At 40.7% G+C, this 57,671-nt stretch carries 43 protein-coding genes and 1 pseudogene (1 of these 44 running past the window's edge); 31 read left to right on the top strand and 13 right to left on the bottom strand.

Annotated elements, in window-relative coordinates:
- The 3 genes from clpP to VF675_RS05455 all read left to right on the top strand — a co-directional run.
- Positions 1–457, top strand: the 3' portion of a protein-coding gene (clpP, locus tag VF675_RS05465) for an ATP-dependent Clp endopeptidase proteolytic subunit ClpP (RefSeq protein ID WP_004974855.1). The gene continues 149 nt to the left of window position 1, outside the view; the window shows 457 of its 606 coding nt (coding positions 150–606); the start codon falls outside the window, past its left edge; it ends in the stop codon at positions 455–457.
- 29 nt (positions 458–486) lie between these two features.
- On the top strand, positions 487–1,797 hold the full coding sequence (clpX, locus tag VF675_RS05460; RefSeq protein WP_168417895.1) for an ATP-dependent protease ATP-binding subunit ClpX: 1,311 nt from the start codon (positions 487–489) through the stop codon (positions 1,795–1,797).
- A gap of 193 nt (positions 1,798–1,990) precedes the next feature.
- Positions 1,991–2,707: a DUF2846 domain-containing protein gene (locus tag VF675_RS05455; protein ID WP_070153234.1), complete on the top strand. Its 717-nt coding sequence runs from the start codon at positions 1,991–1,993 to the stop codon at positions 2,705–2,707.
- Between the two features lie 102 nt (positions 2,708–2,809).
- Here VF675_RS05455 and VF675_RS05450 read toward each other — a convergent pair whose 3' ends face one another.
- Positions 2,810–4,336, bottom strand: a complete 1,527-nt coding sequence (locus VF675_RS05450; protein WP_004974861.1) for a fumarate hydratase — start codon at positions 4,334–4,336, stop codon at positions 2,810–2,812.
- 236 nt (positions 4,337–4,572) lie between these two features.
- Here VF675_RS05450 and VF675_RS05445 point away from each other — a divergent pair, with 236 nt between their 5' ends.
- On the top strand, positions 4,573–5,184 hold the full coding sequence (locus VF675_RS05445; RefSeq protein WP_440204900.1) for a class I SAM-dependent DNA methyltransferase: 612 nt from the start codon (positions 4,573–4,575) through the stop codon (positions 5,182–5,184).
- Positions 5,185–5,298: 114 nt separating this feature from the next.
- On the opposite strand, the gene pta is transcribed toward VF675_RS05445, so the two are convergent.
- The 4 genes from pta to VF675_RS05425 form a co-directional block, all read right to left on the bottom strand.
- Positions 5,299–7,440 (bottom strand): phosphate acetyltransferase, encoded by a 2,142-nt coding sequence (gene pta, locus VF675_RS05440; RefSeq protein WP_004974865.1) that lies wholly within the window; start codon positions 7,438–7,440, stop codon positions 5,299–5,301.
- Positions 7,441–7,495: 55 nt separating this feature from the next.
- Positions 7,496–8,713, bottom strand: coding sequence for an acetate/propionate family kinase (locus VF675_RS05435; RefSeq protein ID WP_096901391.1), 1,218 nt, complete (start codon positions 8,711–8,713; stop codon positions 7,496–7,498).
- A gap of 337 nt (positions 8,714–9,050) precedes the next feature.
- Positions 9,051–9,461 carry a hypothetical protein gene (locus tag VF675_RS05430; RefSeq protein WP_026438428.1) on the bottom strand — a complete coding sequence of 137 codons (411 nt, stop codon included), beginning with the start codon at positions 9,459–9,461 and terminating at the stop codon, positions 9,051–9,053.
- A 186-nt stretch (positions 9,462–9,647) separates the two neighbouring features.
- Positions 9,648–10,913: a glutamate-5-semialdehyde dehydrogenase gene (locus VF675_RS05425; RefSeq protein WP_179996009.1), complete on the bottom strand. Its 1,266-nt coding sequence runs from the start codon at positions 10,911–10,913 to the stop codon at positions 9,648–9,650.
- 323 nt (positions 10,914–11,236) lie between these two features.
- On the opposite strand from VF675_RS05425, the gene VF675_RS05420 reads away from it, so the two are divergent.
- Positions 11,237–12,571, top strand: coding sequence for an alpha/beta fold hydrolase (locus tag VF675_RS05420; protein ID WP_004974874.1), 1,335 nt, complete (start codon positions 11,237–11,239; stop codon positions 12,569–12,571).
- Positions 12,572–12,630: 59 nt separating this feature from the next.
- Here the strand turns inward: VF675_RS05420 and VF675_RS05415 are convergent, their stop codons facing one another.
- Positions 12,631–13,521, bottom strand: a complete 891-nt coding sequence (locus tag VF675_RS05415) for a class I SAM-dependent methyltransferase (RefSeq protein WP_136144264.1) — start codon at positions 13,519–13,521, stop codon at positions 12,631–12,633.
- A gap of 526 nt (positions 13,522–14,047) precedes the next feature.
- Entirely contained in the window at positions 14,048–15,151 is a 1,104-nt protein-coding gene (nagZ, locus tag VF675_RS05410) for a beta-N-acetylhexosaminidase (RefSeq protein WP_440204899.1), read from the bottom strand.
- A gap of 194 nt (positions 15,152–15,345) precedes the next feature.
- Here nagZ and VF675_RS05405 point away from each other — a divergent pair, with 194 nt between their 5' ends.
- The 8 genes and pseudogenes from VF675_RS05405 (at position 15,346) to VF675_RS05370 (ending at position 25,622) form a co-directional block, all read left to right on the top strand.
- On the top strand, positions 15,346–17,550 hold the full coding sequence (locus VF675_RS05405; RefSeq protein WP_096901393.1) for a carboxy terminal-processing peptidase: 2,205 nt from the start codon (positions 15,346–15,348) through the stop codon (positions 17,548–17,550).
- Between the two features lie 323 nt (positions 17,551–17,873).
- Positions 17,874–19,940: a putative bifunctional diguanylate cyclase/phosphodiesterase gene (locus VF675_RS05400; protein ID WP_440204898.1), complete on the top strand. Its 2,067-nt coding sequence runs from the start codon at positions 17,874–17,876 to the stop codon at positions 19,938–19,940.
- Positions 19,941–19,943: 3 nt separating this feature from the next.
- Positions 19,944–20,180 (top strand): annotated as a pseudogene (locus VF675_RS05395) (Fic family protein); the annotation flags it as partial.
- 136 nt (positions 20,181–20,316) lie between these two features.
- On the top strand, positions 20,317–21,909 hold the full coding sequence (locus VF675_RS05390; protein WP_004974887.1) for a peptide chain release factor 3: 1,593 nt from the start codon (positions 20,317–20,319) through the stop codon (positions 21,907–21,909).
- Positions 21,910–22,072: 163 nt separating this feature from the next.
- Positions 22,073–22,888, top strand: coding sequence for a hypothetical protein (locus VF675_RS05385; RefSeq protein ID WP_096901395.1), 816 nt, complete (start codon positions 22,073–22,075; stop codon positions 22,886–22,888).
- 49 nt (positions 22,889–22,937) lie between these two features.
- Positions 22,938–23,954 carry an RsiV family protein gene (locus VF675_RS05380; protein WP_180043998.1) on the top strand — a complete coding sequence of 339 codons (1,017 nt, stop codon included), beginning with the start codon at positions 22,938–22,940 and terminating at the stop codon, positions 23,952–23,954.
- Position 23,955: 1 nt separating this feature from the next.
- Positions 23,956–24,780, top strand: a complete 825-nt coding sequence (locus tag VF675_RS05375) for a TatD family hydrolase (RefSeq protein ID WP_440204897.1) — start codon at positions 23,956–23,958, stop codon at positions 24,778–24,780.
- A 68-nt stretch (positions 24,781–24,848) separates the two neighbouring features.
- Positions 24,849–25,622: a tRNA threonylcarbamoyladenosine dehydratase gene (locus VF675_RS05370; protein ID WP_004974901.1), complete on the top strand. Its 774-nt coding sequence runs from the start codon at positions 24,849–24,851 to the stop codon at positions 25,620–25,622.
- A 63-nt stretch (positions 25,623–25,685) separates the two neighbouring features.
- Here VF675_RS05370 and dusA read toward each other — a convergent pair whose 3' ends face one another.
- Positions 25,686–26,717, bottom strand: coding sequence for a tRNA dihydrouridine(20/20a) synthase DusA (gene dusA, locus VF675_RS05365; protein WP_440204896.1), 1,032 nt, complete (start codon positions 26,715–26,717; stop codon positions 25,686–25,688).
- 133 nt (positions 26,718–26,850) lie between these two features.
- On the opposite strand from dusA, the gene VF675_RS05360 reads away from it, so the two are divergent.
- Positions 26,851–27,999 (top strand): site-specific integrase, encoded by a 1,149-nt coding sequence (locus tag VF675_RS05360; protein WP_141991653.1) that lies wholly within the window; start codon positions 26,851–26,853, stop codon positions 27,997–27,999.
- On the opposite strand, the gene VF675_RS05355 is transcribed toward VF675_RS05360, so the two are convergent.
- Complete coding sequence (locus VF675_RS05355; protein ID WP_086195890.1) at positions 27,983–28,258, bottom strand: pyocin activator PrtN family protein; 276 nt, start codon at positions 28,256–28,258, stop codon at positions 27,983–27,985. The genes VF675_RS05360 and VF675_RS05355 overlap by 17 nt on opposite strands.
- Before the next feature lie 127 nt (positions 28,259–28,385).
- Here VF675_RS05355 and VF675_RS05350 point away from each other — a divergent pair, with 127 nt between their 5' ends.
- On the top strand, positions 28,386–29,267 hold the full coding sequence (locus VF675_RS05350; protein ID WP_411690727.1) for a hypothetical protein: 882 nt from the start codon (positions 28,386–28,388) through the stop codon (positions 29,265–29,267).
- A gap of 6 nt (positions 29,268–29,273) precedes the next feature.
- Here VF675_RS05350 and VF675_RS05345 read toward each other — a convergent pair whose 3' ends face one another.
- Positions 29,274–30,233 carry an amino acid ABC transporter substrate-binding protein gene (locus tag VF675_RS05345; protein WP_141991889.1) on the bottom strand — a complete coding sequence of 320 codons (960 nt, stop codon included), beginning with the start codon at positions 30,231–30,233 and terminating at the stop codon, positions 29,274–29,276.
- Positions 30,234–30,399: 166 nt separating this feature from the next.
- Here VF675_RS05345 and VF675_RS05340 point away from each other — a divergent pair, with 166 nt between their 5' ends.
- Positions 30,400–32,091 carry a hypothetical protein gene (locus tag VF675_RS05340; RefSeq protein WP_440204895.1) on the top strand — a complete coding sequence of 564 codons (1,692 nt, stop codon included), beginning with the start codon at positions 30,400–30,402 and terminating at the stop codon, positions 32,089–32,091.
- Between the two features lie 385 nt (positions 32,092–32,476).
- Positions 32,477–33,418 carry a YagK/YfjJ domain-containing protein gene (locus VF675_RS05335; protein WP_440204894.1) on the top strand — a complete coding sequence of 314 codons (942 nt, stop codon included), beginning with the start codon at positions 32,477–32,479 and terminating at the stop codon, positions 33,416–33,418.
- Positions 33,419–33,601: 183 nt separating this feature from the next.
- Here VF675_RS05335 and VF675_RS05330 read toward each other — a convergent pair whose 3' ends face one another.
- Entirely contained in the window at positions 33,602–33,985 is a 384-nt protein-coding gene (locus tag VF675_RS05330; RefSeq protein WP_440204893.1) for a hypothetical protein, read from the bottom strand.
- Between the two features lie 142 nt (positions 33,986–34,127).
- Here VF675_RS05330 and VF675_RS05325 point away from each other — a divergent pair, with 142 nt between their 5' ends.
- The 11 genes from VF675_RS05325 (at position 34,128) to VF675_RS05275 (ending at position 51,541) form a co-directional block, all read left to right on the top strand.
- Positions 34,128–34,415 carry a hypothetical protein gene (locus tag VF675_RS05325; protein ID WP_440204892.1) on the top strand — a complete coding sequence of 96 codons (288 nt, stop codon included), beginning with the start codon at positions 34,128–34,130 and terminating at the stop codon, positions 34,413–34,415.
- A 45-nt stretch (positions 34,416–34,460) separates the two neighbouring features.
- Positions 34,461–35,504, top strand: a complete 1,044-nt coding sequence (locus VF675_RS05320; protein ID WP_440204891.1) for a DUF932 domain-containing protein — start codon at positions 34,461–34,463, stop codon at positions 35,502–35,504.
- A 155-nt stretch (positions 35,505–35,659) separates the two neighbouring features.
- Entirely contained in the window at positions 35,660–36,700 is a 1,041-nt protein-coding gene (locus tag VF675_RS05315) for a YqaJ viral recombinase family protein (RefSeq protein ID WP_440204890.1), read from the top strand.
- Positions 36,701–36,884: 184 nt separating this feature from the next.
- Positions 36,885–37,787 carry a recombination directionality factor gene (locus VF675_RS05310; RefSeq protein ID WP_440204889.1) on the top strand — a complete coding sequence of 301 codons (903 nt, stop codon included), beginning with the start codon at positions 36,885–36,887 and terminating at the stop codon, positions 37,785–37,787.
- 242 nt (positions 37,788–38,029) lie between these two features.
- Complete coding sequence (locus VF675_RS05305; RefSeq protein ID WP_440204888.1) at positions 38,030–39,760, top strand: type I restriction-modification system subunit M; 1,731 nt, start codon at positions 38,030–38,032, stop codon at positions 39,758–39,760.
- On the top strand, positions 39,750–41,153 hold the full coding sequence (locus tag VF675_RS05300; protein ID WP_440204887.1) for an RNA-binding domain-containing protein: 1,404 nt from the start codon (positions 39,750–39,752) through the stop codon (positions 41,151–41,153). Before VF675_RS05305 ends, VF675_RS05300 begins: the two co-directional genes overlap by 11 nt.
- Complete coding sequence (locus tag VF675_RS05295) at positions 41,153–42,532, top strand: restriction endonuclease subunit S (protein WP_440204886.1); 1,380 nt, start codon at positions 41,153–41,155, stop codon at positions 42,530–42,532. The genes VF675_RS05300 and VF675_RS05295 overlap by 1 nt, the downstream gene beginning before the upstream one ends.
- Positions 42,533–42,538: 6 nt before the next feature.
- A complete protein-coding gene (locus VF675_RS05290) occupies positions 42,539–43,360 on the top strand; it encodes a DUF2971 domain-containing protein (RefSeq protein WP_440204885.1) in 822 nt (273 codons plus the stop codon).
- Between the two features lie 58 nt (positions 43,361–43,418).
- On the top strand, positions 43,419–46,520 hold the full coding sequence (locus VF675_RS05285; protein WP_440204884.1) for a type I restriction endonuclease subunit R: 3,102 nt from the start codon (positions 43,419–43,421) through the stop codon (positions 46,518–46,520).
- 110 nt (positions 46,521–46,630) lie between these two features.
- Positions 46,631–50,416: an anti-phage defense-associated sirtuin Dsr1 gene (dsr1, locus tag VF675_RS05280; protein WP_440204883.1), complete on the top strand. Its 3,786-nt coding sequence runs from the start codon at positions 46,631–46,633 to the stop codon at positions 50,414–50,416.
- 483 nt (positions 50,417–50,899) lie between these two features.
- Entirely contained in the window at positions 50,900–51,541 is a 642-nt protein-coding gene (locus tag VF675_RS05275) for a hypothetical protein (RefSeq protein ID WP_440204882.1), read from the top strand.
- A 28-nt stretch (positions 51,542–51,569) separates the two neighbouring features.
- Here VF675_RS05275 and VF675_RS05270 read toward each other — a convergent pair whose 3' ends face one another.
- Both VF675_RS05270 and VF675_RS05265 read right to left on the bottom strand, forming a co-directional pair.
- Positions 51,570–52,760, bottom strand: coding sequence for an MFS transporter (locus VF675_RS05270; RefSeq protein WP_286417262.1), 1,191 nt, complete (start codon positions 52,758–52,760; stop codon positions 51,570–51,572).
- A gap of 95 nt (positions 52,761–52,855) precedes the next feature.
- Positions 52,856–53,779 carry a DMT family transporter gene (locus VF675_RS05265; RefSeq protein WP_104852536.1) on the bottom strand — a complete coding sequence of 308 codons (924 nt, stop codon included), beginning with the start codon at positions 53,777–53,779 and terminating at the stop codon, positions 52,856–52,858.
- Positions 53,780–54,659: 880 nt separating this feature from the next.
- Here VF675_RS05265 and VF675_RS05260 point away from each other — a divergent pair.
- The 3 genes from VF675_RS05260 to VF675_RS05250 are packed head-to-tail and all read left to right on the top strand — an operon-like array spanning position 54,660 to position 57,571.
- A complete protein-coding gene (locus VF675_RS05260) occupies positions 54,660–55,787 on the top strand; it encodes a Re/Si-specific NAD(P)(+) transhydrogenase subunit alpha (protein ID WP_004974923.1) in 1,128 nt (375 codons plus the stop codon).
- An 11-nt stretch (positions 55,788–55,798) separates the two neighbouring features.
- A complete protein-coding gene (locus VF675_RS05255; protein WP_004974924.1) occupies positions 55,799–56,122 on the top strand; it encodes a proton-translocating transhydrogenase family protein in 324 nt (107 codons plus the stop codon).
- 3 nt (positions 56,123–56,125) lie between these two features.
- Positions 56,126–57,571 (top strand): NAD(P)(+) transhydrogenase (Re/Si-specific) subunit beta, encoded by a 1,446-nt coding sequence (locus tag VF675_RS05250; RefSeq protein ID WP_004974925.1) that lies wholly within the window; start codon positions 56,126–56,128, stop codon positions 57,569–57,571.
- The last annotated feature ends 100 nt before the right edge of the window (positions 57,572–57,671 follow it).

The following is a 57,671-nucleotide window of genomic DNA, read 5'->3' as shown; positions in this document are numbered from 1 at the left end:
AATTGTGGCGCAGATGTTATTTTTAGAAGCAGAAAACCCAGATAAAGATATTCACCTATACATTAACTCACCAGGCGGTTCAGTGACTGCAGGTATGGCAATTTACGATACCATGCAATTTATTAAGCCTGATGTTGTGACTTACTGTATGGGACAAGCAGCATCTATGGGTGCTTTCCTGCTCAACGCAGGTGCAAAAGGTAAGCGTTACTGTCTTGAAAATGCGCGTGTCATGATTCACCAACCACTTGGTGGTTTCCGTGGTCAGGCATCTGATATTGAAATTCATGCACGTGAAATTCTATTCATTAAAGAGCGTTTAAACCGTTTAATGGCAGAACATAGTGGTCAGGACTATGAAACTGTCGCAAGAGATACCGACCGTGATAACTTCATGACTGCACAGGCAGCGAAGGAATACGGTCTTGTGGATGAAGTTTTAACAAAACGTCCATAAGTTTTAAAGATTGAGATATTGGAGTGACTATGTCCGAACATCCTCAGGGACAAAAACATTGTTCATTTTGCGGTAAAACGCAGTCTGAAGTCGGGAAGCTGATTGCAGGCGAGGACGCATACATCTGTAATGAATGTGTGGACGTATGCTTAGACTTGGTTCAGACCAGTCAACAAGTTGAGTCGGGTGATTGGGCAACACGTCCATTGCCAAAACCACATGAAATTCGTGCTGCGCTAGACCAGTATGTGATTGGTCAGGACACTGCGAAAAAAACCTTATCGGTTGCAGTGTATAACCATTACAAACGTCTGAAAGTGACCCAGCAAGGGCATAAGACAGACGATACTGTCGAAATTTCAAAAAGTAACATCATGCTGGTTGGGCCAACAGGTTCGGGTAAAACCTTACTTGCACAGACCTTAGCCCGTCTATTGGATGTTCCTTTTGCAATGGCAGACGCGACCACATTAACCGAAGCGGGTTATGTGGGTGAAGATGTCGAAAACATTGTGCAAAAGCTGTTGCAAAAAGCCGATTACGATGTAGAAAAAGCACAAAAAGGCATTATCTATATCGATGAGATCGACAAGATCACACGTAAGTCTGAAAATCCATCTATCACCCGTGATGTATCAGGTGAGGGTGTTCAGCAAGCCTTGCTTAAAATGATTGAAGGCACGGTTGCATCTATTCCACCTCAAGGTGGACGTAAGCATCCGCAGCAAGAATTCATTCAAATTGATACCTCAAATATCCTGTTTATTTGTGGTGGTGCATTCTCTGGTTTAGAGAAAATTGTGCAGCAACGTCAGGAAAAAGGCGGGATTGGTTTTACTGCAGACGTGAAGAAAAAAGATGAAGGCAAGAAATTGTCGGATTTATTCCGTCAGGTAGAAGCAACCGACTTGGTGAAGTTTGGTTTAATTCCAGAATTTATTGGTCGTTTGCCAGTGATTGCAACACTAGATGAACTGGATGAAGATGCATTATTGCAAATTCTGACTGAACCAAAAAATGCCCTAACCCGTCAGTATCAATACTTATTCGAGATGGAAAATGTCGATTTAGTCTTTGAAGAGGCGGCTTTACGTGCAGTGGCGAAAAAAGCCCTTGAACGTAATACAGGCGCACGTGGTTTACGTTCTATTTTAGAAAATGCTTTGCTTGAAACCATGTATGACCTACCAAGCCGTACCGATGTAGGCACGGTGGTGGTGACTGAGGCTGTGATTGATGAAGGTGCGAAGCCTGAATTTCAGGTCGAGCGTCAAGCCAAAGCTGAAGAGCCAGTTGAAGAAAAAGTCGACTTAAAAGTATTAGACAGCAAAACAGCTTAATTCGCTGTTCGTCTGAAACGTGCCGAAACGCTAAGTTTCGGCACGTTTTTTATTGTCAAAAAAAACAAGGCGGTGTTAATCTTAGTTCAAGGCGCGGACGCCTATTATTCAAAACAACAATTGCAAAATGAATTTGCAGCTTGATTTGCAAAAACTTAATTTACAAAAATAAGAAACGCAGTGAGGGATAGACATGCGTGGTGTCGCAATCTTGGTCGTGACCAGTTTAATGTTGCTGGGATGTCATGGCAAAAAAAACGTGGTGCAACAAACGCAACCACCTAGTACCTTAAAAGTTTTAGATTTAGAACAAAAACCTGGTTTTGTAGAACAACACCGTTTGGGCATGATGACCATTGGTGGTTGGGTCAATCAAAAACTAGGGCAAAATTTTAAACCTGTTCAGGCACAACATGCCGATGCTGCCATCGTGTATTTATATCGTCCAGATTCCAAATGGAACAGACAGGAAATTGTCGCGGCTAGTATGTTTATCAACAAACATCGGATTCCAAGTTTATTGCACAATCATTATTACTGGGTTGAACTGGCACCGGGCGCGTATCGTCTGAGTGTGAGTCGTCCTTTGGGTGCATTACATTTCCAAAAACCAAAGTATTTGGATTTTCAGGTACAGGCAGGGCAGTCGTATTTTATTAAATATGATGAAGAAAACTTGAGTACCCGCAAAGAGGTTTCAGGGCCTTTAATTCTTATGCCTTCAAGTACGGCACAACAGGAAATAGCGTTTACTCAATTGAAAACCGAAAGCTATAACTTTGTCGCGGAAGATCAAACCACAGGTAAGTTGCGTAAAAAGCCACAAAAAATCAAGCATGAGAAATATGACCCTGCGGAAGATGTGCACTTAACCCAACCCTTTAAATTGTGGGATCCGAGAACGTGGTAAGGTTTTGCATCTTTATCTCATGCATTGCTTTTATTTATTTCCAGTAAGCATAAAAAAGCACCCAATGTTGGGTGCTTTTTCGCTTATTACTAAATTGGAATATTATTCTGCTGCAGCATCTACAACGGGAATCTTGCCAATTTTAGCTTGCCAGATTTTTGGTGCAATCGCGTGGATAGATGTACCATTGACATCTACCGCAACAGATACAGGCATATCTTCAACTTTGAATTTGTAGATTGCTTCCATACCTAAGTCTTCAAAAGCAACCACTTCTGCTTCACGTACTGCTTTAGATACGAGGTAAGCCGCACCACCTACAGCCATGAGGTAAGTCGCTTTGTGATCTTTGATCGCTTCAATTGCTGCAGGACCACGATCTGCCTTACCAATCATACCGAACAAACCTGTGTGTTCTAAGACTTGGCGAGTAAATTTGTCCATACGAGTTGCAGTTGTCGGACCTGCAGGGCCAACGACTTCATCACCAACAGGATCAACAGGGCCAACGTAGTAAATGAATTTGCCTTTTAAGTCGACTGGTAATTCTTCACCATTGTTGATCATGTCGACCATGCGTTTATGCGCAGCGTCACGACCTGTGTAAATTGTACCGTTTAATAACAACGTGTCGCCCGGCTGCCAAGAGTTCATTTCTTCTTGGGTAATGTTGTCTAAATCTACACGTTTAGATTTAGATGAATCCCAAGTTACTTCTGGGTAGTCCTCAAGTTTAGGCGCTTGAATATGCGCTACACCTGAACCATCTAACTGGAAGTGTGCGTGACGAGTTGCCGCACAGTTTGGAATCATACCCACTGGTTTGCCTGCAGCGTGGCAAGGGTAGTCTTTGATTTTAATATCAAGAACTGTGGTTAAACCACCTAAACCTTGTGCACCAATACCAAGTGCGTTCACTTTCTCGAAGATCTCGATACGGAGTTCTTCCATTTTGTTTTGTGGGCCACGACGTAATAATTCGTCCATGTTGATTTCTTCCATGAGTGCTTCTTTTGCAAGCATCATGGCTTTTTCGGCAGTACCACCAATACCAATACCAAGCATACCCGGTGGACACCAGCCTGCGCCCATAGTCGGAACAGTTTTAAGTACCCAATCTACAATTGAGTCAGATGGGTTCAACATCGCCAATTTAGATTTGTTTTCTGAACCGCCACCTTTGGCAGCAACTGTAATATCTACTTTGTTACCCGGAACGAGTTTGTAGTGAATTACTGCAGGGGTGTTGTCTTTGGTGTTTTTACGACCAAATGCAGGATCAGCCAATACCGATGCACGAAGTACGTTTGAGTTTTCTAGGTAACCTTGACGTACACCTTCGTTGATCGCGTCGTCCAAGCTCATGGTTAAATCAAATTTAACGTCTAAACCCACTTCAAGGAATACGTTTACGATACCAGTATCTTGACAGATTGGACGATGACCTTCTGCACACATACGTGAGTTAATTAAGATCTGTGCAATCGCATCTTTCGCAGCTTTGTTTTCTTCACGATCATAAGCACGGCTCATCGCTTGGATGAAGTCTTGTGGATGATAGTAGGAAATGAACTGAAGCGCGTCTTTGATCGAAGTGATCAAGTCATCTTGCTTGATAATAGTTGTCATATCAAAAATCTCTTGAGCGGGCGGATAGCTAGCGGGCTAAATTATAAGACAAAATGCAGCAATTGTGGGCACTTTGATCAAGCTTTGGGCGAAAGTTTAATATCAGTCGTTAGCTTGAGAGAATTTGTGAAATATCCATAAAATTATGTCGTCAAAACGGGCCATGATTTTGCTGTTTTGTTGGTGCAAATTCAGCTATGTTCAAAGACTTCTTTGGAATGATGTTTGGGGTAAATATGAATGATCACACGCATTTAGCTGCTCAGATTATCCCCATTTATCAACGGCATGCAAAAGCGTGGACAGACTTGCGCGGTCAGTTGTTATATGAAAAAACTTGGCTGGATCGTTTTCTTGCTTATTTGCCTGCGCAGGCCAAAATATTAGATTTGGGCTGTGGTTCGGGGCGTCCTATTGCTGCATATCTATTACAGCATGGGCATCAACTTACAGGAGTAGATAGCGCAGACAGCATGCTGGAGATGGCACGTGAACATTTTCCTGAACAGTGCTGGATTGAAGCCGATATGCGCTCAGTGAACTTGAATCGGTGCTTTGATGGTATTTTGGCGTGGGATAGCTTTTTTCATTTAACGCCAAACGATCAGCGCTGCATGTTCGAGAAATTTGCGCAATGGTCTACCGCCAATACAGTTTTAATGTTTAGCAGTGGACCTGCTGCGGGTGAGGCGATTGGGGAAATGTTTGGTGAAGCACTTTATCACGCCAGTTTGTCGCCAGAAGAATACCGTCAATTGTTAGCACAACATGGTTTTAAGGTACTAGACATGCAAGCTGAAGATCAGGACTGTGCAGGGCATACGGTGTGGTTGGCGCAGAGGTTTTAAAAATAGATTGGATGGAGCTAATCAATTTTTGTAGTGATCTATGAATCTACAGTGTGGAATAAAAAAACCACCCAATTTTTCAATCAGGTGGTTTGTAAAACTTAACTTTACGAATTATTGAGCTGCTTGTTGCTCTGCCTGAATCGCAGTCAATGCAATCGTGAACACAATGTCATCTACCAATGCACCACGTGACAAGTCATTCACTGGCTTGTTCAAGCCTTGTAGCATTGGGCCAACACTCACCACGTTAGCAGAACGCTGTACTGCTTTATACGTCGTGTTACCTGTGTTCAAGTCAGGGAAAATGAACACATTGGCGCGACCTGCAACTTGAGAGTTTGGTGCTTTAGAGCGACCAACACTTTCAACCGATGCTGCATCGTACTGTAATGGGCCATCAATCAGTAAGTCAGGACGACGTTGTTTCGCAATTTCAGTCGCTTTCGCTACTTTTTCTACGTCAGCACCTGCACCCGAAGTACCAGTTGAGTAAGAAATCATGGCAATACGTGGGTCAATACCAAACGCTTTTGCAGAGTCAGCAGATTGAATCGCAATTTCAGCCAATTGTTCAGCATCTGGGTCTGGGTTAATCGCACAGTCACCGTACACATATACTTCATCTGGTAACAGCATAAAGAATACTGAAGATACCAATGAATAATCAGGTGCAGTTTTAATGAGCTGGAATGCGGGACGAACTGTATTGGCTGTAGTATGCACAGCACCAGACACCAAACCATCAACCTGATCAAGTGCTAACATCATCGTACCTAATACGACAGTGTCTTGCAGCTGTTCACGTGCTTGATCGTCAGTAAGTTTGCCTTTACGCATCGCAACCATTTTTTCGACATAGTTTTCACGAATCAAGTCAGGATCAATGATTTCTAAGTCGTGTGGAAGCTCAATACCGCGTGCTTTGGCAACATCGACTACCGCTTCTGGTTTTGCCAATAATACGCAGTGGGCAATACCACGTGATTGACAAATCGCTGCAGCTTGAACGGTACGTGGCTCATCACCCTCTGGAAGCACGATACGTTTTTTCGCTGCAATAGATTTTTGCACCAATTCATGGCGGAACGCAGAAGGCGATAAACGTGGTTTATGCGTATCGCTGATTAATTGGGTTAACCATTCTGCATTGATGTGACTGGCCACAAAGCGGGTAACTTGTTCTGCACGCTCAGTATCATCTACAGGAATTTCGTTGCTCAGGTTTAATAACTGTTGTGCAGTTTCAAAGGTGCTCAATTTAGTATGTAAAATTGGCAAGCCATTTTTCATTGCTGCTTGGCAGAACTCTAAAGCTTGTGCGCTTGGTGCTTGATGTTCAGTTAACACCAAACCTGCAAGTGGAATACCATTGCTGCTGGCTAAGCTACTGGCAAGCAATACATCGACACGGTCAGAACCACTGATAATCAGCTCGCCTGCAACGAATTTATGCATTTCGTGTTCAATATTCGATGCAATTAAGCTGCTGTGTAATACACGGCGCTGCGCTGCTTCACCTTGGTTAATCCATTCTGCAGAAATGTGTGCAGCCAAGTCCGACATGCGTGGCACACTTAAAGTATTGCTGAATGGCACCAAGCCAATCACTGGCATGCAATCTTTACCAATCATTGGATGTGTAGTTTGAATTTTGCTGACAAACTGGTTGGTGTCGCTAATTAAACGTAAGTTTGGATCAAGCGTAACAGGAATTTGTGCAGAATCTTCTGGTAAACCTTTGGTACGCATAAACAATACGCCCGCAGTACGCTCACAAGTTGCACCACCAAAGAAACGTAATTGATTGTCTACTTTTGACGCTGTTTTAACAGCATTGTTGATGTCGGCATTGCTGACAATAATGACTTTTGCATCAAGTGCTTTAGCCAAATTTGCATTCAATTCAGTTGCAAATGGATCACGTCCGTTTGGCAACACGCCTTCTACAATAATGATATCGTGATGTTTAGAAATTTCACGATGTAAACGAACTGCATCTTCAAGCAATTCGTCATTTTCATCATTTTTTAAACGCTCAGTCAGCGCAGTATAAGAAATCGGCTCAACTGTTTCATGCTTGAACAGGTGACGATACAACGCAGTTGTGCGGTCTGCTTCAGGTTGTAATTCTTGTGAAAAAGGCTTTAAGAAACCTGCTTTTACGCCTTGGCATTCCAAAGCGTAAATTAAACCTAAACATGCTGATGTTAAACCAACACCAATTTCTGTAGGAACCAAAAGTATTGTTTTCATAATTTTTTCTAAATCGTAAAGGGACTGATTGAAAGTGGCTGAGCACTACGATTGCTTAAGCAATCGCAGCGTCACATTCAGACTTTTTTGCAGCTGACTTTAGCTCCTCTGCAACTTGCGCAGTTTCTTTCGCAATACGGCCTTCTTCGTCAGTTGGTACAACCCAAATTTGTGGACCGCCTGTACCTGCATCAATACGACCTTCAGTACCGCGTTTTAAGCTGTCATTGCGTTCTTTGCTGAAGTTAAAGCCAAAGTGTGGCAAGTAAGATACAGTTTTTTCACGGATGTACGCAGAGTTTTCGCCAATACCACCTGTGAAGAATAAGCCATCTAAGCGTGGTAAACCACAGCTAAGTGCAGCTAAAGATTTAGCTAAACGGTAGCAGAATACTTCAATTGCAAGCGTTGCATCTTCGTTGCCTTGTTCAGATGCTTCAATCAGGGTACGCATGTCGTTCGATAAGCCTGACAAACCAAGTAAACCACTTTGGCTGTTTAGCATTTTGTCAATTTTGTAGATATCCCAACCTAAGTTGCTTGCAAGGAAGCTGTGTAAGCTTGGGTCTACATCACCACTACGAGTACCCATCACCAAACCTTCAAGTGGGGTTAGGCCCATCGATGTGTCTACACTTTGACCATTCCAGATTGCACAAGTCGAGCTACCGTTACCCAAGTGAGCAGTTAACCAGCCACCTTGTTTGAAGCTGCCAGCCAACTCTGAACCGCGCTCTGAAACGTATGCGTGACTTGTACCGTGGAAGCCATAACGACGTACGTTGTGGTCGGTATATAAGAATTTAGGCACTGCATAACGGTAAGCGTGAGCAGGCATCGTTTGGTGGAATGCAGTATCAAATACAGCCACTTGCGGAAGTTCTGGGAACAAACGCATTGTTGCTTCAATACCCACCAAGTGTGCAGGGTTGTGTAAAGGTGCAAGCGGAGTTGCTTCACGAATACGTTGCACGATTTCTTCAGTTAATAATTCTGCTTTGGTTAAAGTACCGCCGTGTACAACGCGGTGACCAATGGCTTGTGGCTTATATTGAGATAAGCGACCAAGAATAGTTTCCAATGCTTTTTCATGGTCAGCATGTGGAATAGAAAGTTCGAGCGGCTCACCACCTGCGGTAATGCCTTTAATGCGCGCATCAGCAGAACCTAGATTTTCTGCCAAACCAAAGATACGATCTCCAACGCTTTCAGATACAAGCGCATATTTGATAGAAGAAGATCCGCAGTTAATCACTAATACTGATGTAGTCACTTTTATGTACCCGAATTCTAATTGAAGTTATCCCTAGTCAATCAAGCTGCATTGCAAGATATGGCAAACGGCAATCTATTGTGTTGCAATCTTGATCATTACGTATGTTTTATCATGGGTTTTTTATTGCTCCTAGATAGACTTTAGGAGATTAGACTTAAGCATTATCGACCATGAAATCAGAAATAATTAAAATTTATCAGCCCAAAACTTTCATTTTTTCATGAAATGATGGTCTAAAATTTCTGCTTAATTCCTGTTGTATTCTCTTAACATAGCACACTTCCTGCAGGCGAGTGGCAAACTGTTTTAAATTATTTCCTCAATCTTTGTCGGTTTATTTTGATTTGGCAGCGTATTTAATTTCCGACCAACGGACAATCACATAAGCAATCAGTGCCACCATAAAAAACACCAACATCATCCACGCCAAGCCTTGTAAGGTTTCAATAATGGTGCGGTAAATTTCCAATACCCAGCGTTCTTGCGTCAGTTCAATCACAATTCTTTTGTCATTTTCGGCATAGGTGAGTGGGGTAATGTATTTTTCCATATCGTAAATACGAATGCCTGAAGATGTGCCGACCACCATCCCTGCAAATTTGGTGTACTTTGCCCATGCTTCATGAATTGGGTCGTGGATGATACGCGCCAAAATTGCATTGATGGAGCTGGAAAACAGACGCATGACAATGAACGACACCAACAGTGCTAAAGCAAAGGTACTAATAATCAAATAATAAAACATAAGCATCGCCACTCTTTTTGATGATTTTTCTAATCTTGATGGTGTTTTTATTTTAAGTGAGCGTGAGGCAGAAATGTGTAGTGGAACTGTGTCTTAAAACAATGTCTAAAAAATAGAAGGGAATAATGTTCAGCTTCCTGTGAAACTGAACATTATATTTGGATATTGCAAAATTACAGATGGATTTTATTGGCGGATTTGACCATCGCCAAACACGATCCATTTTTGTGAGGTTAAACCTTCCAAACCGACAGGGCCACGGGTATGAATTTTATCGGTAGAGATTCCAATTTCAGCACCTAAACCATATTCAAAACCATCAGCAAAGCGTGTAGAAGCGTTAATCATGACTGAACTAGAATCTACCGCAGCCAAGAATTGACGCGCCAAACTAAAGTTTTCAGTAATAATGGCATCAGTATGATGTGAACCATATTTATTGATATGTTCAATTGCCTCATCAATTCCTGAAACCACTTTAACCGCCAAAATTGGACCTAGATATTCGGTGTACCAGTCTTCTTCTGTGGCAGTTTTGACAGTCGTGCCTAAAATCTTTTGGGTTGCAGGGCAACCGCGTAATTCAACTTGTTTCTCTGCATACAGTTCTGCAATGCGAGGTAGAAATTGCTCAGCAACTCGCTCATCGACTAACAAGGTTTCCATAGCATTACACACGCCATAACGGTGAGTTTTTGCATTCAGGGCAATAGGCAGGGCTTTTTGTAAATCGGCCTGTGCTTCTACAAATACGTGACAGTTACCATCCAAATGTTTAATCACTGGAATACGCGCTTCATTGCTGATGCGTTCAATCAGACTTTTACCGCCACGTGGCACAATTACATCTACATATTCAGACATGGTAATTAATTGCCCAACGGCAGCACGGTCTGAGGTGTTAATCACTTGCACCGATGTTTCTGGCAAGCCTGATGCTTTTAAGCCGTGTTGAATCGCGGCAGCAATCGCTTGGTTAGATTCCAGTGCTTCAGAACCACCACGTAAAATAATCGCATTGCCTGATTTTAATGCCAAAGACGCAGCTTCAAGGGTTACGTTTGGACGTGATTCGTAAATCATGCCCACCACACCTAGCGGTACACGCATTTTGCCCAATTGAATACCAGATGGACGGTAAGCCATATCGGTAATTTCACCAATTGGATCCATGAGACCAATCACATCTTTCAGACCTTGTAACATGCCTTTAAAGCGTGCGGGGTTAAGTTCTAAGCGATCAAGCAGTGCGCTATCCAAGTTGTTGTTACGACCTTTGGTCATATCAATTTGGTTGGCAGCTAAAATAGCGGACTCGCTATTTTCCAATGCCGTATAAATAGCCGATAACGCATTGTTTTTAGATTGGGTAGAAGCGCTTGCTAAGACACGAGAGGCTTGGCGTGCTTGTTGTCCTACCGTTTGCATATATTGTTCAATAGACTCTTGCATAGCGGTTTGATCACTTAGAAATTTCAACTCGATATTAACAGTCTGTGCCTGCACAATGAAGCGTCTCAGCGGAAAATCGACTAAATTGTTCAATCTTTTCATCACAAAAATTAATATTTTGAAATGCTTTGTGATTTAAAAGTAGATGAGCGGTCATAGAAAATGTTGCGTATAAAATCAGCACCTGTATAGAATGATGCGATAACGACATTGATGTCATTCACAACAATAAGCAGGATGCCACTTTAATTCAGATAAGTGGGTAATCGTTCAATGACGAACACTTGCACAATAAAAATAAAATGCGCATGGAGGTAAGGAATATGAATTCCATGATCCAGATGGACACGGATGTACAGGACGCAAGTTCGCATGTCTGTTTTTTTGATATTTACGATAAACACAGCTTTAAACAACCCGCTCGTACCACTTGGATCAACGGCTGGAAAGTGGAATACATGGCAATTGCTCAGCCAGAAACCGCACATTTAACTCCAATTGTGATTATTGGTGGTGCATTCCAAAACTTTAATTCATATAAATATTGTGTCGAGCAGCTTTTTCGTGCAGGGCCAATCATTTTAATTGATATGCCATCTATGGGCGCCAATCAGCAAATGACCAATGTGGAAACAGGTGAGTCGGCAGGAACGCTAGAACTGCATGATTTAGGTCAGATGTTGGGTGATTGGCTGGATATTGTCGGCTTAGATAAAGTATCCGTCATGGGCATGTCATTGGGTTCGGTGGTGGCATCGTGTCTAGCAGATCAGCGTCCTGAATTGATTGATCGCATGATTTTAATGGGGGTTATGCAAAAGACCCGTAAAAGTTGGCGCATGTTGCTTGAAGAATCACTGCATTTAATGAAAGAGCAGCGCATGGATGAATTTGGTCAGGCGGTGATTTTATACTTGGTCAATCATGCCAAAATGGAACAAACTCGCATGTCACCGACTGCAAAGCGTTTGTTTTACCGACAAATGGCCGACTTTACCGCTACAGAGCAAGATCGCTACGATGTGAACTGCAACCGTTTATTGCGGTTAACCAATGTGCCTATTCCGCAATGTAAGGTTTTGGTGGCGTGTGGGCAATATGACAGTTTTACCTTGCCGCATGAAAATGCCAATTTTGCCTTACAGTGCCCGAACATGGAATTTGCCATGATTGCCAATGCAGATCATGTGCCGCAATTACAGCGCCGTAAAGAAACCATGAATTTATTTGCGACCTTTTTAAGCGATGAATCTATTCAGGACTTAGATGGCATTATTCCAATGACACGTGCGCAACTATTGACGATGGAACGCCGTGGAGAAGCGCGTATTCGGGTGCAAAATCCGCAAAGTCATTTGCAGTATCGTCATTCTGATTTGAAAATTGCCACGCACATTGTCGATTTAAACTTCTTTGGTGTATTGCTTGATTTTGAAAATGCTGCGTTGGCGGCACAAGCAGCACAGTTTGAACGAGATATGGCCTTAGAATTACAGGATGAGGAAGGCAGTTTTAGCATTGAATGTTTAATTTTTGAAAGCCAAGGGCAGCAACTACGCGCATTATTTAAGCATGGTAGTTTTGAGGTGGCAGAGCGTTTGTTGCGTTATGTGGAACGTCAAAAAGCGGCTGCACAAAATTTGGAATATGCCCGTTAGTAGATAAAATCAGTGCTTGGTTTAAAATTATCCAAAGAAAATAGAATCAAAATAGCGTGTTAAACCACGCTATTTTTTTTGTAGGCATGAACCATCCAGACTAAATCGCCTAAATGTTCTGCGGTTGTTTTTTCTAAAGAGCTGTTGGAAAAATACAGTTGTGGTTGTTGTAGCTGCACTTGCTCAAAACCTGCATTTTGAAAAAACTGAGTTAATTCCTGCGGAGATTGAAAGTGAAAGGTGAAAGCACTGCGTGACATAAATTTCAATAATCGGCTGCAGTTCCAAATAAAATTGGCGAGCTTGTTTTTGACGGGTTCAGGGTAAAGATCGGTTAAATAATGCAGTTCTGGAAAGTCTTGGGTGTAGTTACACATGCCATTTAACAGCTGTTGTAGCATGTCTTTGCTGAAGTAGTTAATTAAACCTTCACTAATAATTACTAAGGGTTGCGAGTGATCAAAATATTCAAAGGCCTGTTGAAAGGATTCACTAAAAATATCGGCGGTGAGAACTTCAGGTGCGTCGTGGTCAATTTGTCGTAACGCTTGAGTTTTAATTTGCGCCATATCAGGCAAATCCAGTTCACGGTAATTCAGTTCAGGATATTTTTGTCGAAAGTTCCAGCTGCGTGGTGACAGCCCAGATGCAATTTCGAGCACTTGTAATTGCGGATGTTGCTGAATCAGTGCGGTTAAGTGTGCATCAATCATTTGGTGACGTTGTTTGAGGGTGCTGCGCATACTGCCGCCCACATGACGTTCTGCCCAGTTTTCTAAAGGATGTACCAATTTGGCTAAAAACTTGCCTTTTCGGGTCGCAAATACAGGATGTGAAATCCCCCTTTGATACCAGATATATCCCGTATAATGTGCGGTAAAAGAAATATGCCGATGTTTGGACAATGCAGTCGTGTCTGAGCGAGTTGGCTTGGCATCCGAGTTGTGCATTTCAGTCCTTTTTTCTGTCGTGATTTTGCTGTTCAGCAATGTTTTTGTCATTTTCGTATAGACCTTAATTGTTTGTATGGTGGTCGTTGTCTTTTTAGGCATGCTTTGACACTCAAGCTGCGGTGTCAGGCATATACTCAAAATAGAATAAGTTTATCATAATCAAAAAGGAATAAGCTGTCGTGTTCCTTTGTCGTATAAAAGCTGTGAAAAAGTGAAGGCGTATAGGGTCTGTTGACATTTCATAAATGGCTTGCGCTGTAGGCTAAAACTGAGCAGATCAGGCATAAAACGCAGGGAATAGTGGACCTATTTTCAAGTTCCATAACGCAATCTGAGAAAGTTTTAGCCACAGCCTTTCAGGACGAGCATATTTTTTGCTGCTATTGCGTTATGTGCCAGTCATTTAGAATGACTAAATTTCCTGTCCCATGCCTTATATCAGCTAAAAAATCTTGCGAGATATATCTCTCACATCGCAAACATAGACGAATTGTCAACAGACCCTAGTTAGTTTGTGGTGATCTCAAGTCGCAGCGTTTTTAGTGGTACTTGAATAATTGGTCGGGTCGTGACTAGTTTGTGCTGCCTGTAGCGCGGCACTTTGTTCTTTAAATACCAAGATACGATCACGGACGCTTCGCCATTCATCACCCAAGTCTAAAACTTCAGCAATGCTAAACTCTGCACTAAGCTCAGGGATTTTACCGCGCATGCGTTCTAAACGTGCCTGATTCGGCAAGGGTAAATCGGCAATCGCATTTAAAGCCAATCGTTGTGCAGCACGGTTGTTGCAGACCAATCCCATGTCACAGCCTGCAAGCAAAGCGGCATGAATACGTGCATCGGCATCGCCTGCTACACAAGCCGCCTGCATGCTTAAATCATCCGAAAAGAGTACACCATCATAGCCCAAGTCTTTGCGAAGCACTTGCTGTAACCAAAACTCAGAAAAACCTGCAGGGTTCGGATCGACCTGATCATAAATGACATGCGCAGGCATGAGCGCATCCAGTTGATTTTGCAGTTGGATAAAGGTTTGCATATCCTGTTGTTGAATTTCGGCAAAAGAACGTGAATCTATCGCGGCAGCAACGTGAGAGTCTGCTTTAACCGATCCATGTCCAGGAAAGTGTTTGCCTGTGGTTGCCATTCCTGCACGATGCATTCCACGTAAAAAAGCATCTGCCAAAGCAATAATATCGACAGGACGCGCAGCAAAAGCACGATCTCCAATGACATCACTGATGTCATTTAAATCTAAAACGGGTGCAAAACTAAAATCAATGCCTACGGCTAATACTTCGGTGGCCATCAACCAGCCACATTCTTCGGCTAAATCTAAGGCACGTTCAGGTTCGTTTTGGTATAACTCGCCAAATCTACCCATAGCAGGCAATAGGGTAAAACCTTGTTTTAAGCGTTGTACGCGTCCGCCTTCCTGATCGACTGCAATTAAAATATCAGGGCGTACCTGACGCATGTGGTCGGTCAAGGCGCGTACTTGCGCAGGAGATTGGATATTTCGGGCAAATAAAATGACTCCACCGACTTGCGGAGCGCTTAATAGTTCAATATCTTCTTGAGTAAGTTCTGTGCCAGCGATGTCGAGCATCAATGCGCCAATCATATTGGGTGTCCGTATTCGATTTTTATCAATAAAAAAACAATACCTGAATTCTGCAATGATTTGCTACATTTTGACAGCACAGATTATGATAAAACTACACGACAGACCCAAATTAAGTTGTATAAGATTTTGAATCTGCTCAATTCATTGTGAAAAGCAGAGATTGGTCAAAAACCAAGGACGTAAATATTTTTATGAAACTTCAAACCATCGCTTGTGCGGTTGCAATAGCAACTGGCGGTTTTTTCTTTTCTCACGCCATTAACGAGGCAATTGCAGCCAATAATACCGCTGTCGTTGCTAACAGTATTGTGCCGACGCAGGAACAAGCTTTGGTTTCGCGTCAATTGGCGACCTTGGTCGATCGTCAGCATTATTTAAATCAGCGTTTAGATGCTGCGACGTCGCAGCGCATTTTTGATTTTTATATCGACAGTTTAGACCCTGACCACACTTTGTTTTTGGCTAAAGAAGTTGAGCAATACCGCAAACAATATGCAGCAACATTTGGCGCTTCATTAAAAGCAGGCAATTTGGCTGGACCGTATCAAATTCATGCACAGTATCGTGAACGCTTAAAACAGTTTTATCATTTCATGTTGGCAGAGCTGAAAAAACCACAAAATTTAAAACAGCCAAATGTCACGATTGAAACAGATCGGGAAAAAGCACCGTTCTTTAATACTGAAGCAGAAATGCGTAAGCATTGGCAAAAAATGCTGGTGTCGCAGCTCATTAACCTGACCATTAGCAAAGAAGAAGAATTGGCAAAACAAAAAGCCATTAAAGATAACCCTGAATTGACCAATGGTCAGGATTTGGCAAGTCCAGAAGATTTGACTCCAGTGCAGACTTTAACTAAGCGTTATACTCGTCAGTTAGAGCGCATGGATCGTTTAAAGAGCGATGATGTGCTGGATAAAACTTTGAATGCGATGATGCTGACTTATGATCCGCACAGCAATTATTTCCCACCTGTTGATGCGATGGAGCTGAATCGTCAAACGACTTTGCAGCTTGAAGGGATTGGGGTGTCGATTCGTCCTGAACGGGGCAATGAAGACTACACCAAAATTGAAACCATTGTTGAAGGTGGTCCTGCCAGTAAAACTGGGCAGGTGAAATCGGGTGACCGCATTATTGGTGTAGCGCAAGATGGCGAAAAAATGGTGGATGTTGTGGGTTGGCCGAGCAATGAAATTGTGGGGCTGATTCGCGGTAAACGTGGCACCAAAGTCACTGTGCGTTTGTTGGGTGCGGGTGCGGCGATGAATCAGGCGCGTAATGTGACCATTGTGCGTGATGTGATTCAGGAAGAAGATGCGGGAGTTCGTTCACGAACGATTGACATCAAACGTGATGGTCAAACTTATACCTACGGTGTGATTGAAATTCCATCGTTTTATTTGAATTACCGTGCGCGTCGCGCAGGTAATGAATATCGCTCGGTGTCGGAAGATACCAACAATGCCCTGAAAAGTTTGGCGGCCAAAAATGTCGCAGGGATTATTGTCGATTTACGTAACAACCCTGGCGGTTCACTAGAAGAAGTGGCACGTATGCTTGGGCAAGTAATCAAATCAGGCCCTGTAGTGCAAATTCGTGATGGCAATGGCAACGTGAGCGTATTTGAAGATGACGATGGCGGTGCACAGACTTATGCAGGCCCATTGGCAGTGATGATTAACCTTGCTTCTGCTTCGGCCAGTGAAATTTACTCTGCTGCAATTCAGGACTATCAGCGCGGGATTGTGATTGGTAGCACCACCACAGGTAAAGGTACAGCGCAGGTACAACTCGACACCTTAGCCTATGGGCAGGCGACCTTAACTCAACGTAAGTTCTACCGTATTACAGGTGGAAGTACCCAAAACAAAGGTGTGATTCCTGACATTAAACTGGTGGATATTTACAATGAGGAGTTTGGTGAACGCAAAGCGAAAAATGCTTTGAAGTGGGATACTATTCCAACTGCACCATTTAAGCGTGAAGGTTCAGTACAGCCGTACATCACCAAGCTAGGGCAATTGTCACAGCAACGTGTCACGCTTGATCCGCAATTTCAATATTTGGAACAACGTAAGCAAATTGCCAAACAAACTGAAGATCGCAAAAGCATTGTGTTAGATATTGAACAACGCAGAGCAGAGTTGTTAGCTTTGGAGCAACAAACGCTGACTGCGGAAAACAAACGCCGTCAGGAAACAGGTTTGAAACCATTTGCTAATTGGGAAAGCTATCAGGCATCTATTGATGCTTTGGCAGAAGCGCGTGCCAAAATGAAAGCGGCACAACGCCCTGCTTTACCTGAGGAAGAAGCTTTTGTGATTGAAGCAGCGCAGGTGTTGCAAGACTATGCCATGTTACAAAAAGGTGTTTCTGAGCCGAATCAACCTTAAAACAATGTTAGAATCTTAATCAAATAGAACCAGCAGCGAAAAGTTGCTGGTTTTTTTCATCCTAAAGCGAAAAGTAAAGTGACAAGATGCATATAGCTTTGAGTCAGACAGCTATTTTTAGCAGTTTTAAATTGCCATTATTTCATGATGACATATTATATATTTGACTATTGACCAAAGCGGAATAGTATTAAATTCTAAAGTCAATGCGGTCTTTGCTAGATCAATCCGTCGTTCAGGTTGCTTTTTAGTTATTATTTATAAGAGAGTGTGAGATTGAGTAGCCGAAAAACAATAAAATATGACAGAGATGGATACATCTAATGATGCATGTACATTATGATCTGAGCTTGGTAATTGGCTCGGTAGCAATCTCAGTATTGGCCTGCTATTTTGCAGTGTTTGTTGAGCAAATGCTTTTTCAAAATGTACAACAACAACTAAAAAAAATTGCATTAATCATGAGTGGTTTACTGCTGGGTGCGGCAGTGTGGAGTATGCATTTTGTGGGCATGTTGGCATGCCAGTTACCTGCACCGTATCAATTTGATCTTAGCTTTACGACCCTATCTTTTGTTATTGCATTTATCGCCTCTACGTTTGCGGTTTGGCTGACCACGCAATCGACCTTGCCTGTGGCGCGTTTGATCCTGAGCGGCATTTTAATGGGGTTGGGTATTTCAGGCATGCACTATACGGGCATGATGGGAATTCAGGTAGAAGGCTACCGTAGTTATTATGATCCTACCATTGTTTTGCTGTCTGTATTAGTGGCCATTGGCGGTGCAATACTTACCTTTTGGTTTATGTTTCATTCCAAGTGCAGAATGGGGCGTCAGGCACAATATAAAATTTTCATTGCGGTGCTCATGAGTCTGAGCATTGTTGCCATGCACTATATAGGCATGGAAGCACTGCATTTTTACTCTACAGCAGATTTGCCTCAATCAGGGCACTTCCAGATCGGGCAAGGGCCAGCTCTGTTGGTGGTTATTTTAGTGACCAGTCTGATTTTTGCTGCTGCGGTGGGCGTATCTCTGCTGGAGCTGCGCTTAGAAGAAAAAAGCAGACAATTGTCTTTAGCCAACCGTGAATTGGCCAATCAGGCAGTCAAAGATAACCTGACCAAATTGCCCAACCGTTTATATTTAGCTGAATATGCACAATTGCTTTTTTCTGAGCATCGGCAAAAAAACACTAAAATTGCATTTTTGTATATCGACTTAGACCGCTTTAAAGCGGTGAATGACGTATTTGGGCATCATGTTGGCGATCAATTGCTGATTCAGTTGTCTAAACGTGTGCAATCCCACTTGGGCGAAAATACCCAGTTATTAAGAATTGGTGGCGATGAATTTCTTTTGGTGATTGAACATACCGACATTGCAGAAGCCACTGTCATTTCTGAAAAAATATTAGAACTGATTCAGCAAAGTTTCTTAATTGCAGGCAAGGTCATTAATATTTCAGGCAGTATTGGCATTGCGATGTATCCAGAGCATGGCACCAATTTGCAAGATATTTTAATGAATGCTGATGCGGCGATGCTGACCTCTAAATATCAGGGGCGTAACACCAGTTCGGTATTTAATTATGATCTGGAGTTACTTGAGGCCAAAAGCCAAAGTAAGTTGATTAATGATTTATATAAAGCGGTTGAACAACAACAATTTGCGTTGTTCTATCAGCCAAAGTTTAAAGCCACTGACCATAAAATTTGTGGCGTAGAAGCTTTAATTCGTTGGTATCACCCTGTACATGGCTTACTTACCCCAAATATGTTTATTAAAGGAGCTGAAAAGACGGGGTTGATTATTCAAATTGGCTATTGGACGTTAGAGGAAGCCTTTAAACAAATTCAAATTTGGGAAAGATCAGGTGCACCGTTATTTCCTGTGGCTGTGAATTTATCGGCAGTGCAGTTTGAACATAAACACTTATTTTCGACTTTAGAAAACTTGTTTAAACGCTATGAGATTCAACCCCATCACCTGATGATTGAAGTGACTGAAAGTACAGCAATGCATCATATTGAATCGAGTATTCGTAGTTTTGAGCGTTTGCGTCAAATGGGGATTCAATTGGCGATTGATGATTTTGGCACAGGACATTCGAGTTTCTTATATTTGAAAAAATTGCCAGTCGATGAGTTGAAAATTGATCGTGCTTTTATTTTAGATTTGTGTTTGGACAGCAAAGAAGAATTAATTTTAGAAAGTATTATTCAGTTGGCGATTAAACTGGGTTTAACTGTGACCGCTGAAGGGGTGGAAACGCCGTTACAAGCAGAAATTTTAACCCGTTTAGGCTGTCAGCAATTACAGGGCTACTTATTAGGCTTACCAATGGATGTTGAGCGTTTAGAAGAGCTGTTTAAACATTCGGCTTAAGCTAGCGATCATGCTACCGCTCAAGATAGCGTACAAGTGAGCGACCAAGTCCAGCGTTTAATTTCAGTGATGAAACAAGATGAATATAGTTTGGCTGAGTTGATGCAGTTGTTAGGTTTAACTCATAGCGCAACATTCCAAAAGAACGATATGAATCCTGCCATAGAAGTAGGTTTGATTGAACGTACGATTCCAGAAAAACCGAAAAGCCAAAAGCAAAAGTATAGATTGAAAAAGTAACTATATTTTCAGTTGTGGATAAATTAGAACATATCAACAATCAATAAAATTTGATTCAAATCTGCTACAATTACGCCAATTTTTCATATTGATCATTTTGATCTTATACACTGCGGTTCTGCAGTAGGTGTCTTGCATGAGTTTTAAAGATGAGTTAGCGGCGCAGGTCGCACAGCGACGTACTTTCGCGATTATTTCCCACCCCGATGCTGGTAAAACCACCATGACAGAAAAACTGCTGTTATGGGGACAAGCCATTCAAGTTGCAGGGATGGTAAAAAGCCGTAAGTCAGATCGTGGCGCAACATCTGACTGGATGGAAATGGAAAAAGAACGTGGTATTTCCATTACAACTTCGGTGATGCAATTCCCGTATAAAGACAAAATGATTAACCTGCTCGATACCCCAGGGCACGAAGATTTCTCTGAAGATACTTACCGCACTCTAACTGCGGTGGACTCTGCACTGATGGTGATTGATGGTGCGAAAGGTGTCGAAGACCGTACCATTAAATTAATGGATGTGTGTCGTATGCGTGACACACCCATCATTTCATTCGTCAACAAAATGGACCGCGAAATTCGTGAACCATTAGAGTTGTTGGATGAAATTGAAAATGTCCTCAAAATTAAGTGTGTGCCAATCACTTGGCCAATGGGTACAGGGCGTGATTTCGCAGGGGTGTTTAACCTCATCGAAGAAAAGTTTTATGTGTACAAATCAGGTTTTGGTTCAACCATTCCTGAAATTGAAGTACGTGATGGCTATAACCATGCAGACCTACGTGAAAAAGTAGGTGAATTGGCATGGGCGGCATTTGAAGAATCACTTGAGTTGGTACAAATGGCGAATGAGCCTTTAGACCGTGAAGAGTTTTTAGCGGGTCGTCAAACACCAGTGCTATTTGGTACTGCTTTGGGTAACTTCGGTGTAGATCATGTATTGAATGCATTCAGTGAATATGCGCCGCCGCCAAAAGCACATCCAACGCAAGACCGTATTGTAGAAGCCAATGAAGAAGGCTTTAGTGGTTTTGTTTTTAAAATTCAGGCCAATATGGATCCGAAGCACCGTGACCGTATTGCTTTCATGCGAATCTGTTCAGGCAAGTATGAAAAAGGCTTAAAAATGAAGCATGTGCGTATTGATAAAGATGTACGTATCAGCGATGCCTTGACCTTCTTGGCAGGTGACCGTCAGCACCTCGAAGAAGCTTGGCCGGGCGACATTATTGGTCTACATAACCACGGGACGATTCAAATTGGCGATACCTTCACTTCGGGTGAAAAGTTGCAATTTACAGGGATTCCGCACTTCGCACCTGAAATGTTCCGTCGTGTACGCTTGAAAGACCCATTGAAGTCCAAACAGCTGCAAAAAGGCCTTAAAGAGCTTTCAGAAGAAGGTGCAACGCAAGTCTTTATGCCACAAAACAGCAATGATTTAATCGTAGGTGCTGTTGGTGTGCTACAGTTTGAAGTCGTCGCCTATCGCCTGAAAGAAGAATACAAAGTCGATTGTATTTACGAGCCTGTCAGCATCAACACGGTACGCTGGGTGTCTTGTGCCGATGAGAAAAAGTTTAACGAATTTAAGAAAAAAGCCCACGATCAGTTGTCTGTCGATGGTGGTGGTCACTTAACTTATCTTGCGCCAAGCCGTGTGAATTTACAGTTAATGCAAGAGCGTTACCCTGACATTGAGTTTAGAAACACGCGCGAGCACTAAGCCGTTGCTAATGTTTGATCTGGCAGGTGCGATCAGCGTAGCGTAGATGAATGTTCAGCGTTGCTAAAAGTTTCAAAATTAAAACAGCTTCTTTAGGAAGCTGTTTTATTATGGGGGCGGTAAAAGATTAAAGATTATTTTTGATAAGTGAATTGGGGAAATCATGCAGCAAAAATCGGTTTATCTGGGTGCAATTTTGAGCGGGATGGTTTTGCTTAGCGCCTGTGACTCATCTAAACAAGATCAAAACTCAGATGAGCAAACGTCTATTTTTCAGAAAGATCAAGCGGATGTTTTACCGTATTTGAATATCAAGCAACAGGCAGCAGAAATTGCCTTGCCATTTTGTGAAAATAAAAACTGCATTGAATTAGAGGTACAAACTTTAAATACCCAAGATACATGGCTCAACAGTTGGATTGCAAAAAATCAGGCCATGGTGATTCAAGATCAAATTGGCTTAAAACAAAACATGAGTTTGCAGCAAGCCGTAGATGCCTATGTGAAAAAATCCGATGCTTGGCAGGCACAATTAGATCAAAATAAAGCTTATGAATTGGCGATGTACACCCGTATGGCATATCAACGCAATCAATATGTTTTGTTGCAAGTCGGGGTAGATAGCAAACAGGAAGGCACGCAGGTCAAAGAACGCTATTATTTCTTTGTGGCAGATCGGAAGCAGCAAAAAGCCTTGTCTGTTTTAGATGTGATTGATGCCAAACAACAAACCCGTATGAATACTTTTGTACAGCAGGCCTATCAGGATTGGCTCAAAACACAAAGCAGTGACGTGCAGAAAGCAGCACCTGCCAAATTATACTGGGGGCAGGCAGATTGGTTTTTTGATGATCAGGGCTTAGGATTGCATTATCGCACCCATGAAATTGTCAAAGATGGCACGCAGTTAGATATTTACCTAAGCAAAGCACAAACACAACAAGTTTTAAAAGCAGACATCTATCCATCTATGTTTTAGTAGGTGAGTACGGTGACAAGCAAAAATAGATGAAATCAAGGTTGGATCCATGTTGAAAAATAAAAGTATTTTGGCGATCAGTATTTTAATTACAACGCTAGGGATTACTGCATGTCAGCCAAAGAAAACCGAACCAGAAACAGTCGAGCCAGAGCAGACGCAGGCGGAACAACAAAGCTTAAAACTGGTCGGGGATACTGAAAAACTGAATTTGTCGTTGCCTAAATGTGAAGGGAATAACTGCCCTGAAATTTCAATTGAGCGTTTGAATAGTAATCAGGCCTTTATCGACCATTTTATTGATCAGAAAATTATTCAAGAATTGGCACAAATTTTAGAAATTGCACCACAGCAGGCGGCTTCTGAGGCTATAGCAGTTGAGAATGCAGCCAGTGAAAATACAGCAGCCAGTGCTGCAGATGCACCTGCCAGCAACCCCACTGCAGCAGCCATTGCACAAGTGGAAACTTTGGCGCAAAAATTAGAAAAACAAACTGTGCCTTATGTGCAAAGCTTTTTGGTACTTGATCAGGAACTGAAAGCTTTAAGCTCAAATCATAAAATCAGTTTGATGATTAAGCCTAAAATTTTGAATGCAGATCAGCCTTTGGCAACCGTGGTACTGAATAGCAGTAGTTATTTGGGCGGAGCGCATGGTGCATCGGCACAGCAATACTATAATTTTGATTTAGAACAGAAAAAATTAGTATTGTTAAATGACATTCTGTTAGAGAAGCAGCGTCCACAATTGGAGCGCAAAGCCTACGAAGCATTTAAACAATGGGTCATCACATCTGAACTTTCCACCAATGTGCAAGAATATGAACAAGCGTGGAAATTTAAGCTGTCGGAAAATTACTATTTAGGTCAACAGGGTTTAATTCTGCAATACGCAGAATATGAAATAGGCCCTTATGTCGTTGGTTTACCGCGTTTAACCATTCCGTATGCAGAACTGCAGGGGATTTTAAAAGCTGCGTATTTGCCTGTAACAGAAGCAGCCTCTGAAGCAACCGCAAAATCTGCCGAAGCCAGTGCAGTAAACACAACCAAAGCGAAATCTTAATATGAGCATTGCGCTGTTTGATACACATACCCATTTTGATGTACCTGATTTTGACTCAGATCGGGAGCAATTGGCGTATGCGGCCAAGGCAGCAGGCGTAGAACATTTGGTACTGATTGGCTTTGTACAATCACGTTTTCAAGATTTAATCTCTACACAACAGTTTTTAAACCAACTTGAGCATGTGCCACAAAGTCATCTTGCACCAGGCTTGCATCCTTTTTATATCGAACAACATCAAGACCAACATTTACAAGATTTAGAACATTTTTTGCAACAACAGCATTGTGTCGCGGTGGGTGAAATTGGCTTAGACACTTTTTTGGTTGAACATAAACAGCCTGAAGCGTTTCAAAAGCAGCAAGATTTTTTTGCCGCGCAATTGGAAATCGCACGCCATCGACAAAAACCTGTACTGCTACATATTCGTAAGGCCCATGCCGAAACCTTAAAAACACTCAAACAGCAACAATTTCAGTTTGGTGGCATTGCACATGCTTTTAGCGGTGGGGTGGAAGAAGCCAAAGCACTGATCAAATTGGGTTTTAAAATTGGTGTGACAGGGCAGATTACCAATCCCAATGCAAAAAAACTGCGCCGTGTTGTGCAGGAAATTGGTGCTGAACATTTGGTTTTGGAAACCGACTGTCCCGATATGACGCCTTTATGTTGTCAGACAGATACTCAATCACGAACCCGAAATACCCCTGCGAACCTGATTTATGTGCTTGAAGGTTTGGCGGATTGTTTAGATATTGCACCGCAGACTTTAGCCGCACAGCTTTGGCAGAATAGTGTTCAAGTATTAGACCTGCCTAAACTTTAGATGAAACAACACGAAGTCTGCGAAACGCAGTAAAATGCCCACACTTTGAAATTAAATTTGATTGCAGCATGACAGATCTTCTTCAAGATGATGAATATGAACGCCGTTTTGCAGGTGTGGCCAAAATTTATGGCGACAGTGCTTTTCAGCATTATGCCCAAAGTCATGTCATGGTGATAGGAATTGGCGGTGTCGGCTCTTGGGCGGTTGAGGCGTTGGCACGTACGGGTATCGGCGAGCTGACATTGGTGGATATGGATGTGGTCGCAGCATCTAACATTAACCGTCAATTGCCTGCCATGAGCTCAACCTTGGGGCATGAAAAAATTAATGTCATGGCAGAGCGTTGTCGCGCCATTAATCCACGTATCAAAATTAATTTGGTCGATGATTACCTCAGTCCAGATAACGTCAAAGCGTTATTGGCGACTGCACCTGATTTGATTTTAGATTGCATTGATGACGTAAAAGCTAAACTAGCGTTGATGCTGCATTGTCGTTTTAACAAGATTCCACTGATTGTTTCGGGTGGTGCAGGTGGCAAACTTGATCCGTTGAAAATTCGAGTGGCAGATTTATCTAAAACCGAACAAGACCCAATGTTGGCCAAATTGCGCGCCCAATTACGCAGCAAAGGTATTTGTAAAAAGCCAAAAGAAAAGTTTGGGATTACCTGTGTGTATTCCATCGACAATCCATTTTCTAGTGCCGATGTATGCCCAAGCGCAGGCTTGCGCTGTGGCGGCTATGGTTCGGCGGTGGTGGTCACGTCCAGTTTTGCGATGGTAGCTGTGGCAGAAGTGTTGAAAAAGTTAGATGCCTTACAGGCTAAAAATACATAAATCAAAGCCATGCGAGGCATGGCTTATAAAAAAGTTCTTTGATTTTGCACATCGCCAATGACTTTATTCAGTAGGTCGTTGTAGCTGCTGCTCTTTTAAATAGTCTTCCGTACGCAGCATTGCTGCTTGAATATTGACCAATGCTTGCTCTACATCTGCAAATGTTTTGGCATTGCCGCCACTTAGTGCCTGACGCCATTTACGTGCACCTGGCAGGTTTTGGAATAAACCTAAAATATGGCGGGTAATGACAGAAAGTGGTGCACCTTGTTGTAGACGTTGTTCAATATACGGCAACATGCGCTGCATAATTTCAAAACGGTCAGGTAATTCTAGCCCCCATAATTGCCCAAGCTCTGCCAGTAAATAAGGGTTGTGATAGGCTTCACGACCAATCATCACCCCATCGACATGCTTGAGGTGTTGTTGGGTTTCGGCAAACGTTTTAATTCCACCATTAATTTCAATCAACAATTCAGGGCGGTCATGTTTTAAACGATACACATCCTCATAACGCAGAGGCGGAACTTCGCGGTTTTCTTTAGGGGATAAACCTTGTAATAAGGCAATTCGGGCATGCACGATAAAGTTATTGCAACCTGTTTGAGCCACAGTATCCACAAAATGCAGCATCTCTGCATAAGAGTGCATGTCGTCAATCCCGATCCGATGTTTTACGGTCACAGGAATATCAACCGCTTGACGCATGGCGGCAATACACTCTGCCACCAAGTCTGGTTCTGCCATTAAACATGCGCCAATTTTATTGTTTTGTACTCGATCACTTGGGCAGCCAACGTTCAGGTTGATTTCATCATAACCCCAGTCTTGTGCCATTTTACTGCAGGTCGCAAGGTCTTTCGGATTTGAACCGCCCAACTGCAAGACAATAGGATGTTCTTCTTTGCTGTAATCTAAATGGCGCTTGGCATCACCAAATAAAATTGCGCCAGTGGTTACCATTTCAGTATACAGAATGATATTGGGGTTAAATAAACGTGCAAAAAAACGGTAATCGCGGGTAGTCCAATCCATCATCGGGGCAACACTGATTCTCGGAGATTGAGTGTTTTCAATGTTTTTGTTAATAGTCATTAAAAATCATACCTTTAATCTATATTCTGCAACCTGCGAGAATCTGTTTGAACCTGTGTTTAGGTGGGTGAATCCGTTTGCATTTACACCAAATTTTACACCATAATAGGAAAAATAGCTTTTGGTGTAAATTATGGGGTCAATTACAGCAAGGAAAGGTGCAGATGGTAAAGTTAACTATCGTGCTGCGATTCGAATCACTCGAAAGGGCTTTCCTGCTTTTTCTGAAAGTAAAACATTTCACTCAAAGAAATTAGCTGAAAACTGGATTAAGAAACGAGAAGTCGAAATTCAAGAAAATCCTGATATTTTGCTTGGCAAAGAAAAGTTGATTGATCTGACCTTATCAGATGCCATAGATAAATATTTGGATGAAGTCGGGAGCGAGTACGGAAGGACGAAACGCTATTCTCTGCTCTTAATTAAGAAGCTACCAATTGCGCGCAATATTATCACAAAAATAAAATCAGTACATTTGGCCGAACATGTGGCTTTAAGGAAGGGTGGAATTCCGTACCTCGATCTTGAACCTATTGCGACTAGTACACTGCAACATGAGCTTTTACATATCAGAGGTGTTCTTTCTCATGCTGCTGTTATGTGGGAAATGGATATTGATTTAAATAGCTTTGATAAGGCTACTGCTCAGTTAAGAAAAACACGTCAAATATCCTCCAGTCAAAAAAGAGACCGACTGCCTTCAAGAGATGAATTGATTGCATTGACGAAGTATTTTGCAGAACGATGGAAGCTAAATCGTTATGGCTCTAAATACCCAATGCATTTGATTATGTGGTTTGCAATTTTCTCATGCAGACGTGAAGCTGAATTAACACGATTGTATCTTCAAGATTATGACCTACATCATTCAACGTGGAAAGTGCATGATCTAAAGAATCCGAATGGTTCTAAAGGCAATCACAAATCATTTGATGTACTTGATCCTTGTAAGGAACTGATCAAAAGATTAAAGCATTCAGAAGTTCGAGAACGGATGTTAAAACTTGGACATGATGAAAATTTACTATTACCGTTAAACCCTAAAAGTTTAGGCAAAGAGTTTAGAGAAGCTTGTAAAATGTTGGGGATTGAAGATTTACGATTTCATGACTTGAGGCATGAAGGCTGTACTCGATTAGCTGAACAGAGCATGACTATTCCCGAAATTCAGAAAGTAAGTTTGCATGATTCTTGGAGTAGTTTACAGCGATATGTATCAGTGAAGGCAAGAAGAGATGTTATACAATTTGAAGAGGTGCTACGCCTCATCGATGAAACGTAGCATAGTCTTTAGAAGCTTCTGAATACTTTTTGTCTAAAATATCTGCTAAATCTTTTACGTGTACTAGAAATGGTGCACGTTTACTCTGATCTATTTTAAATACAGAGAAAGGGAATTCTTGATTATTCGCCTTTCTCAATGCTTCGGCTTTACTAAGATGAGGATAATAGTCAGAAACTATAGTCATTAGTTCTACTGTCATAGAGCGATATTTCATAAATAAGTAATCGGATGTGGAAATTTTTAAAGATATATTCATGATTAAAATTTAACAGTTATCTTGATGAATTTAGTTTAGTATCCTGAAAATAGTAAAAGTAGATTGGTGCTAGCTTTTAAAAATATAGTAGTATTATGCTATGTAATTATCTGTATTTTAATACATTATGATTGATAAAAAATTATCAAGCTTAGAGCAGCTTGAGCAGGATATATGGTTAAACTTTTGTTACTACTATCAGTGTGAATTGGATAATGAATTAATAGAAACGGAGAATCAATCATATATTGATCAAAAAGAAAAAATCATAAAAAGAATGCAGCAGAATGATTTTCCATTGAGTGAGCAGTCAGCTTTTCATTTAGAAATGATGGGGGATGTGGTTTCAATCCCTTTCAAGCCATTCCAGATTGCACAGCTTTTAATGCAGATAAATACATTAAGACTTGAGGTGAATAACTTGCCTGCCAAAATTTTCCAAAGGCAATATTCAGATATTTTAATTGCTTATGTGCAAATGCTTGGTGGGGTGGAGTTTATTCAGAACCGTACACTTGCCAAAAGTGCAAAGGCAATTATTGCAGTCAAAGCTCGTTACGACAAGCATTTGTATCCAAGACGGGAAATTTTATATCGCACTTTAAGAGAGCAGGTGGCGCGTCGTGGCAAATGGGATAATTTGAATCAAGCAGTTAATTTTGTGCTTAATGATCTAGTCAAAGCTTTTGAGGCTTACGATATTGAATGGCTTCAGTCTGAACTTGTGCTTAAGCAAAAAACGCTCAGTGAATTAGAGCAGGAGAGTAAGCGGTTGTATGCTAAAGCTCAGTCAGATGGCGTGCGAAGAAAGCCAGCATCAATTACGAAAAAAATAGAAAAATTACAGCTAGAACTTAACAATTTTAATCAGATACTGAAAGCAAAATATCCTTCTAAAGAGATGGAAAAGTTTGGGTATAAGATGCCTTACAGTGGTGGATACATTGCTGAAACCATCATTCATGAGCTCCGAACTCAGCCTACTATCTTGTCGGAAATAATACTTTGATCAATTCTAAGTATTTTTTTTGAATGGATTAAATAGATCTTCACGTAAATGTGAATGTTCAGTATTAGTTTTTATGGAGGGGATTTCTGTATCAGGATTTTCTTCAGGCAGGTTCTCAGAGACAGAACTTTTATGTGATGTTGGATGCTCTTTTGCATAACCTGAAAATCTAGGAAGTATTTTAGTATTTTCATGAAAGTCTTGGCTGGTATTTATATTAAGTGGGATTATGTCATCAGAGGCTGGTTTTAAAGATGCTTTGATGTTGAGTATTTTATCTTCAAGTCTAGATTTTAGCTCAGTAATGATTTCAGCTTGTGCTGCTTCTTTTTCAATTTTATCAAAAGACTCGTAGATGCTATCAATATCTTCTTTAGAGGAAATGTATTGATCAAGCATTTTCAGTTTTAGTGTAATAGCCACACATTGGTTGAATAAATACTCTTGAATTTGGTTGTCATAAGCTTGCTGCATTTTTAAGGTATTTTCTGACCGCTTTGTAAGTAATGCTTCATTACTTTTTGCCACTTTAAGTAGTTCTTGTAAATCTTCAACCTGCAATTTTAGTTTAAATTTGTCTTCATCAAAATTTTTAATCATATGCTCAAGTGTTGTAGAGGCATTTCCGTGTTCCAACTTTCTTTTGATGTTCTCTAACTTTAATTTGGTGTTCTTACTTATTCTTGCTTGCAAATGCCCCTTTGATTTGTGATTTTTCCAGTATTTAAACTCTCTGAATTTTTTTCGAATGATTTCATATAACCGTTTTGAAATGGTCATTACTTCCTTTGTGCTTAGTACAGCTACTTCAGCATATGGACCTAAATTATTGTGCCGAGTCACTGAAACATAAAATTCATTGGGATAATTTTTAAGCCACTCATTCTTATTTTGTAGTATGAATTCTTCTTTAAGCTCTCGATCATTTTGAATCCAGATATTAAGGTGCTCGTAGGGTCTTGCCATATTCTTGTCTGTAGGTAATTATTGACTTGATTGATATTAACTTAACATTAAATTAATGTTAAATAAAATTTTAAGTTAATATTAAAGCTAATATTAATAGTAGTGTCTTACGCTTGAGTGCTGACTTTTACTGGCTAGAGCCGTGGGCAAAATTAGGGGAAATAGAATGAATTCATCTGAATCTAAGATTGCATTTTTTTTGCTGATTCATGACTATTCACCGATTGCTTTAAGTCCTCAAGCAAGGTGGCTATTACTTAAACTCATAGCTGAACTGAAATTGGGAGAAGCTGTTCCATCCATAAAAAAAATGGCAACGACCTTTCATATCAATGAAAAAAAAATTAAGGAATGTATTACTGAGTTGGAAGCCCACAGAATTTTAATCCAAGGAAAAGATGGGCTAACTTCTGAAAAAAAGAGTTATATCGATTACAGCCTATTCTTAGCTTGTATGAATGCAAAAAAAATTAATCCACTGAAATTAGAACAGTGGTTTCGTCAAACAGCAAGAGCAGATAATTTCCCTCTTATAGGGCTTTTTCAAAATCTTGTTGAAAACAGACTAGATGATTTTTATATGCACCATTTTCAACATACGTCATCTAGATTGTCGGGGATCTTGGATTTTAAGTCCGCTTTAGTGCTTATGGTATTGGTTAGAAATAGTAATCAATATGGGATTACCAATAAGTGTGGAATACACGAATTAAAGCACAAAACAGGTATGTCTAAAGATGCAATTTTTAGATGCATCAAGATATTAGAGATTCAGGGAGTGATCAGAGTAAGAGTTGATGGTGTGCTATCCAGTAAAATTTTAAGAGTATCTAATCCATTTTATATGCTGAATTTATCTCATGAAATCTGGCAGGAAGAAGCAACCTATGGACGGTATTTTATAATTCAATATCCAGAACCACACTCCTTTGAGGTGCAGCAGGTTGCAAGTTTATTGCAATTTTTAGAGAGCAAAAAAGCTACATTAACAAATATTTTAACGATTAACGATGCTTATCAGGTTTTTGTAAACCTTTTCACAAGGATGCCAGACTTGATCGCTGCTACAAAGGGATTGACGATTGAGATGGTTAAGGAGGATTCTTCAATACCTGAACATGAACGGTTTGAATATCGATTTATAATACATCTGTTGTCACTTTTTCTTGAGATGCCAAATGCTCATGATAGCAGTCAATGGCTTAGAGATTTAATTGAGTTTTTCCCACAAAAAAATTCAAAGACACATTTGAATGGGGTAGTTTCTTTACTTGGATATCTTCAGTGCCATTTAGAACAATGGTGTGCCCAGATTTACAATAATCTGTCTAGAGCTCAGGCATTATCTAGATGTGGAGATTACGTAGATTTACATGATTTGAAAAAAATGTCAGGTAGCTTACAATTGAATGCTTTGTTGAAATTTGCTGAAGATAATTCATTTGAAACGTCTGATCGTATTGCTCGGAGTAGCAGTACTCTTTTATCAATGTTAGGTCTGATGATGACCTTGATCGCGAAGAATCAGCTTTATCCATTTTTAACGCATTTAGGCTTTAAAGAACAATTCAGTCAATTTTGTATTGTTCCTCGTCATGCGAAGCAAACACAATATATTTGTATTTTTATGCCATTTCCAAGTCAAGCCTCGAATCAATTTACCAAAATTACTTTAGATGAAAACCTTGCATTTGTATCTGAGCAAGAAATTTTGCAAGATGAAAGGCGTAATCATTTTTCTAGTGAATCCATTCAACCGAGCCTCAAAGAACTACAGGATTTTGGCTTACTGCCTAAGAGTTGTGTTGCTGTTGATCGCTTTAATATTTCTAAAAATAAAATTAAGGTTATGGCGTAACTTTAGCCTAAGCAAAATCCGATAGATTGGCGATTAGCGTTATGTAGATGAACGAACTTATCGAAACTACAGTGTAGAGTGCTTAGCAGGTAATATATATTATTATCTATAAGTAATATATATTAATAATATAAACAATATCTTATCTAGTTAAGTAAATACAATGAGTCATCTAACTCAGTATAGCCCATACCTAAATGGGCTATAGACAACGTATAAATTACAATGAGCTAAAACAATCTGAATTATCTCTATAGTATGTTCCAAAGTCTATGAGCATATTCAGCTAAGCAGGATGACCACAACATCCTGCTTTAGAATCAAGATCAGTAAAAAAATATATTCCTCACTTACATATGAACCTTATGTTTCAGTGAGAACCTAAATGTCCCAGAATAATCCATTAGTCAATGAATCCTCTATTCTTATTTCAATCGAAGATTTTTTAATCAGTACCTGTCATGAGCAATTCATTGATGATCATGATGAGTTCAAACGAGAATTATTAGAAGCGGTAGTACTGTTTAAGCAGATTTATAGATTTGATCTTAGCTATTCCAAAATCATACAGGTTTTTAAAAGGGTGATTAACCTTGTGGATTACATCATGGAAAGACTAGATTTTCATATTTATGCAGACATTCTACGGTTTGAACTAAATCATATATTTTATATACAAGGCATGATTCAGCATGAAATGAAAAGTGCTGTTCAAGATATTCATAAATTTAAATATCAAGAACGAAAAAATCAAATTGAATTAGAAGGTTACTTGAACAAAATACTCAATCATTATTCTAGGTTGCTTTTTGTACGAGTAGATGTAGGAATAATTAAAGAGCATCAAGAGAATTGGGGTGTTAAAGACTTTCATGGGGCTTTGGAAGTACTACGAAATAGAATGTCGAACAAAGATGCCCACTTTCGTGGTTTACAAGGGTGTGTTTGGGCATTCGAGCAAGGTGCAAAGAAGGGCTATCACTGCCATTTATTACTTATTTATGATGGCAATATGCGTGACGGCGATGAATGGTTAGGAGAGGAAGTAGGGAAGTACTGGCAACAATACATTACCAATAACCAAGGGTGCTATTTCAACTGTAACCGAAAAGAGAATAAAGAAAAGTTTGAGGTCAATGGTTTACTTGGGATAGGAATGATTCATAGAAATCAACCACAACAACTGGAGAATGCATTTCGAGCAGGTATGTATTTGGTGAATCCTAACAAAGTAGATCAACGTTTACGCGCTAAGACATCTCCTAACATGAGGACATTTGGGATCAGTCATTATGATGTGGATAGGCGTAGAAATATTATACAATGAGTTATTATCCTAAGAATTTTGATGATTATCAATTGCCAGAATTAGTTGGAATTAAAACAACTGAATGATGTGTTGAAAGCGTCAAGAGATGGCATAAATATAAATTAAATTCGATATTTAGCTGAATACTAAGGGTGGAAGGAGGGATGTTGCTACATCCCTTCACTACTATGTTGATGGAAGTTATTCTTTTGGAGGTAGAACTTTTCCACCTTTACTTGCAGGTGCAATCATAGATTTTACCCATTCCTGGGATAAAAACTTAGGTTTTTCTGAGGTTGAATGTAATGATACAAATTGATCTGGCTGAGTAATAGTATCAGTTGTGACCTTTGTTTGCTTTGGGGGCTTTAACGGTTTTGTGTAAGACATTGCTTGAATCGCATGTTGCTCGTTCACAATACCTCTGGCGACTTTATCTAATTTTCCTGTACGTGTTGCATGTCGGATTTGATGCTCTGTATAGCCATGCTTTGCACAAAAATCTGCAATTCGAATGTGTGTCATAATTTTAGAGCCATTTTGTATTTTTTTTATCGTACTGATTTTATATAACAAATCAATCATTAAATTGAATCATATTCCAAATTATTTCAGATACATAACATCCTAATGAGAATCATGAAGCTCTTTAGAGTACACATGAAAAATGAATATTAAGCCTGCCATCGTGCAGGCTTTTTTATGCCCAAAATTTAGGAGTCAAGTCATGAGCTTGAATTGTCCCTTTTGTCATTCAACCGACATCATGATTGTTGAAGCGAATGTGCAACAAGCAAATTCAACATTATCAAATCTTGCATCACCCGCAGCTTTAGGGGCCTTAGGCACAACCGTTGCGAAGTCTTTGAATTTGCCTCCCATCGTTGGAGGAATTGCAGGAACTGTACTCGGTGGTTTATTTAATTCTTTTACAGAACAAAGCACACCTCTGCAGCAAAGTTTGTGCTTCTGCCATAACTGCTACCAAAAGTTCCCCATTCAATATCTGAATTAAGAACAGATCCAATTTTTCAATATGATTTTAAAAAGGAATAAAACTATGGCACATCAACTTGAACAAATGGCTTATGTCGGTGAAACCCCTTGGCATGGACTAGGGAATCAACTGAGTCAAAATCAACCCATTGAAATCTGGGCACAACAGGCAGGTATGGACTGGCGGATTGAGTCTTCCAATGTGAGTTATATGGCACAGAATGAACGAGGACAAAGCATCATCATGCCGTATGAAGACCAGCGTGTACTGTACCGTTCTGATACTCATGCACCTTTGTCAGTAGTCAGTCAACGTTTTCAGGAAGTCCAACCTCGTGAGATCTTAGAGTTCTATCGTGATCTAACTGAACAATCAGGCTTTGAATTGGAAACCGCAGGCGTGCTTAAAGGTGGCAAGAAATTCTGGGCGTTAGCACGTACAGGTCAATCTACTGCACTTAAAGGCAAGGATGTCAGTAATGGCTACATTCTGTTGGCAACCGCTTGTGATGGCACCTTGGCAACTACGGCACAATTCACTTCCATTCGTGTTGTCTGCAACAACACCTTGGCGATTGCCTTACGTGGTCAGAACAGTAATGCAAGTGTAGTGAAAGTTCCGCATAGCACCAAGTTTGATGCAGATAAGGTCAAACAACAATTGGGCATTTCAGTACGTGCATGGGATGAACACATGTACGAAATGAAGCAGCTCAGTCAGCGTAGAGTCACCCAAGGAGAAGCAGCAGCTTTCTTTGATGCGGTGTTCAATAACACCAGCATGAGTGTGGCAGATCAGGAGGACAACATCATTCAGTTCTACCGTGATGTTGCGACTCAGGCGGCACATGCAAATACCAAGGAAAAAGCTGAACCTAATGCCAAGGCGATGACAAAAGCAATGGACATGTTTAATGGTCAGGGACGTGGTGCAGATTTGAGTTCGGCTAAAGGAACAGCCTATGGATTACTGTGTTCAATTACAGAATTTATTGATCATAAACGACGTGCCATGAGTACAGATCATCGACTCGATTCAGCTTGGTTTGGTGCAGGAGCAGCGATCAAACAACGTGGACTCGAACAGGCTTTGCGTATGGTTTCATAGCGTAGAAATTTGAGTTTCTTGCAATGGAAAGTTAGACCTATCTATATATATTTTAAATATAAAATTACATTTCAAAAAAATTAAACCACATCTTCGGGTGTGGTTTTTTTATGCCCTTTATTTGCCACCATCCATATAAAATGAGGAAGCAAGCTATGAATACAGCCATATTAAACCCATCCATTCAACAAGCCAGCAAACCCTTTAATGCCCCAAAACTATTTACAGCGAAACGCTTGGTCAATACCAAAAACATGACTCAATCTGAATGGCTTGAAGTCAGACGACAAGGTATTGGCAGTAGTGATTGTGCAGCAGCCTGTGGACTGAATCCCTATATGTCGATGTTGGAACTTTGGATGATCAAGACAGGACGAGTCAAACAATCGATTGAGGATGAAAGTTCAGGTGTCGCTCCACTCTATTGGGGCAAACAGCTTGAACCTTTGGTCGCTGAATACTACAGCATGCATACCAACAACAAAGTCCGTCGTATTAATGCCGTACTACAACATCCTGATGAGGATAAGCATTTTATGCTTGCCAATCTGGATTACTCAGTTGTGGGTAGTGATGAAGTTCAAATTCTGGAATGCAAAACAGCAGGAGAGTACGGCGCAAAACTTTGGCGAGAGGGTGTGCCTTTATATGTCTTGTGTCAGGTACAACATCAATTGGCAGTGACAGGCAAACGAGCAGCACATGTTTGTGTGCTGATTTGTGGTCATGAAACCAAAATCTTCAAAGTGACGCGCTCCGAATCCGTGATCAAACATATCATCAATGCGGAACGTTACTTCTGGGATTGTGTGGAAAAAGATATGCCACCTGATGCAGATGCCAGTGAGTCCGCAGCCAAAGCCATACAGCAGCTCTATCCACAACATATTCCGTTGACTGTTGAAGACTTGAGTCATAACGAACAAGCCAATCAATTGTTTGCTCAACTGATTCAAGAAAAGCATCACATTGAGCAGCATCAAAATAACTTTGATGAAACTAAGCATCAAATCCAGATGTTGATGAAGGATGCTGAACGAGCAACCTTTGCCACTGGTTCAGTGACGTGGAAGAAATCCAAAGACTCAATCGGTTTAGACAGCAAAGCCTTACTCAAACTTCACCCAGAAATGCTTGAGCAGTTTCCGCAAAACAAAGCAGGGACACGACGTTTTCAGATCTATACCGATGACTGAATCCATCACATCAATATTTCCAGTCTTCAAAAAAGCGCAAAAAACCACCCCCGACCTACCGACTCCCGAAGGAGCGGTAGGTCAACAATGGCGGTCTTTGCATTTCATCTGATCTTTAAACGGTTTTGTATTTGCTTACATAACAAAGGGTCAATAGTAAAATTTTATTTAGAGGAAAATTATCATGATTAAAGGTCTAGCGATCACACCACCGATCCTTGGACGTATCAGTATTGGTAAAGTCGTTGAAAAGAACGGTAAGCGACTGCCTGAAAAGGATGACCAATTCACCATTACCAGCCAAATCCAAAGCAAAGAGAGTGGTTGGATAAAACATCCACTGGATGATCAGCTTCGAGCGAATATTCTCAATCAAAAGTTACGCTCAATCCCGGTCAGAATGATCTTCAATGATCCTGACTTAAACCTACGTGCAGAATACAGCCTGTTTGACCGACAGACTGGAAGACCTATCTGTGTCGGTAATGGAGAAACCTGCCAGCGTTTAACCAATCAAGGGGTCGAGCAACATCCCTGCCCATCCCCTGATTTATGTCCATTGGCTCAAGGTGGCAACTGCAAACCTTATGGACGTTTACATGTGAACTTAGATGAATCGGATGAGTTTGGCACCTTCATCTTTAGAACTACAGGCTTTAATAGTATTCGGACTTTGGCTGCACGGCTGAGTTATTACCATGCAGCATCAAATGGCTTGTTGTCATGTCTACCCTTGCAGTTGATATTGCGGGGCAAGAGTACGACACAAAGTTATCGTCAGCCTGTGTATTACGTGGATCTGACTTTAAGAGAAGGGATTAGCTTGAATGAGGCGATTATTCAGGCGAAGCAAATTGATGAGCAGAGTAAGCAGGCGGGGTTTTATCAGGAGGCTTTAGACTTTACCGCAAGGAAGGGTTTTGCCAATGCACGGTTTGAAACGGATATAGAGGAAGGGTTAGATGTGCTGGAGGAATACTACCCTGAACAAGAACAAAACCGTTCGGTGGAGCAACAAGCTTCGCCTGAAGGGTTTGTGCAGGATATTCAGCAAGGGTTGCAGCGATCAGTCAGACCCGTCAATTAATCGATTGGTTGGAAAAGAGCAACTTTCTAGGTTGCTCTTTTTTTTACGACATTATAAGACGTAGCAGTTGTTAAAGGACTATATTCGCTATGGTTATCCCGTTAAAATGACAAGCCTTAATTAATCTCTATTTTTTTTGGTAAGTGCATGACTTTTAATAGGTCGCAGATATGCTAACTTAGCAACATTGTTTAACATTAAGTATAAAACCAAAGCGGTTGATCTTGGATTGAGGAAATAAAATGCATTCATTGGAACAAAAATTTCTAAATGACTTAGATGACAAGCTTTGGAAAGCCGCCGATAAATTACGCAGTAGTCTGGATGCTGCTAACTATAAGCATATTGTTTTAGGGCTGATTTTCTTAAAGTACGTTTCTGATGCCTTTGATGAACGACAGTCTGAGCTCAAGACTTTATTCGCTCATCAAGATGACAACAATATCTACTACATGGCACGTGATCACTATGATAGCGATGAAGAATACCTACAGGCTATTGCTGACGAACTAGAAATACTGGATTACTACCAAGAAAAAAACGTATTTTGGGTGCCCAAAGCAGCACGTTGGTTAAGTATCCGCAATGCAGCAGCTTTACCAATTGGCTCAATCATTTGGCAGGATGAGCAAGGACAGGACGTGAAGTTACGCTCTGTATCTTGGTTGATTGATAATGCTTTTGATGAAATTGAAAAAGCCAATCCAAAACTAAAAGGTATTCTGAATCGTATTGGACAGTATCAGCTGGACAATGACAAGCTACTTGATCTGATCAATACTTTTTCTGACACCAGTTTTACTAATCCAGAATATAACGGTGAGCAACTCAGTCTGCACAGTAAAGACATTCTCGGGCATGTCTATGAATATTTTTTAGGGCAGTTTGCCTTGGCTGAAGGCAAGCAGGGTGGACAGTACTACACGCCTAAAAGCATCGTCACCTTAATCGTTGAAATGTTGCAGCCTTATAAAGGGCGAGTGTATGACCCTGCAATGGGTTCAGGTGGATTCTTTGTATCCAGTGAAAAGTTCATTGAACAACATGCACAGGAAAAGCATTACAAAGCATCAGAGCAGAAAAAGCATATTTCTATTTATGGTCAGGAGAGCAACCCGACCACATGGAAACTGGCCGCCATGAACATGGCGATTCGTGGGATTGATTTTAATTTTGGTAAAAAGAATGCAGACAGCTTTTTAGAGGATCAGCATCCAGACTTACGTGCTGACTTTGTCATGGCCAATCCGCCTTTTAATATCAAGGATTGGTGGCATGCTTCTCTAGAAAGTGATGTGCGTTGGAAGTATGGTACACCGCCACAAGGCAATGCTAACTTTGCTTGGATGCAGCACATGCTGCACCATCTATCACCTACGGGCAGTATGGCATTGTTACTTGCCAATGGTTCGATGAGTTCCAATACCAACAATGAAGGCGAGATTCGTAAAAACTTGATCGAAGCTGATCTGGTGGAATGTATTGTCGCGTTACCGGGACAACTGTTTACCAACACGCAAATTCCAGCTTGTATTTGGTTCTTGACCAAAGATAAAAAGAACGGCTTATCCTTGGATAAAAAGAAAGCCAACCGTGAAGGCAAGACGCTGTTCATCGATGCCCGTAATTTGGGCTACATGAAAGATCGCGTACTGCGTGACTTTACCGATGCAGATATTGCCAAAATCACCAATGCTTTACATGCTTGGCAACAAGGCGAAAATTTTGAAGGCGAAGCCTATCAAGATGAGAAAGGTTTTTGCTTCTCTGCTGAGTTAAAAGATATACAAAAGCACGACTATGTATTGACTCCAGGACGTTATGTGGGTGCAGTCGAGCAGGAAGATGATGGCGAGCCATTCGCTGAGAAAATGCTGCGTTTGACCGCTCAGCTCAAAGAACAATTTGCTGAAAGTGCGGTCTTGGAAAGTGAGATTAAAAAGAATCTAAAAGGCTTGGGTTATGAGTTCTGATCATCCTTTATTGCAAGAAATTCAGAAGGGTGAAAGTCAAACCCTTGAATTTAAAGAGCAGTTACCGAAAGGGCAACAGGTCGCAAAGACCCTGATTGCTTTTGCCAATACCAGTGGTGGTAAATTGGTAGTGGGTGTAAGTGATGATCGCCAACTCGTAGGTATTCAAGATGATATTTTTGAGCTGCAAGATCAGATCACTTCGATGATCAATGAACTGTGTATGCCAAACATTCTGCCGTATATCTATATCGAGAATATCCAAGGCATAGAGTTGCTGGTGATTGAAGTCAGCCGTGGTTCGTTATTGCCTTATTATCTCAAGCCACAAGGCAAGGCACAGGGAACGTATATCCGTTTAGGTGCAAGTAATCGTGTGGCATCGCCTGAGTATATCCAGCAACTTGAATTGCAGCGTCTGAACCAGACTTTTGATGAGCAGCCGAATCCGCAATACAGTTTAGATGATATTGATTTACAGCCGTTGCAGAAAGCCTTTGCTGAGGTGGGTAAAGAGCTGTCTTTGCAGAAAATGCGGAATCTCAAATTGATCATTCAGCAAAATGGACAGGATTACCCAAGTCATGGGTTACTCATTTTGTTGGGGCTTTATGAGCAGGTTGAGATTAAATGTAGCCGCTTTAAAGGCACGACCATGACGGTGTTTTTGGATAAAAAAGAATACCGTGGAGACTTGTTTAGCCAGTTGAAGCAAACAGAGCAATTCATCAAGAATCATCTGCATCTACGTGCTGAAATTTTAGGGTTACAACGTTCAGAAAGCTATGAGATCCCTATTCCTGCTATTCGTGAAGCCTTGGTGAATGCAGTGCTGCACCGTGATTATAGCAATGCAGGGCGTGATATTAAGGTCGGCATTTATGATGACATTCTGAATATCGTATCCCCGGGTGGCTTGCCCAATGGTCTGACTGAAGAAGATTTGGCTCAAGGTCGTTCTGAGATCCGTAATCGTGTCTTGGCGCGGGTATTTAAAGAGTTAGGTTATATCGAGCAGTGGGGCAGTGGTATTGCGCGGATCAAAGATCTTTGTTTGAAGGCAGGCAATGTCGAACCTCAACTGAAAGCCCAAGGAGATTTTGTCGATTGGGAGTTTTACCGTCCTTCGACTGAGCAAGCAGGTGGCTCAATCGGTGGCTCAATCGGTGGCTCAATCCAAGAAGATATGCTGACAGATCGGCACAAAGAGATTTTAGTTTTAATTCAACAGAACCCAAAAGTTTCCTATCGTTCTATGGCAGAGCAGCTTGGTATTAATGAGTCAGCGGTGAAAAAGCATTTGAACAACTTAAAAGATGCAGGTTGGCTTGAGCGTGTCGGTGGAACACGTGGCTATTGGGCAATTCAGAAAGAGTTTTTGGTAGGAAAATAATGTCAAGTAATAAAGTTCGTTTGGGTGACCTAATAGAGGTACTAACCGATTATCATGCCAATGGTGCTTATAAGAAGCTTAAAGAAAATGTAGAACTATTGGATGATGAAGATTATGCCTTGATGGTAAGGACAACAAATTTTGAAAATAATGATTTTAATGATTCTGTAAAATATATTAATGAGCATGCATACAATTTTCTTGAAAAATCGAAGGTTTATCCGAATGACTTAATCATGAATAAAATTGCAAATGCAGGATCAATATATTTAATGCCTGATTTGCAGCGACCAGTGTCATTGGCTATGAACTTATTTTTAATCAGAATTAATGAAAAGTTAGCCAATCCTGTTTATGTTTATTTATATTTAAAAATTAATGAACAGTATGTTAAACAGTTTGCGAATGGATCTGTTACTAAAACTATTACTAAAGAAGCTGTTAGGAATTTAGAAATATTTATTCCTTCACGAGCTGAGCAAGATGCTATTGTCCAACAATATATAGCATTAGATAATAAAATTAAATTAAATTTAAAAATTAACCAAACTTTAGAATCTATTGCCCAAGCCCTCTTTAAAAGTTGGTTTATCGACTTTGACCCTGTCCGTGCCAAAATTGCAGCTAAGCAGGAACGTAAAGACCCTGAGCTTGCTGCTATGTGTATCGTTAGCGGTAAAAGTGAAGCTGAACTTCAGCAAATACCTGAAGAAGATTTTGCTGAGTTACAAGCGACGGCTGCACTGTTTCCTGATGAGTTGGTAGAAAGTGAGTTAGGGGAAGTACCGAGGGGGTGGGAGGTTAAACCTTTAGATAAGATTGCCAATTATTTGAATGGATTAGCTTTACAGAAGTTTCGACCTGAAAATGAATATGATTTTTTACCTATTGTCAAAATTGCACAATTAAAATCAGGTGTAGCTACAATAGAAGAAAAGGCATCACCTAATATTGATCGTAAATTTATAATTGAAAATGGTGATGTTATTTTCTCATGGTCAGGGTCTTTGATGGTTGATATTTGGTGTGGTGGCAAGGCTGCATTAAATCAGCATTTATTTAAAGTTACATCAAATGACTATCATAAATGGCTTTATTATTTTTATACAAAACATCATTTAGCTGAATTTCAGCGCATTGCACAGGCAAAGGCCGTGACAATGGGTCATATTAAGCGAGAACATTTATCACAAGCTTTATGCTGTATTGCTAGTAATGAACTATTGGAAATTAGTAATATCTTTATTGGCGATTTTTTACAAAAACTAATTGAATTACGTCTAGAAAATAATAATCTCAAGCAGCTTCGAGATACCTTATTGCCAAAATTATTGTCGGGTGAGGTAAGTGTGGAAGATATTAAACAGCAACAGGATTGAGCGTAAATGACTGATCAACAGCAAGTACGACAAGGTATATCGCTTTACCGTTTTGAACCCGACGACTGTAAACGATTGATACAATTGCAAGAAAATAAAATTTTTATTTCTAATCCAAATAACTTTAATGATCCTTTGGACTTACGTTTGTCACTGGATGATAGGACATTCAACTCATTTGATGAAGATAACTTTAAAAAATTAGTAAAGTTTATATACGATGAAAAACTAATAGATGATTTTTATATATTGGATGATGATATTAAAAGAAAAATTTCCGATTGGCATCAAGAATTGGATTATTTTTTAGGGTTAAAAGATTTGGCTGACCTCATAAAAAAAAGAATACTGTCTTTTGGCGTACAGTGTTTTTCTTTGGATTTTAATATTCCTTTACAATGGTCACATTACAGTAAGGCTCATAAAGGTTTTTGTATTGAATATAATTTTAGGCCGATAGACCTTGTGAGTAATAAGCAAAATAATTTCGCATATTATCACGTTAGTTATACTAATAAATTGCCCAAAGTTTGTATTTCCGAGGTGTTGCTAACCCCACGTCAGGCAATGGAAAAATTACTAGCAACTAAGACTCTTGAATGGACCTACGAGCAAGAAATTAGAATAGTGCATTTTGAAAAACAGGGGCAATTAATTGATATGCCACAAGGATTGAGCATTAAGAGTTTAACCGCTGGGGAGAATATGTGTGAAGGTCATTTAAATTTGCTAAAAAAAGTAGGTGAAAAGTTAAACGTTCCTGTATATCAAATGAAACGTAATTATCGAGATGAGTTTGAGTCTTTGTGGAGTCGTAAAGAATTATAAAAACTTCAATTACTTATATTTTTCTTAAAAGCGTCTAGTGTTTAATGGGTATTAAAGAATGAACGAAACACAACTTGAAAATCTCTGCCTCGATTGGTTCTCTGAAAATGGCTGGGAAGTCGTTCATGGTATTGATATTGCGCCTGACAGCAGTAATCCCCTACGCAAAGACTACAAACAGATTTTGTTGGAAGCTGACGTTCAGGCCGCCTTTGAACGCTTGAATCCGCATTTACCTGTAAGCTGTTTTGAGCAAGTTTTATTGAAGCTCAGTAAACCTGAGAGTCTGGACTTAGTGACCAATAACCGTGCCTTCCATCGTATGTTGTTGGAGGGTGTACCTGTTACGTATAAGAAACAGGACGATTGGGTACACGACCATGCCTTCTTGGTGGATTTCAACCATGTGCATCAAAACCGATTTGTGGCGATTAATCAATTTACTATTCTAGGTACTAAACAACCTCGACGTCCTGATATCATTTGCTTTATCAACGGTATTCCGTTTGCTGTGTTGGAACTAAAAAGCCCAACCGATGAAAATGCAGATATATGGGATGCCTTTAACCAGTTGCAAACCTATAAAGAAGAAATCTCGGATTTATTTGTTTATAACGAAGCCTTGGTAGTTGGTGATGGCGTAACAGCACGTGTAGGCTCACTCACAGCGAATCAGGAACGCTTTTTGCCGTGGCGTACGATCAAAAATGAAGATGATAAACCTGCTTTAGAGTGGGAGCTAGAAACAGTTGTTCGGGGCTTCTTTGACCGAGAACTGTTTTTAGATTACATCCGATTCTTTGTGTTATTTGAAACAGATGGCGAAAAGACCATTAAGAAAATTGCAGGCTACCATCAGTTTCATGCGGTTAGGGAAGCGGTACAAGCGACCATTGCAGCAGCCAATCCGAATGGGGATAAGAAAGCAGGTGTTGTTTGGCATACCCAAGGCTCGGGTAAAAGTATCTCCATGTGTTGCTATGCAGGCAAGCTTTTACAGCAGCCCGCTATGCACAACCCAACCTTGTTAATCGTGACTGACCGTAATGACTTGGATGGACAACTCTTTGAAACTTTTAGCAATGCTCAAGAATTATTAAAGCAAACGCCAGTACAAGCCAATAACCGCGATGAGCTAAGACAGCTTTTGGCTGAGCGTGAGTCTGGTGGCATTATCTTTACCACGGTACAAAAGTTTGCATTACTGGAAGGTGAGACTGAGCATCCATTATTAAATGGACGCCACAATATTGTGGTGATGTCAGATGAAGCACATCGTAGCCAATATGGTTTGAAAGCAAAACTAGGTAATGATGGCACATACAAGTTCGGCTATGCCAAGCACATGCGCGATGCTTTAAAGAATGCTGCTTTTATTGGCTTTACTGGAACCCCTATTTCGAGTGAGGATAAAGATACCCGAGCTGTCTTTGGCGACTATGTCTCCATCTATGATATTCAGGATGCCGTCGATGATGGTGCAACCGTCCCAATCTACTACGAATCACGCTTGGCAAAGCTAGATATTAATCAGGCTGAAATCGAAGAGTTATCTGATCAAGTCGATGAGGTTGTAGAGGATGAAGAAGATGTTGGTAACCGAGAAAAGACTAAGAGCGAATGGAGTCGACTAGAAAAGCTGGTGGGTGCCACACCACGGCTGAAACAGATTGCTGCGGATTTAGTCGCACACTTTGAAGCCCGTACTGAAGCCACGGCGGGTAAAGGCATGATTGTGACCATGAGCCGCGAAATCTGTGTCCACCTTTACAATGAGATTATTGCCTTACGTCCAGATTGGCATGACCCTGATCCTGAAAAAGGCAAAATCAAAATTGTGATGACAGGTTCAGCTTCAGATAAACCATTGTTACAGCCACACATTTATAACAAGCAAGTCAAAAAACGTCTTGAGAAACGCTTTAAAGATGTGAATGATCCTTTGCAGTTAGTGATCGTGCGCGATATGTGGCTTACAGGTTTTGATGCACCATGCACGCATACCATGTATATCGACAAACCGATGAAGGGGCACAACCTCATGCAGGCCATTGCACGTGTGAACCGTGTCTTTAAAGATAAGCAGGGTGGACTAGTTGTTGACTATATCGGCATTGCTAATGAATTGAAGCAAGCCTTAAAAACCTATACCGATGCCAAAGGTAAAGGGGAACCAACATTACGTGCAGAAGAAGCTTATGCGGTTCTTGCTGAAAAGATGGATGCGATACGGGGAATGTTTGCCAAAACCAATGAACAGGTTGGCATGGATTTAAGTGCTTATGAAACTCAGGCACACCGACTGATTATCCCCGCAGCTAACTATGTGCTGAGCTTGAAGGATGGTAAAAAGCGTTTTCTTGATTTAGTCTTAGCAATCAATAAAGCCTTCTCTTTATGCAGCACCTTGGATGAAGCGAAGAACCTGCACAAAGAAATTGCCTTTTACTCAGCCATTAAAGCGGTCATTAGCAAGCATACCTCTGTAGATCGTAAACTGTCGCAAGCTGAAAAGGACAGTACGCTAAAACAGATTCTGGATAATGCTGTCATTGCTGATGGGGTAACAGATGTCTTTGCAATGTGTGGTTTGGATAAACCGAACATTGGCCTGCTATCAGATGAATTTTTGGAAGATGTGCGACAAATGCCATACCGTAACTTGGCCGTCGAACTGCTGGAAAAGTTACTAAATGATGGCATTAAGGCAAAGACGCGAAACAATGTGGTGCAGGAAAAACGCTTCTCTGACCGTTTGCAGGAAACCTTGAGGAAATACAATAACCGAGCGATTGAAACCTCTCAGGTCATTGAAGAACTCATTCAAATGGCAAAAGAATTTCAGGCAGAGATGCAGCGTGAAGCTTCACTTGGGTTAAATCCAGATGAAATCGCTTTCTATGATGCTTTGGCAAACAATGAAAGTGCGGTCAGAGAGCTTGGAGACGATACGCTGAAACAGATCGCACGAGAGATTACAGAGAAGCTACGGAAATCAACGACGGTCGATTGGCAGGTTCGGGATAGTGTGCGTGCTCAGCTGAAAATATTAGTACGTCGTACTTTGCAGCGTTGGAAGTACCCACCAGATAAAGCAGCTGAGGCGATTGAACTGGTCATGAAGCAGGCTGAGCAGTTGTCGAATGCTTGGACGAGGTAAGCCTTACTAAAGTTGGTAGTTTTAATTTTTTGTTGTAAATACTTATTTTTTTATGAATATTATTTTTTATTTTAAAATTCAGTGTGATCGTGTGATTAGAGGAGCCAATAATGCAATTTGTGGCTAATGGACCTGAAATTCCAGATGAATTATTACAGTCACATGAAGAAGGCAAAGTGGTTTTTTTTTGTGGAGCAGGGATCTCATATCCTGCAGGATTGCCAGGGTTCGGTGGTCTTGTTGATAAAATCTATAAATCAATAGGAGATGTTCCATCAATCATAGAACAGCAAGCTAAAGATAAGGATCAATTCGATGCAGTTTTAGATTTACTGGAAAGAAGATTACCGGGCCAACGCTATGCTCTCCGAACTGCATTAAATAAATCATTAAAACCTAATTTAAGAAAAAAAGGTGCTATTGAAACGCATAAAGCACTTCTAACATTAGCCCATGATCGAAAAGGGGCTTTAAGATTAATAACGACTAACTTTGATACTCTCTTTGAAAATGCTGGGAAAAAAATTGGAATAAAATCATTAAATACATATTCGGCCCCAATGCTTCCTATACCGAAGAATAGTAAGTGGAATGGGCTAGTATATTTGCATGGACAATTACCCAAAAAATTAGATGAAGCATTACTTAATCGATTAGTTATTACTAGTGGTGATTTCGGGCTGGCTTATTTGACAGAAAGATGGGCAGCACGTTTTGTAAGTGAATTGTTTAGAAACTACATTGTTTGTTTTGTAGGTTATAGTATTAATGATCCTGTTTTAAGATACATGATGGATGCTCTAGCTGCGGATAGAATGTTGGGTGAGACTACACCGATAGCATGGGCTTTCGCAGAATCAAATCCTAGTGAAATTGGCTATACTCAAACTGTATGGGAAGCAAAGGGTGTAAACCCTATAATTTATGAAGTACCTACAGGAACTAATGATCATTCAGCATTACATAACACTTTACGTGTTTGGTCTGAAACATACCGAGATGGTATTTCAGGAAAACAAAATATAGTTCTTAATAATGCTCTTGCAAAACCATCTGTCAGTACGCAACAAGATAATTTTGTCGGACGTATGTTATGGGCACTCTCTGATTCATCAGGTCTGCCAGCAAAAACCTTCGCTGAAATTAATCCTGTTCCACCTTTAGATTGGTTATTTGATGCCTTCTTAGATAGCAGATATAAACATAAAGATCTTTCACGTTTTGGAGTAGTTCCACTTAATGAGGAAGATAAAAAATTATCCTTCAGTTTAGTTAATAGGCCTACGCCTTATCAACTATCACCGAGAATGTCTTTACTTAAAAACTATTTAACACTGGGACAGTGGGATAATGTAATGTTTCAGTTAGCTCGTTGGTTATTGAAACATTTAAATGATACCAGATTGATTCTTTGGGTAGCAAAATATGCTGATGGTATTCATGATAGTTTCTCTCAGTTGCTAATTGGCTATTTAGATGATTTAAGCAGAAAACTTATTTCCGCAAATCAAGATGAAATAGACCAAATTTTAACTAATTCACCAATGGGTATTCCTGATCAATTTGCACAAAAATTATGGAGATTGATCATTAATGGAAGAGTGAAATCTCAATTAAGAGGTTTGAATCTTTATCAATGGAAGAGACAGTTCCTTTTAGATGGAATATCAACATCTTTACGCCTGAGTTTAAGAGAGCTCCTAACACCAAGAATATCATTAAAGGAGAAATTTTCATTTGAAAAGGAAGGAATACTAGATGAGCCCAAGGAGAGTCAGTTTGTAATAGATGTTGAAGTTACTCTAACTTCAGAATATGTACACTCAGAATTAGTCGAATTCAATAATTCAAAATGGAAGGAAGTGCTACCATTTTTACTTGAAGATTTTCAATTATTATTAAAGGATACATTAGATTTACTTTGCGAGTTGGGTAAAGCTGATCATACTTACGATATGTCTTATTGGCATTTACCATCAATAGAGCCTCATTGGCAAAATCGACACTTTCAAGATTGGGTTGCATTGATTGAGCTATTAAGAGATGCATGGATTGCTCTAAAAAAAATTGATTTTGCAAGATCTTCTATAGTTGCTCAATCATGGTTCCAGCAGCCATATCCTACATTCAAACGCCTAGCATTCTTTGCGGCATCTAAAGACTCTGTTAATCCACAGGTTTGGGTAGATTGGTTACTATTAGAAAACTCCTGGTGGTTGTGGTCTACTAATACTGGGAGAGAAGTTTATAGACTTTTAGTTTTACAAGGTAATAAGCTGGATGGAGAATTACAAGAATCTTTAGAAGAGGCTATTTTGAGAGGCCCACCTCGTAAAATGTTTAGAGAGGATATAGAAGAGGATAATTGGAATAATTTGGTAGCACATTCGATATGGCTCCATCTTTCTAAGTTAGAGTCATCTGGTCTCAAATTAGGTGAGAATGCGAAAGAAAAATTATTAGCAATAGGTGAACAATTTCCTGAATGGCGTGTTAGAAGAAATCAAAGAGATGAATTCTCTCATTGGATGAGCGGGACTGGAGATCCTGACTTCGATGATGAACAAGTTGTAGATATCGCTCCAACTAGAAGAAATAAAATTGTAGATTGGTTGATAAACTTTGACTCAAAAGAGTCACTTCATCATCAGGATAATTGGAATGAAGTATGTCGAAAACACCCAATGCAAGTACTATTCGCCTTAAAAGACTTGGCAAGTAACAACGTTTGGCCGAGCGATCGTTGGAGGACCGCTCTTCAAGTTTGGAGTGAGCGCCGATTAGTTAAGAGAACTTGGATGTATGGTGCCAGTTTTATACAAGCTATGCCCAGTACAGTAATAATTTCCATAATACATAGTTTGAGCCGTTGGATAGAGGCAGCATCTGAATTAACTGATTTGCATCGTGACATTTTCCTTAAGATATGCAATCAAATTTTAGAGCTAACTTTAGAAAATGAAGGTCCCTCAAATGATGATCAGCCAGTTTTCTCTGCGATTAATCACCCAGTCGGTCATGCTACATATACTTTGATAAATCTATGGTTTATAAAAAAACCTAATGATCATGATTTGCTTCCAGCGGATATAAAACCATTTTTTACTAAATTATGTGATGTAGAAAAAAGTATTTATAAGCACGGTCGAGTGTTGCTCGCATCACGATTAATTTCACTTTATAGGGTAGATAAGAAATGGACTGAAACGTATTTGTTGCCGTTGTTCGATTGGCAGAACCATGAGGCTAAAGGAGTATGGGAAGGCTTCTTATGGTCACCACGCTTATATGTACCTTTGATGGTGGATCTCAAGCAAGCATTTTTGAAAACTGTAAATCACTATAACCAGCTTGGTGAGCATAAACAACAGTATGCACGATTTCTAACATATGCGGCTCTTAACAATTTAGATGGATATACTAGTGAAGACTTTAGAGAAGTATTTACTAAATTACCGCAGGAAGCACTCAATGAGGCTGCAAGGGCATTATCGGATGCTATAAAAGGAAATGCAGAACAAAGTGAAGCATATTGGAAAAATAGAATTGCAGTCTTTTGGCAAGAAATATGGCCTAAAAATATAAGTTTAGCAACGGTAAATATTAGTGAGTCTGTCGCTAATATTATAATTTCATCTGGAGATGAGTTCCCAATTGCTCTTGAGAGTATGAGAGGTTGGTTGAAGCCTATTCAGTATCCTTTTCATTTATTAGAGGAAATGGTCAAGAATAAGCTATGTGAAAAATTTCCTATAGAGTCTTTAGATCTTCTATATTTAATCATTAAGAAAAATGATAACTATAGCGATAGATTGAAAGTTTGCTTGGAAGAAATTAGTAAATCTAACTTTGAATTAAAGGGAAATTATAAGTATTTAGAATTACTAAACCTTTAGAGCTTATTTGATAAAAGCGGCTATATATTTATCTTTAAATTTCACCATTATTTCCCATTCAAATAATGGTGGTTGAATATTTTTTGAACTTTTATTTTAAGAACTGCTAATTTTACACCTTTTTTACACCATAAATTATTTCTTGTAATTTATATTTATGATTTTTTTAGGTTATTTCATTTGATTTGTCCAATCCATCATCGGGGCAACCGAAATGCGAGGTTGTAAAGTTTGGATGGCACGTGTCATAACCCACCTGAATTGAAAAATAAAAGCACAAGACCGCGCATTATACGGGGTTTAAGTGAAAATCGACAATGTCCCCACTCCACATCCATTGGCATCAACTTTGCTTTGTTCGCTATGAACACAGCAGCGCAACGGTAGGTGCTAAAGCTGAACTGCTCAGTATTTGTATGCGTAGCCGTTTTTTAGTATGTTGAAAAGATAACGATAACGCAGCATAAGAGTGAGAATTAAATTTTGTTATTAGAAGAAATTTATCGAACTAAGAAAAATGAATTTTCAACGGCATTTAATTTACGCATGCAGCGCAGTTTAAGTTGGTGGAAAAAAGCCATTGAGTTTCATGATGATGTCGATATGCAATTTATGACAGCATGGGTGGCGTTGAGTGCTTTGTATGCGCAAGGTCAGACGGCAGAGCATACACAACAGACTTTGCAGCAATTTGTGCAGCGCATGTATCAAAAAGATGTCGATCAGCGCATGGCGAGAATCATTTGGGAAAAATATCCACAAAGTTTAGAGGTATTGCTGACCAATCCTTATTTGTATCAAAGTTTTTGGGATTGGCGTAATCAAAAAATGACTGAAGCTGAATGGCGTGCAGATTATGAGGCAGAAAAACAGCAGATTATGCAGGCATTGCACATTCATGATTCGGTCACAATTTTGGCATGTTTGTTTAAGCGCTTATTGACGTTACAGCAGCAACTTTTACAAGGTGGTGCAACTTATAACAGTGCAATCAACCGCAAACAACTCAGCCATGCCAATACTTTATTGTGTGCGTTGATGCCGTGTTTTATCCAAATTTTATTGGAAAATTTAGAAAATGTGGAGTTGAGTCAGCCATTTTACCCTGTGATGCAAATGTCTTAAGCGACTTGCTTGATTATAATAGCAGCGTTTAAGGCATGGCGGTGTGTTGACGTTGATGTTGCCAGTCGAGCAGGGCAAAGCTCATTGCGGCGGCAACAAAACACAAACCAACTAGGCAACTCCATAACCATCCACCGTGTTGCCATGCATAGATTCCCAAGGCAGAACCACAAGCACCGCCAGTAAAATAACTGGTCATATAAATTGAGTTAATCCGCGATTTGGCATCGGGGCGTAAGCGAAAAATTACGTTTTGGTTGCTGCTGTGTACGGTGGCAAGCCCAAGGTTAATTAAGCCAAAACCAAGAATATAGCTCCATAAGCTAAATTGTCCGTTGTATAGAAAGACCCAACTGATTGCCAATAGCGCCAAACCACCCCACGTCAGCGCTGTAACATAGCCACGATCTGCAATTTTCCCCACGTGTTTGGTCGAAAGAGCACCGAATACACCCACCATTGCCACAATGCCCACCATAAAGTCAGCTAAGCCAAAACTGGATTTGAGTAATACTGCAATGGTGGAAAACAACACGCTCATCGCTGCAAAAGCAAACGCACCGAGCAAGGCACGATAGACCAAACGACGTTCTTCTAAAATGAGTTTGCCCATAGACTGAAACACGGCCAAATAGCTGAGTTTGCTGGTTGAGATAAAGGGTAAGCGTGCTTTGAGTACCGCGGCAATGCAAAGCATCAGCACACCGCTAATCAGGTAAATCACTTTCCAATGGAATAAGTTGGACAGCAAACCTGCCAAACTGGTCGAAAGTAAAATACCGACCAATAAACCACTCATCAATAAACCGACCACTTCACCCATTTTTTCAGGTTTTACGGTCATGGTGGCAAAGGGAATTAAGACTTGTGCTGCAACTGAAAACAGCCCTGTGATAATCGTGCCAATCCATAGCATGCTTAAATTGCTGGAAAAGGCACATAAAAATAAGCCAATCGAGGCCAAAAACATCAATAAGGGAATGAATTTGGTTTTATTGACAATATCGCCCATGGGCACAATGAATAATAAACCCAGAGCATAAGACACTTGTGCAAAAGTCACTGTCAATGCCACTTGGGATTGCGGAATTTGGAAAGATTGATGAATCGAGTAAATCAGCGGTTGGCAATAATAATTCGCCCCCGCGCATAGACCACAGGCAATCGCCATCAACCAGAGCAGGGTTTTATCTTGGCCGATGTCTGGTGCAGTGTTCATAATTATCCTAAGATCAATGGCAAAAACGGAATTGCAGTAGCTCAAAGATTGAATCCAATATTCAACTTCATTAGTGGCAGGATGTCGTCTTTAACTTAATGAGAGAACTTGTTTTTGGACAAGGTAATCATCATCACGCCTACAATATTGAGCATGCAGCCGAACCATTGTATGCCATTTAGGTGTTCACCTAAAAATGCTGTGGCCAATAAAATTGTCAAGATGGGGCCAATTGAAGCAATCATGGCGGATTGTGCCGCACCTAAACGGGCGATACTGTGTGCCATGAGTAAGGTGGGCAAGACTGTGACAAATATCCCTAAAGCTATGCCATAGCCTAACACTTCTACAGGCAGTTGTTGTACCAGTCCCAGTGGATTCGGTGTGACCAAACTGTAATGCGTAAGCGTGCCGATGCAGGCAATACTTAAAGCCAGACCTGTAAAATTCCATGAACCAAAATGCTGAATCAGGCTTTTGGTCAGCAATAAATAGCCTGCAAAACACACTGCACTGGCGAACACCAAACTACTGCCTAACCAAAAATACGTGTCATGCGGAGTATTGCTCTGTTCCTGTAACATCACAATCACTGTTCCGCCATAACTCAGGGCAATTGCAAACAGACTCAACCAGCTAAGTTTCTGCCGATACATCACACTCGAAGCCAAGACGGTGAGTGTTGGGTATAAAAACAGAATAATGCGTTCTAATGAGGCACTAATGAACATCAGCCCTAAAAAATCCAACCAACTGGAAAAATAATAGCCCATCAAACCTGCAAAGATCAGCAGCAGCCAATTGCGTGTAGAGATGTTGCGGCTGTGGTGGCGATTGAGCCAACAAATCAGTAGGAAGAAAGGCAGGGCACTTGCCATGCGCAAAGCCATGAGTACGGTTGCATCGACCAACGGTGAAAGTGCATAAGCTTGTTTAATAAAAATGGCTTTGGTACTAAACAAAAAGGCTGCAAATAAGGCAAAGATGGAGCCCCATTGTGTGGCGTTAAGTCTGATCATGAAAAATGCTGTCGAGCAAGGTGGATGCAAGAAAAGTGACACATGCCGCGCACACAAATACAAGTTGTATGATGGATAAAGACAGATGCGACTGCATGAATAAAGCTGTGTGCTGTATTTGAGTAAGCATAGCCGATTTTATGCAGATGGTCTGCTTGAGATGGCATAAATTTTGTGAAAAGTAGAGTAAATGAGCTTTGCACGATAATGGTGCAAATTAGCTAAAAATATTGCAAAACAGAGAAAATCCATCATCAGACTAAATGACGCACAAAAAAAATGAAAAAAATAGCAGCACTTAACTTAGACCTGAGTTGAATAAATTCAAGCTTCTTTTAAAAGTTTTACTGTTTCAAATATTCGGTTTTACTCATAAGGCAAAGGTAGGTTTTTCTAAGGTTTTCAGATGCGCAAAACACTTCTAAATTGAACCATGTTGTGCGGTGTAAAAATTGTCAAAAAAGTCAATTTGGTGTTTAAGTTTTTGCTTTTAGCGCTTAAATGTATAGATATGCAATCTTTTAGCGCTAAGTCGGATTTTCCCAATTAAGTGAAATGCGTGTCAGAATGATCAATGCTTAATTCATTTAAATGTGGTCAACTGCAAGCTCAAAGCATCGCTTTTTTTCTTTTAGACACGTCAAATCGAAGTTTTGCTGAATAATTAGACTTATATTCAAGAAGCAAAACTTATCAATTATATCTCGCAACAATATTTTTATGAATCATCAGTTCAAAATATGGGTATTTATTAAATAAATATTGGGTGGTAATTTAAAAATGTTGCATTAGAATCCAAAAATTCAACAAAACTTATCCTGAGGGGAAAGCATCGTTATCCACGATGTTGACTTAAGAAAAACTAGCTTGAGGAACGCTCATGCAGATCGGAATTCCAACCGAAACTGTTGTCGGTGAAAATCGTGTCGCTGCGACGCCAGAAACAGTAAAGAAGTTGATTAGCGCGGGTCATAGCGTAGTCATTGAACGTGGTGCAGGCGTAAAAGCCGCTTATATCGACAGCGCTTATGAACAAGTAGGCGCGACCATGACAGATGATGCTTATCGCGGTAGCCAAATGATTTTGAAAGTTCGTGCCCCAAAGGGTGAAGAAATTCAAAAACTTGCACCGAACAGCACTGTGGTGGCGATGTTTGATCCTTACCGCAATACTGAATTAGACCAATTTGCTGCGGCTCAGGTGTCTGCATTTGCTTTAGAGCTTTTGCCACGTACCTTGTCGCGTGCGCAAAATATGGACGTGTTGTCATCACAAGCCAACTTGGCAGGTTATAAATCTGTGTTGTTGGCTGCAGCAGAATATCAACGCATGTTCCCAATGTTAATGACGGCAGCGGGTACTGTAAAACCTGCGCGTGTTGTGATCATGGGTGTGGGTGTTGCTGGTTTGCAAGCCATTGCAACAGCGAAGCGTTTAGGTGCTGTAGTCGAAGCAACTGACTTGCGTCCAACGGCAAAAGATCAGGTGGAATCTTTGGGTGGTAAGTGGTTAGACGTACCAATGTCTGAAGAAGAACAACAAAAAGCTGCCGATGCTGCCAAAAATGGTTATGGCTGGATGCCTGGTGAACAATACATTAAAGACCAAGCAGTGATTGTCGATAAAGCCGTTTCTAATGCGGATATCGTGATTACCACTGCGTTATTGCCGGGTCGTGATGCACCGCGTTTAATCAAAGCGGAAACTGTGGCAAAAATGAAGCCGGGTTCTGTGATTTTAGATATGGCAGTCGAAACGGGCGGTAACGTCGAAGGTTCACAATGCGGTGAAACTGTAGTGACTGCCAATGGTGTGAAAATTTTGGGTATTCCAAACATTCCATCGACTGTATCGACAGAAGCATCTGCACTATATGCGCGTAATGTGTTGAATTTTGTTGAAACATTATTTGATAACGACAAGAACTTCGCATTGAATCCTGAAGAAGAAATTCAGAAAGCGTTGCTGGTCACTCATAACGGTCAAGTGCTGTTAAAGCGTGGTTAAGGAGAATTCTCATGGTTGAAACAATTACGATTTTTGTCCTTGCCATCTTCGTAGGTTACTACGTGGTGTGGGGGGTAACACCTGCGTTACATACGCCATTAATGGCAGTAACCAATGCACTTTCTTCAATCATTATTGTAGGTGCGATGATTCAAACTGTTGGTCTACCAATCATGGGTGTAGAAGGCAGTGTCGATTTCCAAACCATTAATGTGGTGAGTGTACTGGGTGCGATTGCTGTGTTCTTGGCAAGCATCAATATTTTCGGTGGTTTTGCAGTGACTGCACGTATGCTGGAAATGTTCAAACCAAAAGCAAAGAAAAAAGAGGGCTAATGCATGGAATTTATTCGTGAATATGCAGACTGGTTCTATTTAATCGGGGCTGTGCTCTTTATCTTAACTTTACGTGGTTTGTCTGGGCCTAAAACTGCGATTGCGGGCAACCGTTACGGCATGATCGCAATGGCGATTGCAGTCTTGACTACATTCTTTGTGGCAGACAATCCAGTTGTGTGGATGATTCTGGCAGCTATGGCAGCAGGTGCGGTGGTGGGTATTGCCCGCGCACGTACGGTGCCAATGACTCAAATGCCTGAAACTGTAGCGTTAATGCACTCTTTAGTCGGTTTGGCTGCAGTTTTAATTGCGATTGCTGCGATTATTCATAACAACAAGTTAATCGAACTTGGTCCAGACTTGTTGGCTGCAAATGGCATTACTTTCCATGAAATGAGCAAAGTTCATTTATTTGAATTGTTTGTGGGCTGTTTCGTGGGGGCGATTACCTTTACTGCATCTGTTTTTGCATACGGTAAATTGGCGGCGAAGAAATGGGCAAAAACTATTTCGGGTGCATGGGTAAAACCTGTTCAGGCGTTAATTTTCCTTGCCATGCTTGGTTTTGGGATTCACTTCTTCCTGAGCGGCAACATGACTTCATTCTGGGCAATGACAGGTTTAGCATTGGCATTCGGGTGGGTATGGATTGCACCAGTGGGTGGTGGTGACATGCCAGTTGTGGTGTCATTGTTGAACTCGTTCTCAGGTTGGGCGGCAGCAGGTATTGGTTTCACACTTGAAAACAACATGCTGATTGTTGCAGGCTCATTGGTCGGTTCTTCAGGTGCGATTCTCTCTTACATCATGTGTAAAGCCATGAACCGTTCAATCATCAACGTATTGTTTGGTGGTGCGATGGGCGGTGCAGCAGCACCAACGGCAGCAGCGGGTGCGCAAGTGCAACGTAACTACCGTTCAGGTTCTGCTGATGATGCTGGCTTCTTGATGTCAAATGCAGACAGCGTAGTAATTGTACCGGGCTATGGTATGGCGCAAGGTCGTGCACAGAATGCGGTCAAAGAATTGGCCAACTTGTTAAAAGAGCAAGGTGTAACTGTTCGTTTTGCGATTCACCCAGTGGCAGGTCGTATGCCGGGTCACATGAACGTATTACTTGCAGAAGCAGACGTACCGTATGAAGACATCTTAGAAATGGACGAAATCAACTCAGATTTCCCTGCAACAGATGTGGTGTTGGTGATTGGTGCAAATGACGTAGTTAACCCTGCGGCAAAAGACGATCCAAACTCGCCAATTTACGGCATGCCAATTCTTGAAGCGCATAAAGCACGTACCATTATGGTCATCAAGCGCTCAATGGCAACAGGTTATGCGGGTCTAGACAACGACTTGTTCTATAACGACAAGACCATGATGATCTTTGGTGATGCCAAGAAAGTTGTGGAAGATATGACTAAATCAATCAACGGTACAGGTCACTAAGACACTGTTTCCAGATATGAAACCGCCTTCGGGCGGTTTTTTTTATGGCTGATGTAAAGTGGTTAATTGAGATCAGGCAGATTGAGTTCGGGCGAGTTTT

The organism is Acinetobacter sp. Lyrl_1 (genome assembly GCF_051948795.1).
GTDB lineage: Bacteria > Pseudomonadota > Gammaproteobacteria > Pseudomonadales > Moraxellaceae > Acinetobacter > Acinetobacter towneri.
Note: the sequence above shows the minus strand (reverse complement) of the source record. Positions and strands in the feature narration are given on the sequence as shown.

Coding starts and splice junctions, on each gene's coding strand:
- clpX (WP_168417895.1), top strand. CDS start 487: ATGTCCGAACATCCTCAGGGACAAAAACATTGTTCATTTTGCGGTAAA.
- VF675_RS05455 (WP_070153234.1), top strand. CDS start 1,991: ATGCGTGGTGTCGCAATCTTGGTCGTGACCAGTTTAATGTTGCTGGGA.
- VF675_RS05450 (WP_004974861.1), bottom strand. CDS start 4,336: ATGACAACTATTATCAAGCAAGATGACTTGATCACTTCGATCAAAGAC.
- VF675_RS05445 (WP_440204900.1), top strand. CDS start 4,573: ATGAATGATCACACGCATTTAGCTGCTCAGATTATCCCCATTTATCAA.
- pta (WP_004974865.1), bottom strand. CDS start 7,440: ATGAAAACAATACTTTTGGTTCCTACAGAAATTGGTGTTGGTTTAACA.
- VF675_RS05430 (WP_026438428.1), bottom strand. CDS start 9,461: ATGTTTTATTATTTGATTATTAGTACCTTTGCTTTAGCACTGTTGGTG.
- VF675_RS05425 (WP_179996009.1), bottom strand. CDS start 10,913: ATGCAAGAGTCTATTGAACAATATATGCAAACGGTAGGACAACAAGCA.
- VF675_RS05420 (WP_004974874.1), top strand. CDS start 11,237: ATGAATTCCATGATCCAGATGGACACGGATGTACAGGACGCAAGTTCG.
- VF675_RS05415 (WP_136144264.1), bottom strand. CDS start 13,521: ATGCACAACTCGGATGCCAAGCCAACTCGCTCAGACACGACTGCATTG.
- nagZ (WP_440204899.1), bottom strand. CDS start 15,151: ATGATTGGCGCATTGATGCTCGACATCGCTGGCACAGAACTTACTCAA.
- VF675_RS05405 (WP_096901393.1), top strand. CDS start 15,346: ATGAAACTTCAAACCATCGCTTGTGCGGTTGCAATAGCAACTGGCGGT.
- VF675_RS05400 (WP_440204898.1), top strand. CDS start 17,874: ATGATGCATGTACATTATGATCTGAGCTTGGTAATTGGCTCGGTAGCA.
- VF675_RS05390 (WP_004974887.1), top strand. CDS start 20,317: ATGAGTTTTAAAGATGAGTTAGCGGCGCAGGTCGCACAGCGACGTACT.
- VF675_RS05385 (WP_096901395.1), top strand. CDS start 22,073: ATGCAGCAAAAATCGGTTTATCTGGGTGCAATTTTGAGCGGGATGGTT.
- VF675_RS05380 (WP_180043998.1), top strand. CDS start 22,938: ATGTTGAAAAATAAAAGTATTTTGGCGATCAGTATTTTAATTACAACG.
- VF675_RS05375 (WP_440204897.1), top strand. CDS start 23,956: ATGAGCATTGCGCTGTTTGATACACATACCCATTTTGATGTACCTGAT.
- VF675_RS05370 (WP_004974901.1), top strand. CDS start 24,849: ATGACAGATCTTCTTCAAGATGATGAATATGAACGCCGTTTTGCAGGT.
- dusA (WP_440204896.1), bottom strand. CDS start 26,717: ATGACTATTAACAAAAACATTGAAAACACTCAATCTCCGAGAATCAGT.
- VF675_RS05360 (WP_141991653.1), top strand. CDS start 26,851: ATGGGGTCAATTACAGCAAGGAAAGGTGCAGATGGTAAAGTTAACTAT.
- VF675_RS05355 (WP_086195890.1), bottom strand. CDS start 28,258: ATGAATATATCTTTAAAAATTTCCACATCCGATTACTTATTTATGAAA.
- VF675_RS05350 (WP_411690727.1), top strand. CDS start 28,386: ATGATTGATAAAAAATTATCAAGCTTAGAGCAGCTTGAGCAGGATATA.
- VF675_RS05345 (WP_141991889.1), bottom strand. CDS start 30,233: ATGGCAAGACCCTACGAGCACCTTAATATCTGGATTCAAAATGATCGA.
- VF675_RS05340 (WP_440204895.1), top strand. CDS start 30,400: ATGAATTCATCTGAATCTAAGATTGCATTTTTTTTGCTGATTCATGAC.
- VF675_RS05335 (WP_440204894.1), top strand. CDS start 32,477: ATGTCCCAGAATAATCCATTAGTCAATGAATCCTCTATTCTTATTTCA.
- VF675_RS05330 (WP_440204893.1), bottom strand. CDS start 33,985: ATGATTGATTTGTTATATAAAATCAGTACGATAAAAAAAATACAAAAT.
- VF675_RS05325 (WP_440204892.1), top strand. CDS start 34,128: ATGAGCTTGAATTGTCCCTTTTGTCATTCAACCGACATCATGATTGTT.
- VF675_RS05320 (WP_440204891.1), top strand. CDS start 34,461: ATGGCACATCAACTTGAACAAATGGCTTATGTCGGTGAAACCCCTTGG.
- VF675_RS05315 (WP_440204890.1), top strand. CDS start 35,660: ATGAATACAGCCATATTAAACCCATCCATTCAACAAGCCAGCAAACCC.
- VF675_RS05310 (WP_440204889.1), top strand. CDS start 36,885: ATGATTAAAGGTCTAGCGATCACACCACCGATCCTTGGACGTATCAGT.
- VF675_RS05305 (WP_440204888.1), top strand. CDS start 38,030: ATGCATTCATTGGAACAAAAATTTCTAAATGACTTAGATGACAAGCTT.
- VF675_RS05300 (WP_440204887.1), top strand. CDS start 39,750: ATGAGTTCTGATCATCCTTTATTGCAAGAAATTCAGAAGGGTGAAAGT.
- VF675_RS05295 (WP_440204886.1), top strand. CDS start 41,153: ATGTCAAGTAATAAAGTTCGTTTGGGTGACCTAATAGAGGTACTAACC.
- VF675_RS05290 (WP_440204885.1), top strand. CDS start 42,539: ATGACTGATCAACAGCAAGTACGACAAGGTATATCGCTTTACCGTTTT.
- VF675_RS05285 (WP_440204884.1), top strand. CDS start 43,419: ATGAACGAAACACAACTTGAAAATCTCTGCCTCGATTGGTTCTCTGAA.
- dsr1 (WP_440204883.1), top strand. CDS start 46,631: ATGCAATTTGTGGCTAATGGACCTGAAATTCCAGATGAATTATTACAG.
- VF675_RS05270 (WP_286417262.1), bottom strand. CDS start 52,760: ATGAACACTGCACCAGACATCGGCCAAGATAAAACCCTGCTCTGGTTG.
- VF675_RS05265 (WP_104852536.1), bottom strand. CDS start 53,779: ATGATCAGACTTAACGCCACACAATGGGGCTCCATCTTTGCCTTATTT.
- VF675_RS05260 (WP_004974923.1), top strand. CDS start 54,660: ATGCAGATCGGAATTCCAACCGAAACTGTTGTCGGTGAAAATCGTGTC.
- VF675_RS05255 (WP_004974924.1), top strand. CDS start 55,799: ATGGTTGAAACAATTACGATTTTTGTCCTTGCCATCTTCGTAGGTTAC.
- VF675_RS05250 (WP_004974925.1), top strand. CDS start 56,126: ATGGAATTTATTCGTGAATATGCAGACTGGTTCTATTTAATCGGGGCT.